The 56,801-nt window shown below is 65.2% G+C and carries 48 protein-coding genes, 1 tRNA gene and 2 pseudogenes (2 of these 51 running past the window's edge); 26 read left to right on the top strand and 25 right to left on the bottom strand.

The features are described from left to right. On the bottom strand, window positions 1-502 hold the 5' portion of the coding sequence (locus tag ACVIJ6_RS33265) for a peroxidase-related enzyme (protein ID WP_456776180.1). Its footprint begins 83 nt before the window's first position; only the first 502 of its 585 coding nucleotides appear in the window; it begins with the start codon at window positions 500-502; the stop codon falls past the left edge of the window. Window positions 503-797: 295 nt separating this feature from the next. Then, window positions 798-2,549 (bottom strand): ATP-binding protein, encoded by a 1,752-nt coding sequence (locus ACVIJ6_RS33260; RefSeq protein ID WP_456776179.1) that lies wholly within the window; start codon window positions 2,547-2,549, stop codon window positions 798-800. Window positions 2,550-3,065: 516 nt separating this feature from the next. Between ACVIJ6_RS33260 and ACVIJ6_RS33255 the strand changes: the two genes are divergently transcribed. Both ACVIJ6_RS33255 and hpaD read left to right on the top strand, forming a co-directional pair. After that, window positions 3,066-3,587, top strand: a complete 522-nt coding sequence (locus tag ACVIJ6_RS33255) for an Hsp20/alpha crystallin family protein (RefSeq protein ID WP_456776178.1) — start codon at window positions 3,066-3,068, stop codon at window positions 3,585-3,587. A 170-nt stretch (window positions 3,588-3,757) separates the two neighbouring features. Continuing rightward, window positions 3,758-4,675: a 3,4-dihydroxyphenylacetate 2,3-dioxygenase gene (gene hpaD, locus ACVIJ6_RS33250; protein ID WP_456776177.1), complete on the top strand. Its 918-nt coding sequence runs from the start codon at window positions 3,758-3,760 to the stop codon at window positions 4,673-4,675. A gap of 15 nt (window positions 4,676-4,690) precedes the next feature. Here the strand turns inward: hpaD and ACVIJ6_RS33245 are convergent, their stop codons facing one another. From ACVIJ6_RS33245 to ACVIJ6_RS33230, 4 genes are all read right to left on the bottom strand, one after another. Continuing rightward, window positions 4,691-5,140, bottom strand: a complete 450-nt coding sequence (locus ACVIJ6_RS33245) for an NUDIX hydrolase (RefSeq protein WP_456776176.1) — start codon at window positions 5,138-5,140, stop codon at window positions 4,691-4,693. 41 nt (window positions 5,141-5,181) lie between these two features. Then, on the bottom strand, window positions 5,182-5,958 hold the full coding sequence (locus ACVIJ6_RS33240; protein ID WP_456776175.1) for a helix-turn-helix domain-containing protein: 777 nt from the start codon (window positions 5,956-5,958) through the stop codon (window positions 5,182-5,184). A 329-nt stretch (window positions 5,959-6,287) separates the two neighbouring features. Beyond that, window positions 6,288-6,779 carry a cupin domain-containing protein gene (locus tag ACVIJ6_RS33235; RefSeq protein ID WP_456776174.1) on the bottom strand — a complete coding sequence of 164 codons (492 nt, stop codon included), beginning with the start codon at window positions 6,777-6,779 and terminating at the stop codon, window positions 6,288-6,290. Window positions 6,780-6,926: 147 nt separating this feature from the next. Further along, a complete protein-coding gene (locus ACVIJ6_RS33230) occupies window positions 6,927-8,489 on the bottom strand; it encodes a toll/interleukin-1 receptor domain-containing protein (protein WP_456776173.1) in 1,563 nt (520 codons plus the stop codon). 201 nt (window positions 8,490-8,690) lie between these two features. Between ACVIJ6_RS33230 and ACVIJ6_RS33225 the strand changes: the two genes are divergently transcribed. Next, window positions 8,691-9,209, top strand: coding sequence for a hypothetical protein (locus ACVIJ6_RS33225; protein ID WP_456776172.1), 519 nt, complete (start codon window positions 8,691-8,693; stop codon window positions 9,207-9,209). Window positions 9,210-9,251: 42 nt separating this feature from the next. Here ACVIJ6_RS33225 and ACVIJ6_RS33220 read toward each other — a convergent pair whose 3' ends face one another. The 5 genes from ACVIJ6_RS33220 to ACVIJ6_RS33200 form a co-directional block, all read right to left on the bottom strand. Next, window positions 9,252-9,407, bottom strand: coding sequence for a hypothetical protein (locus ACVIJ6_RS33220; protein ID WP_456776171.1), 156 nt, complete (start codon window positions 9,405-9,407; stop codon window positions 9,252-9,254). A gap of 115 nt (window positions 9,408-9,522) precedes the next feature. Further along, window positions 9,523-9,801 (bottom strand): hypothetical protein, encoded by a 279-nt coding sequence (locus tag ACVIJ6_RS33215; RefSeq protein WP_456776170.1) that lies wholly within the window; start codon window positions 9,799-9,801, stop codon window positions 9,523-9,525. A 376-nt stretch (window positions 9,802-10,177) separates the two neighbouring features. After that, entirely contained in the window at window positions 10,178-12,406 is a 2,229-nt protein-coding gene (locus tag ACVIJ6_RS33210; protein ID WP_456776169.1) for an O-linked N-acetylglucosamine transferase, SPINDLY family protein, read from the bottom strand. Window positions 12,407-12,749: 343 nt separating this feature from the next. Continuing rightward, window positions 12,750-12,823: transfer RNA gene (locus ACVIJ6_RS33205), tRNA-Gln, on the bottom strand. A gap of 255 nt (window positions 12,824-13,078) precedes the next feature. Next, window positions 13,079-13,789, bottom strand: coding sequence for a TetR/AcrR family transcriptional regulator (locus ACVIJ6_RS33200; RefSeq protein ID WP_456776168.1), 711 nt, complete (start codon window positions 13,787-13,789; stop codon window positions 13,079-13,081). Window positions 13,790-13,943: 154 nt separating this feature from the next. On the opposite strand from ACVIJ6_RS33200, the gene ACVIJ6_RS33195 reads away from it, so the two are divergent. After that, window positions 13,944-14,597, top strand: coding sequence for a sulfatase-like hydrolase/transferase (locus ACVIJ6_RS33195; protein WP_456776167.1), 654 nt, complete (start codon window positions 13,944-13,946; stop codon window positions 14,595-14,597). Further along, window positions 14,569-16,224 carry a sulfatase-like hydrolase/transferase gene (locus ACVIJ6_RS33190; RefSeq protein WP_456776166.1) on the top strand — a complete coding sequence of 552 codons (1,656 nt, stop codon included), beginning with the start codon at window positions 14,569-14,571 and terminating at the stop codon, window positions 16,222-16,224. The genes ACVIJ6_RS33195 and ACVIJ6_RS33190 overlap by 29 nt, the downstream gene beginning before the upstream one ends. A gap of 20 nt (window positions 16,225-16,244) precedes the next feature. On the opposite strand, the gene ACVIJ6_RS33185 is transcribed toward ACVIJ6_RS33190, so the two are convergent. Next, window positions 16,245-19,391 carry an efflux RND transporter permease subunit gene (locus ACVIJ6_RS33185; protein WP_456776165.1) on the bottom strand — a complete coding sequence of 1,049 codons (3,147 nt, stop codon included), beginning with the start codon at window positions 19,389-19,391 and terminating at the stop codon, window positions 16,245-16,247. Further along, entirely contained in the window at window positions 19,388-20,557 is a 1,170-nt protein-coding gene (locus ACVIJ6_RS33180; RefSeq protein ID WP_456776164.1) for an efflux RND transporter periplasmic adaptor subunit, read from the bottom strand. Before ACVIJ6_RS33180 ends, ACVIJ6_RS33185 begins: the two co-directional genes overlap by 4 nt. A 158-nt stretch (window positions 20,558-20,715) precedes the next feature. Here ACVIJ6_RS33180 and ACVIJ6_RS33175 point away from each other — a divergent pair, with 158 nt between their 5' ends. From ACVIJ6_RS33175 to ACVIJ6_RS33145, 7 genes are all read left to right on the top strand, one after another. Next, window positions 20,716-21,177: a MarR family winged helix-turn-helix transcriptional regulator gene (locus ACVIJ6_RS33175; protein WP_456776163.1), complete on the top strand. Its 462-nt coding sequence runs from the start codon at window positions 20,716-20,718 to the stop codon at window positions 21,175-21,177. 402 nt (window positions 21,178-21,579) lie between these two features. Continuing rightward, window positions 21,580-21,840, top strand: a complete 261-nt coding sequence (locus ACVIJ6_RS33170; protein ID WP_456776162.1) for a hypothetical protein — start codon at window positions 21,580-21,582, stop codon at window positions 21,838-21,840. 252 nt (window positions 21,841-22,092) lie between these two features. Beyond that, window positions 22,093-24,510 carry a TonB-dependent receptor gene (locus ACVIJ6_RS33165; RefSeq protein WP_456776161.1) on the top strand — a complete coding sequence of 806 codons (2,418 nt, stop codon included), beginning with the start codon at window positions 22,093-22,095 and terminating at the stop codon, window positions 24,508-24,510. 2 nt (window positions 24,511-24,512) lie between these two features. Beyond that, window positions 24,513-25,202 (top strand): Fe2+-dependent dioxygenase, encoded by a 690-nt coding sequence (locus tag ACVIJ6_RS33160; RefSeq protein WP_012043644.1) that lies wholly within the window; start codon window positions 24,513-24,515, stop codon window positions 25,200-25,202. A 19-nt stretch (window positions 25,203-25,221) separates the two neighbouring features. After that, window positions 25,222-26,163 (top strand): tonB-system energizer ExbB, encoded by a 942-nt coding sequence (gene exbB, locus ACVIJ6_RS33155; protein WP_456776160.1) that lies wholly within the window; start codon window positions 25,222-25,224, stop codon window positions 26,161-26,163. A 6-nt stretch (window positions 26,164-26,169) separates the two neighbouring features. After that, window positions 26,170-26,628, top strand: coding sequence for a TonB system transport protein ExbD (gene exbD, locus ACVIJ6_RS33150; protein ID WP_456776159.1), 459 nt, complete (start codon window positions 26,170-26,172; stop codon window positions 26,626-26,628). Window positions 26,629-26,642: 14 nt separating this feature from the next. Beyond that, window positions 26,643-27,431 (top strand): cell envelope integrity protein TolA, encoded by a 789-nt coding sequence (locus ACVIJ6_RS33145; RefSeq protein WP_456776158.1) that lies wholly within the window; start codon window positions 26,643-26,645, stop codon window positions 27,429-27,431. 39 nt (window positions 27,432-27,470) lie between these two features. On the opposite strand, the gene ACVIJ6_RS33140 is transcribed toward ACVIJ6_RS33145, so the two are convergent. The 7 genes from ACVIJ6_RS33140 to gntR form a co-directional block, all read right to left on the bottom strand. After that, complete coding sequence (locus tag ACVIJ6_RS33140) at window positions 27,471-27,875, bottom strand: hypothetical protein (RefSeq protein WP_456777137.1); 405 nt, start codon at window positions 27,873-27,875, stop codon at window positions 27,471-27,473. A gap of 58 nt (window positions 27,876-27,933) precedes the next feature. Continuing rightward, a complete protein-coding gene (locus ACVIJ6_RS33135; protein WP_456776157.1) occupies window positions 27,934-28,614 on the bottom strand; it encodes a site-2 protease family protein in 681 nt (226 codons plus the stop codon). Between the two features lie 54 nt (window positions 28,615-28,668). Beyond that, window positions 28,669-29,058: a GFA family protein gene (locus tag ACVIJ6_RS33130; protein ID WP_456776156.1), complete on the bottom strand. Its 390-nt coding sequence runs from the start codon at window positions 29,056-29,058 to the stop codon at window positions 28,669-28,671. A gap of 129 nt (window positions 29,059-29,187) precedes the next feature. After that, window positions 29,188-29,934, bottom strand: coding sequence for an SDR family NAD(P)-dependent oxidoreductase (locus ACVIJ6_RS33125; protein WP_456776155.1), 747 nt, complete (start codon window positions 29,932-29,934; stop codon window positions 29,188-29,190). 128 nt (window positions 29,935-30,062) lie between these two features. Further along, window positions 30,063-30,797, bottom strand: coding sequence for an SDR family oxidoreductase (locus ACVIJ6_RS33120; RefSeq protein WP_456776154.1), 735 nt, complete (start codon window positions 30,795-30,797; stop codon window positions 30,063-30,065). Between the two features lie 122 nt (window positions 30,798-30,919). Continuing rightward, complete coding sequence (locus tag ACVIJ6_RS33115; RefSeq protein WP_456776153.1) at window positions 30,920-32,743, bottom strand: IlvD/Edd family dehydratase; 1,824 nt, start codon at window positions 32,741-32,743, stop codon at window positions 30,920-30,922. A gap of 179 nt (window positions 32,744-32,922) precedes the next feature. Next, a complete protein-coding gene (gene gntR, locus ACVIJ6_RS33110) occupies window positions 32,923-33,993 on the bottom strand; it encodes an HTH-type transcriptional regulator GntR (protein ID WP_456776152.1) in 1,071 nt (356 codons plus the stop codon). A gap of 247 nt (window positions 33,994-34,240) precedes the next feature. Here gntR and ACVIJ6_RS33105 point away from each other — a divergent pair, with 247 nt between their 5' ends. The 7 genes from ACVIJ6_RS33105 (at window position 34,241) to ACVIJ6_RS33075 (ending at window position 42,016) form a co-directional block, all read left to right on the top strand. Further along, window positions 34,241-35,302: an ABC transporter ATP-binding protein gene (locus tag ACVIJ6_RS33105; protein WP_041750694.1), complete on the top strand. Its 1,062-nt coding sequence runs from the start codon at window positions 34,241-34,243 to the stop codon at window positions 35,300-35,302. A gap of 96 nt (window positions 35,303-35,398) precedes the next feature. Then, entirely contained in the window at window positions 35,399-36,721 is a 1,323-nt protein-coding gene (locus ACVIJ6_RS33100) for an ABC transporter substrate-binding protein (RefSeq protein WP_456776151.1), read from the top strand. A 280-nt stretch (window positions 36,722-37,001) separates the two neighbouring features. Then, the gene (locus tag ACVIJ6_RS33095) at window positions 37,002-37,955 is read left to right on the top strand and encodes a carbohydrate ABC transporter permease (protein WP_456776150.1); all 954 of its coding nucleotides are present in this window, start codon (window positions 37,002-37,004) and stop codon (window positions 37,953-37,955) included. After that, on the top strand, window positions 37,952-38,860 hold the full coding sequence (locus ACVIJ6_RS33090) for a carbohydrate ABC transporter permease (RefSeq protein ID WP_456776149.1): 909 nt from the start codon (window positions 37,952-37,954) through the stop codon (window positions 38,858-38,860). Before ACVIJ6_RS33095 ends, ACVIJ6_RS33090 begins: the two co-directional genes overlap by 4 nt. Before the next feature lie 188 nt (window positions 38,861-39,048). Continuing rightward, window positions 39,049-40,032: a D-erythronate dehydrogenase gene (denD, locus tag ACVIJ6_RS33085; RefSeq protein WP_456776148.1), complete on the top strand. Its 984-nt coding sequence runs from the start codon at window positions 39,049-39,051 to the stop codon at window positions 40,030-40,032. Between the two features lie 72 nt (window positions 40,033-40,104). After that, window positions 40,105-41,274, top strand: coding sequence for an acetyl-CoA acetyltransferase (locus ACVIJ6_RS33080; protein ID WP_456776147.1), 1,170 nt, complete (start codon window positions 40,105-40,107; stop codon window positions 41,272-41,274). 184 nt (window positions 41,275-41,458) lie between these two features. After that, on the top strand, window positions 41,459-42,016 hold the full coding sequence (locus ACVIJ6_RS33075) for a GNAT family N-acetyltransferase (RefSeq protein ID WP_456776146.1): 558 nt from the start codon (window positions 41,459-41,461) through the stop codon (window positions 42,014-42,016). A gap of 245 nt (window positions 42,017-42,261) precedes the next feature. On the opposite strand, the gene ACVIJ6_RS33070 is transcribed toward ACVIJ6_RS33075, so the two are convergent. Next, window positions 42,262-42,825: a DinB family protein gene (locus ACVIJ6_RS33070; RefSeq protein WP_456777136.1), complete on the bottom strand. Its 564-nt coding sequence runs from the start codon at window positions 42,823-42,825 to the stop codon at window positions 42,262-42,264. Window positions 42,826-42,990: 165 nt separating this feature from the next. Here ACVIJ6_RS33070 and ybaL point away from each other — a divergent pair, with 165 nt between their 5' ends. After that, window positions 42,991-44,733 (top strand): YbaL family putative K(+) efflux transporter, encoded by a 1,743-nt coding sequence (gene ybaL, locus ACVIJ6_RS33065; RefSeq protein ID WP_456776145.1) that lies wholly within the window; start codon window positions 42,991-42,993, stop codon window positions 44,731-44,733. 94 nt (window positions 44,734-44,827) lie between these two features. Here ybaL and ACVIJ6_RS33060 read toward each other — a convergent pair whose 3' ends face one another. Next, window positions 44,828-45,253, bottom strand: coding sequence for a GFA family protein (locus tag ACVIJ6_RS33060; protein WP_456776144.1), 426 nt, complete (start codon window positions 45,251-45,253; stop codon window positions 44,828-44,830). A 462-nt stretch (window positions 45,254-45,715) separates the two neighbouring features. Here ACVIJ6_RS33060 and ACVIJ6_RS33055 point away from each other — a divergent pair, with 462 nt between their 5' ends. From ACVIJ6_RS33055 to ACVIJ6_RS33040, 4 genes and pseudogenes are all read left to right on the top strand, one after another. Continuing rightward, the gene (locus tag ACVIJ6_RS33055; protein ID WP_456776143.1) at window positions 45,716-46,921 is read left to right on the top strand and encodes a CaiB/BaiF CoA transferase family protein; all 1,206 of its coding nucleotides are present in this window, start codon (window positions 45,716-45,718) and stop codon (window positions 46,919-46,921) included. Window positions 46,922-46,925: 4 nt separating this feature from the next. Next, window positions 46,926-48,092, top strand: coding sequence for an acyl-CoA dehydrogenase family protein (locus ACVIJ6_RS33050; RefSeq protein WP_456776142.1), 1,167 nt, complete (start codon window positions 46,926-46,928; stop codon window positions 48,090-48,092). Window positions 48,093-48,296: 204 nt separating this feature from the next. Then, window positions 48,297-49,434: pseudogene (locus tag ACVIJ6_RS33045) on the top strand (thiolase family protein). Beyond that, window positions 49,431-49,787 (top strand): Zn-ribbon domain-containing OB-fold protein, encoded by a 357-nt coding sequence (locus ACVIJ6_RS33040; RefSeq protein WP_456776141.1) that lies wholly within the window; start codon window positions 49,431-49,433, stop codon window positions 49,785-49,787. The pseudogene ACVIJ6_RS33045 and the gene ACVIJ6_RS33040 overlap by 4 nt, the downstream one beginning before the upstream one ends. 664 nt (window positions 49,788-50,451) lie before the next feature. On the opposite strand, the gene glsA is transcribed toward ACVIJ6_RS33040, so the two are convergent. Beyond that, the gene (glsA, locus tag ACVIJ6_RS33035) at window positions 50,452-52,314 is read right to left on the bottom strand and encodes a glutaminase A (RefSeq protein WP_456776140.1); all 1,863 of its coding nucleotides are present in this window, start codon (window positions 52,312-52,314) and stop codon (window positions 50,452-50,454) included. Between the two features lie 385 nt (window positions 52,315-52,699). Here glsA and ACVIJ6_RS33030 point away from each other — a divergent pair. Then, window positions 52,700-53,688 (top strand): annotated as a pseudogene (locus ACVIJ6_RS33030) (IclR family transcriptional regulator). After that, window positions 53,618-55,177 (top strand): acyl-CoA carboxylase subunit beta, encoded by a 1,560-nt coding sequence (locus tag ACVIJ6_RS33025; protein WP_456776139.1) that lies wholly within the window; start codon window positions 53,618-53,620, stop codon window positions 55,175-55,177. The pseudogene ACVIJ6_RS33030 and the gene ACVIJ6_RS33025 overlap by 71 nt, the downstream one beginning before the upstream one ends. 102 nt (window positions 55,178-55,279) lie before the next feature. On the opposite strand, the gene ACVIJ6_RS33020 is transcribed toward ACVIJ6_RS33025, so the two are convergent. Both ACVIJ6_RS33020 and ACVIJ6_RS33015 read right to left on the bottom strand, forming a co-directional pair. After that, window positions 55,280-56,557, bottom strand: a complete 1,278-nt coding sequence (locus ACVIJ6_RS33020; RefSeq protein WP_456776138.1) for an MFS transporter — start codon at window positions 56,555-56,557, stop codon at window positions 55,280-55,282. Between the two features lie 87 nt (window positions 56,558-56,644). Further along, window positions 56,645-56,801: the final stretch of an acetyl-CoA C-acyltransferase gene (locus tag ACVIJ6_RS33015; RefSeq protein ID WP_456776137.1), read on the bottom strand. The gene runs 1,031 nt beyond the window's last position; only the last 157 of its 1,188 coding nucleotides appear in the window; its start codon lies beyond the right edge, outside the window — the gene reads right to left on this strand; the stop codon is at window positions 56,645-56,647.

The raw sequence follows: 56,801 nt of genomic DNA, 5'->3' as shown, positions 1-56,801 counted from the left end.
ACGCGAAGAAGGCGACGATCGCCGTGATGTCCCAGATATCGTCGTCGGTGAAGCCGTGGCTCGCCAGGGTCTTGAAATCGGCGTCGCCCACAGCCTGGGCCTCAAGCGCGACCTTCATCGCGAAATCGAGCATCGCGCGCTGCCGCGGCGTGATGTCGGCCTTGCGGTAGTTGATCGCGATCTGATCGGCGATCAGGGGATTCTTGGCGCGGATGCGCAGGATCGCGCCGTGGGCGATGACGCAATATTGGCACTGATTGGCGCTCGAGGTGGCCACCACGATCATTTCGCGCTCGGCCTTGGTCAGGCCGCCGTCCTTCTCCATCAGAGCGTCGTGATAGGCGAAGAAGGCGCGGAACTCGTCCGGCCGGTGCGCGAGCGTCAGGAAGACGTTCGGCACGAAGCCGCTCTTCTCCTGCACCGCCAGCAGGCGGGTGCGGATGTCGTCGGGCAGCGCATCGATCGCGGGGACGGGGAAGCGGCTGATGGCGGGCTGCGTCATGGCAACGGGTCCAGATTGGCGTTCGGGCGGCGAACCATAATCCATGACGGCGCAGGCGCAATGGGCCGCCGCCTCAGTTCATCACCTCGACCGTCGCCGAGCGTCCCGCCACCCGATCGAAGCAGGCGCGATCTGGACGGTGTCGACGCGGACGCGGCCGTCGCGGGCCCAACGCGCCTTGATCTCGTCGTCCCACAGGAACGGGCCGACCGCGACGATGCGTGCCAGTGCGGCTGGACAATCGCGGACACCTCTCACGAGAGGCCCGGCAGGGTTCCGGGCAGGCGGCCGCAGCTTATCGCAGCGGCTTCTTCAGCAGGGAGAAGCGGTCGGGGTCGAGCCCCATGGACGGCTGCAGCATCGGGGCATCGAGCGAGGTGGCGAGACCGCCGCGATCGCCGCTGCTGATCGTTCCGCCGTCGCCGGCCGCATCACGGCTCGACGTGGCGCCGCGCCAACGTTCCAGCACGGCCGCGACGAAATGCATGTCATGGCCGGCATTGACGGAGCGCACGGTGGCGATCGTCGCCTCGCTGCGCGGCAATTGATGCGGCGGCACTTCCTTGAAGCGCAGTCGCGTCGGCAGGGCCACGCCTTCGCCGAACGCCAGCACCTCGCGGGTGCCGAGCGAGGGCACGAAGGACAGCAGATTGGCGGCGGCATCCGACACCGCGGAGCGCAGCAGCGACTGGTCGCGCTCGTTGGCGAGGCGCATCGTGAACAGCGTGTTGCACTGGGAGATGATGGTCGCGTCGAGTTCGGCCGGGCGCTGGGTGATCAGGCCGAGATAGACGCCGTATTTGCGGCCTTCCTTGGCGATGCGCGAGATCGCCTTGCGAGTCGGGCCGAACCCGATCGAGCGGTCGGCGGAGGCATAGCGATGCGCCTCCTCGCAGACGAACAGCAGCGGCGAGACGCCGTCGCTCCAAAGGCCGAAATCGAACGCCATGCGGCACACCACCGAGACGACGGAATCGACCACCTCGGCCGGGAAGCCGGCGAGCTGCATCACCGTCATCGGCCGGCCGTTCGCCGGCAGACGGAACAGATGGCTGATGACCTCGGCCATGGTGTCGCCGCCGACATTGGCGTTGTCGAACATGAAGGCGTAGCGCGGGTCGTTGCGCACGGTCTCGATGCGCGAGATCAGCTTATGATAGATGATGCGCGAGGAGCGGTTCTCCAGCTTGCCCATGCGCTCGTCGATCAGGCTGATCAGGTCGACGAGGCGATAGGGGACCGGCGTATCGACGGTGTAGCCGACGGTCTTGGGATCGATCCGCTTCAACCCGATGCGGTCCGTATTCTGGTACTGGGTGTAGATGCCCTTCGCCAGCGGGATCACCTCGGCGAGGATATCGAGCTCCTCCGGCACCCCAGGGCGGCCGCCGAACAGGACGTCGACGATCTCCTCAAAATTGAACAGCCAGAACGGCAGTTTCAGATTGCGCGGGTTCAGCACCAGCGCACGTTCGCCGAAGCAGCGGCCATATTCGTTATGGACGTCGAGCAGGAAGATGCGCAGGTTCGGCCGGGCTTTGAGGATCTCGTTGAGCAACAGCGACACGCCGGTCGATTTGCCGACGCCGGTCGATCCGAGCACGGCGAAATGCTTCGACAGCATTTCCTCGACATTGACGCAGGCGCGCACGCTGGTGTCCTGCTGCAGGGCGCCGATGTCGATATGGTCGCCCGCCGTCGGCGTGTAGATCGTGCGCAGCTCCTGGCTGGTGATCATGTCGACGGCGTCCCCGATGGTCGGATAATGGGTGACGCCGCGCTGGAATTTCGGCCGCTCGGCGGGGCCGAGGATCTCGCCGAGCAGGTCCACCGAGGCGGTCGCGACGTAGTCGTGGGCCTGCGACAGGTCTTCACTGGTGACCTCGGTGATGATCGCGATGATCGTGGCGCTCGGGCAGCGGATGCTGATGAAGCGGCCGACTGTCGCGCGGATCTCGGAAACGGTCATCTGCTGGGTCGACAGAATGCCGACGCGGGCCTGGGAGCCTCGCACCGAGATTACGCGTCCGAAGGATGTCACGGTCATGAAACCTGTGGTGATTGGTTGAGCCGACACCTTCACCGCTGGAACTGGAAAATCTGTTAAGCGATCCACAATTCGCGCGCCATTCGGCCATGATCGGGGCGCCGGAAGGGCCGCCGCAGGGCTGCCAGACAGCTCCATTTTCGTTACTTAACGTCTTGGCGCGCAAAGCTTTCTTCTGCCTGCTTTAAAGCAGGATGTGAGCTGCGCCGGTTTACGATGCATTCACCATCTTGCCCGCTCTTGACGGGCGCGGACCGCTTGGAACCGGTGCGCCGATGGCGGCCTGTGTCATGCCAAGAGATCCGTCCAGCGCCCCTCCACCCCCTGCCGTTTGAAGATTGTCGAGACATCCGAGAGCGGGCCCATTTGATCGTGATCAATCTAAACCGCTGAGAGCTTCGGTATATGTTTCCCGTCAAGCGCGAGGGAGCGGATGCCGGCCGATCTCGTCAAGCGCGACGGTCGCGCCCGTGCCGCTAACGACATGATCCTCGCGTGAAGCAGGAGGATGAAGTCATGGCTGAACCCACCAAACTGCCCGTCAACACTGACAAAGCAACTGCGCCGTCCGTGCAGGGATGGCGGCCTTTTGAGAGCCTGCGCCGCGAGATCGATCGCGTGTTTGAGGATTTCCACGGCGGGATCTGGCGCACGCCGTCATTGTTCGATCAACTGCCGGGTCTCCCCCGAACGCGGTCGTTTGCGGTCGCGCCCGCCGTTGACGTGGCCGAGCACGACAATGCCTATGAGGTCTCGGCGGAACTGCCGGGGCTTGACGAGAAGAATGTCGAAGTGAAGGTCGCCAACGGCGTGCTGTCGATCAGGGGCGAGAAGCAGGAGGACAAGGAAGAGAAGAAGAAGGACTATTACGTCCGCGAGCGCAGCTTCGGTTCATTCGAGCGCTCCTTCCAGATCCCGGACGGCGTGGACACCGACAAGATCGAGGCGGTGTTCAGGCAGGGCGTGCTCAAGGTCACGCTGCCCAAAAAGCCGGAGGTGCAGAAGGCCGCCAAGACCATCGACATCAAGGCGGCGTGAGCGCCGCTGTCCCATGCTTTTGTCCCATGATCTTGGGACAGCAGCTGGCTCCGAATGCCGGAAGGGCCGCTGTCGCGGCCCTTTTTTTCGCGAGGCGGCCCGGCTAGTCTGTCGGCCAAGCAGACGGTCCGCCATGCCGGATCGTGAATGATGGGAAGGGAGACGAGACAATGGGCAAGCTCGCACTGGCGGCGAAGATCACACATGTGCCGTCGATGTATCTCAGCGAGCTGGATGGTCCGGCCAAGGGCAAGCGCCAGTCGGCGATCGATGGCCATATCGAGATCGGCCGGCGCTGCCGCGAGGCGGGCGTCGACACGATCGTCGTGTTCGACACCCACTGGCTGGTCAATGCGGGCTACCACATCAACTGCGCGCCGCATTTCCAGGGGCTCTACACCTCCAATGAGCTGCCGCACTTCATCGCCAACATGACCTATGAGTATGACGGCAACCCGGAGCTTGGCCGCATCCTGGCCGAGGGCGCCAACGCCCATGGCGTCGCCACCATGGCCCATGCGGCCACGTCGCTCGCGCTCGAATACGGCACCCTGGTGCCGATGCGCTACATGAATGCCGATCGCCATTTCAAGGTGGTGTCGGTGTCGGCGCTGTGCACCTCGCATTACCTCGCCGACAGCGCCAAGCTCGGCTGGGCGTTCCGCCGTGCGGTCGAGGATCATTACGACGGCACGGTGGCTTTCTTCGCCTCCGGCTCCCTGAGCCACCGCTTCGCGCAGAACGGCACCGCCGACGAGTATCGCGACAAGATGTTCAGCCCGTTCCTCGAGCGTCTCGACCACGAGGTGATCCAGATGTGGGAGCAGGGCGAATGGCCCGACTTCTGCGACATGCTGCCGGAATATGCCAGCAAGGGTCATGGCGAGGGCTTCATGCACGACACCGCGATGCTGCTCGGGGCGCTCGGCTGGAACCACTACGACCGCGGCGTCGAGGTGGTCACGCCGTTCTTCCCCTCGTCGGGGACCGGTCAGATCAACGCGGTGTTTCCGGTGTCGCCGATGCCGCAGGCGCTCGCGGACATCGGCCGGCCGCGCGCCGCGGCGCTTGCGGGAGGGCGGCTGTAGGACGAGCGGGAGAGCCTACCAGGCTCCCGCTTTGTGCAGCATTGCCACGATGTCCTCTGGGTAGACTTGGTCGGTGGTCGCTGCCAGCTCCGCGGGGCGCCACCAGCGCTGGGCGGCGATGGCGGCGCGCTCCAGGGCGGTCCAATGCGCCGACGAAATCTCGGCGCTGCCGATCCTGATCAGGAAATAGCGCTCGTCCGAGCTGACTTGTTCGCCGTCCACCATCGTGAACGTGACCGATCGCCGCGCGATCTGCCGGCCTGGGTCGGCGATGCGGATCCCGGTTTCTTCGAACATCTCTCGGCAGGCGGCAGCCTCGTAGCTCTCACCGGGATCGAGCCCGCCGCCCGGCGTCGCCCAGAACATCTCTCCCTGCAGCGCGCCGGCGAGGTGCACGAATTTGAACAGCAAAAGCCGGTCGAGCGCGTCGAGCAGCAGCAGGCGGGAGGAGGGGCGTTCACGCATCAGACGAGGCTTTCGGTCGGCATCGCAAGATATGCATCCAACTATCGCGCGCGCCGCCACAGGCCTGGCGTCGCGCCCGTGGCGCGCTTGAACATGCGGGTGAAGTGGCTCTGGTCGGCAAAGCCGCAGCGGGCGGCGACCGCCGCGAGCGGGAGATCGGACCCGGCGAGCAGCTGCTTGGCGGCTTCGATCCGCCGCGCCTGCAGCCAGCCATGCGGCGTCACGCCGAGCGAGGCCTTGAAGGCGCGGCCGAAATACGACGCCGACAGGCCGCATTCCGCGGCGATCACCGCCAGCGGGACGTGTCCGGAGACATCGGCTGCGAGGATCTCGCAAGCCCGCCGTTGCTGCCAGGGCGCGAGCCCTCCTGGGCAAAGGGTTCGACGGCGCAGCCCGCCATAGCGTTCCGCGACGTGCAGCGCGACGGTGGTGATAAGCTGATCGGCAAACAGCGGACTTGGCGTGATCCGGTCCGACAACACGTCGAGCACGGCGGGGGCGAGGCTGGCCAGCCGCGCATCCCGGGTCTGCCACGGCTCATCAACCGCAAGGGCGGAGATGCGGGACGCATCGAGATCGTCTGCGAGCGCAGCGAGGAAAGCCCGGGGTAGCGTCATGTTGAAACTGTCGAACGGCGCGACGATCAGCGAGGAATGCTCGGCATTCGTGTCGACGATATGCAGGCTGCCGCGTGGCGAGGCCGCGGCGAGTGTCGGGCGGCCGTCGATCCAATGCTGGTGAGCTGGATGGTCGCGCAGCTGGAACACGAGATAGAACCCATCCTGCCGCGGGATGCTGATCGGCAGCGGCGCCGTCATGCGCTGGGCACCGACGCGGACCAGCCTGGCCTCCGCGCCATGCAGCCTGCCGACCAGCGGCCTTGAGCTGCGGGCGCCAAACGAGGCGAAGGGCCCGGACGCAGCTGCATCCGTGATCGGGCGGGAGCTCGGGGTTGAATCGGACTGTCGCATCGGCGTGTGGCTGTGTCCGGCGTCGCTTGGGCCGGCGCGCTTTGCTCCTAAGCCTGGTTCGCGGAAAATGATAGGCGCCGCGACGCTGACGGCGGGATTGGGCACGCGTGAGAATGGCGCGGGGTTGCTCCTCGTCAGGGCGTCGCGCGTGGTCCGTCACGCGCAACGCCCTGACCTCAACGCGCGATGGGGGGCCCCGTGACCACGGAGCCGTAGCGCGCGGCAAGTGCGGGAAGCTCCTGCGGCGTCACCTTCCCGACCTGGGCGAGCAGTTCATCGATGCCGCCAGGCGTGAAGACCGCGATGTAGCGCGCCGGCTGGCTGCCGAAATTCCGCCAGGCGTGCTCGGCTCCGCCGGGGATCACCACGATGCTGCCGGGCCCGGCCTCGAGGCGGGCTCCATTCACCACGAAGGTGAGAACGCCCTCATGCACGCAAATGACCTCGTCCTCGTGGTGGCTGTGCAAGGGCGGTCCCGCCAAGGGTTGTGAGATCGATTCCACGATCGTGTAGCGGCCGCCGACATCCGTGCCGCGAACGCGAATGCGCATGGCTTCGCCGGGCACGGCATCGAACCAGGCTCCATCGTCTTGGCTCAGGATCCAGGCGCCCGCGCTCGTGCTGGCCGTGCCTGTGCCCTGGGTCGTCGTCGTTTGATCCGGTCTCATGAACTCTCCTTGTCGTCGATCGCGTCGCATTCGCGACGCGCCGGCGATATGGGAGGAGAGGCCGACGCAGGATTGATCTTTTCTGCGCCGTTTTGAACGATCCGGCGGGCAAGGCTGGCAAGCGCTCCAAAACGACGGATGGCGATGTCAGACGGCGAAGCTGTCTTTGAGGTTCTCCAGCGCCTTTACAGTGACGGTCGAATTGATCTGGCCCGACGTCTCGCGGAACGCGCGCAGCGTAGCGATCCACTGCTCGGCGGCTGCCGGAAATGACGGGCTCGCGAGATCGGTGCCGAGAAGCTTTTCGGCCGAGGCCATCAATTGCGAACGGGCGTCGAACCATTTGTCCTGAAGTTGCTTGGCGAGCTTCAAATGTTCGCTGTCGGCGCCGAAATACTGGCGAATGGCCGCGACCTGGTCGAGCTTCAGCGCACGCGCCTCCTCCTCGATCAAGAGCAGCTCGCGCACCAGCTGTCGCACCTTGTACTGGGTCTTGGCCGCCTCATGTTCGAGGATGAAGGAGTCCACCGAGAGCGCGCTGTCGGGCTCCACGAAGATGAAGCGGTATTTGGCCGCGACGTTGATGAAGCCGAGAATGCAGGAGGTGGCGTTGTCGCCGAGCATTCGCGCCGACAGCCGCTTGATGAAGTAGACGTGCACCAGCTTCTGGCCGTTATAGTAGTCGAGTTGCCGGGTGACGATGACCCGGAAGATCTGGTCGTCCACGGACTTCAGGATCTGGTCGCTGTCGGTGGGCGTCTCCGAGGAAATCGCGCTGATCACCGCCTGTTCGATCGCCACGAGGATGGAGGACGCGCCGAGCGTATCGCGGACCCGCATCTTCCTGCGAAACTCGCCCCATTTGAGCGTGTCGCGCGGCTCGGCGATGCCGAAGATCTCCAGCGCGCGCGAATGCGGGGTGAGGGTGGTGTCGTCCGGAATGGTGCTGATCGGTTGATCGCTGGGCGGCTTCGGCAGCAGGAACTCGATGAGCCGCTGTTCGACCGAGTGACGCGTGATCCGCATGCTCATGCTGTCGAACAGCTTGCCCTTCAAGGTCGGGATGATCTCGGTCGCGATCTGGCGTTTGCGCTTGGTGCGCAGCCGGTCCAAGGTGTCGCGGTCCTCGTTCAGCGGCGGCGGCAGGCGGGTCTCGGCACGCGCGGCGATGTCGAGCATTACGCGCGCCAGCGGATCGGGATCGTCGATCGATTGCGTGGATTTCTGCACATAGTCGGCGCGTGCTCCCGACAGATCGTCGGTATCGACTTCCATGTTGATGCCGAGAATGCCGTCGCCCGTCGGGGGCGTCTCGCCGCAAAACAGATAGATGATGCGACGCGAGGTCTCGCCATCGCCCTGCTTCTTTTCTTCTTCCATCAAGGCTTCAAAAAAGCCTAGCTCCCAGCCGGTGTAGCCATGGCTCTTCTTGAGCTGGCCGGTATAGAGCACCACCAGGAAATCGGATTTGCGCAGGCCCGTGCGCAGGTCCTGGCGGATTTCGTCGCTGGCTTCGATCGATTTGGAGTCGAGGAAGATCTTGACCCGATCGAAGATCGTCTCGCTCAGCGCCTGCAGGCTCTGATACACGGCCTGAGCGACGTCGTGATCTTCCGAGGCATAGGAAATGAAAACGCCGGCCGGGCGATAGGGACCAAGATCGTTGACGGGCCTTGCCGCGGCGGCCATTGCAGCTGGAGCTAACGCCATGACGCTCTCCAAACTTGGCAAAGGATCTAAGTATCAGCGGTGATCTTGAGTGCGTTTGCCCTCGATTGCAACTGTTAGGGGAGGTGTCCTGATACGCTTTGCCGCGACCCGCCCATGCCGGGGGAACCTGGCGGCGCGCCGGTTGAACTTCAAGGCGGCGCCCACGACTCATGCTGACACGGCAAGGAGGTGGAGCGGGTGATGCCGATGCGAGTTCTGCTGCTGATCATGATCATCTTGGCCTCAGGCGCTGCGTCCGCCCAAGCTCCCGACCGGAATGCCTGCAACGTCGAGGTCGTGGTCATCGATCCCGATCCCCGTGGCGCGAACGTGCGAGCGGAGCCTGGCGGCAGCATCGTCGCGACGCTGAAGAACCCGACCAGCGACGGCTGGATCCTCGTCCATCTCGCCGCCCAGCAGGGTGACTGGTTCGAGATCGACCGCGCGGTCCTGGTGGAGGCCGACCAGGACAAGCCGAGAGTGATCTTCCACGGCAGGGGCTTCATGCACCGGAGCGTCGTCGGCGCCGGCGGCCTGCAGAATGGCACGGTGATCTATCGCGATCATGCCGCATCGAGCGCGAAGCTCGATCCGCATGCCGATGGTGATCAGACGATCGAACTGCTCGGCTGCTTCGGGGAGTTCGCCAAGGTCCGCGCCAGGAAAGGCATTGGCTGGACCCGGCAGCTCTGCACCAACATGGTCACGACCTGCTCGTGAACCGGCGCTTGCCGGTTGCCGCCGCGTTGGCCAAGACCCTTGTCAGGCGGCACAACGCTGTTGCTGCAGGCGCTCCAACTCGCGCCGGCACTCGGCCGCGAACTGCCGCAGGCGCTCGATCGTGAGCATGTCGGTGATGCTCCGCTCAAGCCGCTCGGCCCGCGCAATCTGGTCCTCGAGATCCTGCTGCCTGCTCATGTCCCGTCTCCTCGTACGAACAAGTTGATGCAAATTGCATCGTTCCGGGGAGGGCAGGATCGCGGTGAATGGGAGGTAAATTCCGGGTGCGGCCTGGGCGCGGAGGCTGCCAGTCTCACCTCTGCTCGATCTCGGCCACGGCACCGCGGGTGCGCGTCGCCGGCGCGGCTGGACCAGGATTTTGAACGGTTGGAGGTTTCTGAAAGGTCATGACGTCGACGGCTGACAAAACAGGCCGCGCTGGCTGGCAGCCCGCCGTCAAGGTTACGATCGATCCCTGCCGGCAAGCCCGCTGATCGTCATCCTTGTTGACCGCCGTCCAGATCAGTCCAGCGACACCCAAACAGAGCAGGGGCAATCCAGCTAATAAAATCACCCAACGCACGATCGGCAATCCTTACTCCCTCAGCACTCCTGTCTGGGTGGCATGGTGCGCTGATCGCTGCCAGCAACTTCCGCTGGCGTCCTTAACTGAAGGGAACGATGTGGCGACATGGCCACGTTCTTATAACTTCTGGTAGTATCGCTTTTCGGCTTCAGTCATATCGGTTGAATCGGGCGCAGGCTGGGCGGATTTGGGACGGCGATAGTCGTTCACCCGGCGTGGCTTGCGCGCACAGACTGTCCAGCCCGCGAACGCAATACGCGTGTAAGACGTATCTGTCGGAAATTTACGCCACACGTGTGTTGGCTGTCTGCAACTATGCCGTGTGTGGATCCGCGTGTCGCGATGCTCCGCAGACGCCTTTTGCCGCCAGCGGCTGCAGACGCTAGCGCGTCTGCGCCTTTGAACAATGGTCGTGCCAGAACGTCCGATAGGCCTTCTCGACATGCGCGGTGTAGAGCGTGCTGTTGCCGGCGGCCGAATTCAAAACAATGCCGGGCAGCGCGGCGCGGAGCGCCGCAAGCTCGTCAGGACGGGAGCAGAAGTCCAGCGCGGTTGCGAGATAGCCTTCATCATCGTCGGCGACCCATTCGTCGAGGCCGATCGCCTTGAGGATCGCGCCGCCGGCGCGTGCGGCAGGGCCGCTGCCGAGCTTGGTGACCACCGGTACGCCCATCTGCAGCGGCTCCCAGGTCGAGATGCCGCCATTCACCGGGAAGGGATCGAGTGCGATGTCGATCTCGCCGAACATCGCAAGATGTTCCTGGCGCCCCGTCTTCCCGATGCAGCGGATGCGCTCCGCGGCAATGCCGTGGGCGACGAAGCGCGCGATCAATCCGTCGCGGAGCAAGGGATCGCCCATCGAATGGTTCTTGACGACGATGACCGACCCTGGCGCTGCAGCCAACAGCCTTGACCACAGATGGATCGTCGGCTCGGAAAACTTGTCGACGCGATTGAGGGAGCCGAAGGTGACGTGGCCGTTGCGCAGCATGGGCAGCGGCGAGGGCGGAATTGGCGGCGGCGGTTCGATCGTGATGAGCGACGGCAGGTCGTGGATCTTCTCAGCAAACAGATGCCGGACCGCGGCCGGGATCACCACCGGATCGGCCAGCAGATAGTCCATGACGGGCAGGCCCGTTCCGGTGACGCTGCCGATGGCGGAGACCTGGATCGGGGCTGGCTTGCGCGCAAACAAAGTGAGCCGGTGGCCGGCGGAATGTCCGGAGAGATCGACGAGGATGTCGACCTTGTCGGCCTGGATCTGCGCGGCGAGCTGGTCGTCCGTCAACTGCCAGGCGTCGACCCAGCGATCGACCAGCGAGCGGCACAACTCCGTCTTGGCGTCCTGCACCGGCGAGCAGGAATACGCGACGATTTCGAATTGCGCGTGATCATGGTGGCGCAGGATGGGCAGGAAGCCGAGCGCCGCCGAATGATCGCGGAAATCCGACGACACATAGCCCACGACCAGTCGCCGGTCGGGATCGAGATCCCGCTCGCCGAGCGGAAGACGAGGCAATCGCGCGCCGATCGCCTCCCACCAATAGGTCCGCTCCGCCTGGAGACGTTCGACCGCGACGTCGGGCAGGAAGTCCAGCGCGAAGATCTTTTTGGTGATCGCGTCCTCATGGTTCGGGTTGATCGCCAGCGCGCGATCGTAATCCGCGATCGCCGTGGCAATGTCGCCCTGCATCGCAGAGCAGACCCCGAGCAGGGTCCAGGCGGTCTCCGACTTCGTGTTCCGTTCCAGCAGCTTGTTGATGAACGAGGTCGCCAGCGGGATGTTGCCTCTGACGAGAGACACCGTGGCCTTGCCGCGCAGCGCGTCTTCCAGCAGCGGATCGACGACGAGTGCCGCGTCAAAATCGGCTTCCGCCTGGTCGAATTTGCCCTGCTCCTGAAACGCCCGCCCGCGCTGGGCGATGATGGGAGCCGCATTCGGACTGATGGCCAGCGCGGCGTTCAGCGCCGCCAGCGCAGCATCGAAATTCCGCAGGTTCATGCTGACCAAGCCCTTGCCAAACAGGGCTGTCAGCAACCGCGGCTGCAGCGCGAGTGCGCGATCGAAGCTCTGGCCGGCCTCTTCGTTCCGACCCGAGAGCAGCAGCGCCATGCCGCGATTGGCATGCGCGTCGGCATAATTGGGTTTCGACGCGATGGCCCGGTCATGCGCGGCTATCGCCTCGGCGAAGCGCGAGAGGCTCATCAGCGTATTGCCGAGATTGGTGAGCGCCGTCGGGAAGTTCGGCTTGAGCGCGATGGCGCGCTCGTACCGGGCACGGGCCTCCTCGTAGCGGCCGAGCCGGAACAGCGCCAGGGCGAGATCCGACTGGGCTTCGGCCGACCGCGGATCGCTCTCGATTGCGCGCGTCAGGACGAGCACCGCCTCGTCGAAACGGCCGCTGTCGCGTTCGGACACGCCGAGCAGATGCAGGGCGCCGAAATGAGCCGGCAGATCCTGCAGGATCTGCTGGCACAGCGCCCGGGCCTCCGCCGGCCGACCCTGGCCATAGGCGCTGACCGCCGCCTGCAGCAGCCCTTCCGCCTGCTTCTTGGCTCGCTTTTGCAGCCTTGCGTTCTGAAACGCGCGAGAACCGACGCTGTTTTGCAATTGCGATCCTCCGCAGAAGCGCTCCACCACCTGCAATGGTTGGACGTAGCCCCGCTGATTCGCAATCAGTGGGGCTACGCTCTTGGCAATCCTGGCATCCGCGCTGGACGCTTCTACGCCTGCGCAAGCCTTGCGCCGGAGACGGATGGTCGCGGAGCTGCAATCACGGCGTGGTCCGCCATGCCGGCATCTCCGGAGCCCAAGCGTCGACGATGTCGGGCGACCAATCGGTCGGCGCGGGAGCGCGGAGATCCGTGGCGCGGCCCACCTCGTGCGGGGGACGGGTCATCACCCGCGGGCAACAGCTGCGTTTGGATCAGGCGCGTCTACGAATTGTGGATGCTGGCTGGGGAACCTGGATTCGAACCAAGACAAACAGAGTCAGAGTCTGTTGTGCTACCGTTACACCATTCCCCAACGGAATATCCAGGAGTTTCAAGCAGTTGCTGAACTGTCTGGCACCGTTCTGCGAGCCGGCCGGCGAAGCTTCGCTGCGGCGGCGACGCGTCCTTCTACCCGCATGTCTCAGGCTTTGGCAAGCCGCTGGATGACGGATTTCCAACGCGTTTGACGGTGCGCGGGCCGGTGCCTCCGCGGGAACGGGCCAGGATGGCATCTGCGGCGGCCACCTGTGCCGTGGAGACGTCGGGCGCGCCGCGTGAAACCGATCGCTTATCGAGCGCTTGCGGTCCCGCGCGGCTTGCGCGAGCGGCGCCGGGGCGCGGCGGCGCCCAGCAAAAGGAGCAGGCAGGTGCCGAGCCGCTCCGCGATCTCGTCATCATCGATCGACAGCGGACCCGGGTCGTTGAGGATGGCATTCACTAAGGTGCCGAGCACGACCTGAATGCCGAAGGCGACGGTCCGCCGCTCCTGGGCCGTCGCCGCGCGCCGGCCCGGGGCGCGCGCGCCATGCAGCAAGGGCAGCAGCACCAAGGCGGCCCGCTTCGACAGCGCCCGCGCCAGCTCCTTGAAGCCGGACCAGTTGTTGGCGCCGCTCTCGCTGCGCATCAGGGCGGCCCGCAGCACGCCCTTGTGCCGGCGCATCCACACCACGATGCCGCGGACCAGGATCAGGCATTGGTCCTCCGCTCCGCCGGGCACGGGGGCGGCCGGCGGCAGCTTCAGCAACTGCTCCCGTCCGTCGCGCAGGGTGAGCGCGAGCAGGGCGTTGAAATAGGCCTCCTTGCTGTCGAACCGGCTGTAGAAGGCGCCGACTGTGGCGCCGATGTCAGTGCAGAGCTCGCTGATCGACAGCTCTGCCAGGGTTCGGCTGCACAACAGCTCCGCGCCGGCCGCGAGCAGGGCCTGCGTCGTCTCGCGGCTACGCTGCTGCCGCGACGGCGTGACGCCGGGCAGCTCGATCTGGGCGGTGCGGCGGGGCATGCCCCTCTCTCCATCTGGAATAAAAATGATAATCATGGTTATCATCCGAGGCAAGCGCGTCCGTGCTGCTCGGTGCGGGCGTTGCCGACCGATGAAAACCTGAAACACAGCCCGCGACGTGCTGCGGCCGGATGCGGGCGAGGGAGGACGTGGCATGAGTGAGGCCGCATTTGCCGGCGCCATCGGCAGAACCGTCGCGAGCTCCAAACCCTGGTGGCCCGCGCCGCCGCAGCCCCCGGCGGGCGCGCCGAACATCCTGGTGGTGCTGTTCGACGACGTCGGCTTCTCCGATTTCGGCTGCTACGGCTCGCCGATCCGCACCCCTGCGATCGACGCGCTGGCCGCGCAGGGGCTGCGCTATTCCGGCTTCCACACCACGGCGATGTGCTCGACGACGCGCGCGGCGCTCCTGACCGGCCGCAATCATCATTCGGTCGGCGTCGGCTGCCTTGCCAATTTCGACTCTGGGTATCCCGGCTATCGCGGCAAGATCGCGCGCGAGGCGGGGACCATCGCCGAGATGCTGCGTGCGCACGCCTATCGCAACTACATGGTCGGCAAGTGGCATGTGACGCCGTTGACCGAGAGCGGCGCGACCGGGCCGTTCGACGGCTGGCCGCTCGGCCGGGGCTTCGACCGCTTCTACGGCTTTCTCGATGCCGAGACCGATCAATATGCGCCGGAGCTCGTGCTCGACAACACGCATATCTCGCCGCCCGGCAGCTTGGCCGACGGCTATCATCTGACCGCCGACCTCATCGACCAGGCCATTCGCTTCATTGCCGACCACACCGCCGAATCGGCCTGACCTGCCGTGGCTGACCTGGCTCGCGCTCGGCGCCTGCCACGCGCCGCACCAGGCACCGCGCGACATCATCGAGAGCTACGATGCCGTTTTCGCGCATGGCTGGGACGCCGAGCGCGCGCAGCGCCTGGCGCGGCAGAAGGCGATGGGGCTGGTGCCGGAGACGACGGACCTGCCGCCGCGCAATGACGGTGTGAAGGCTTGGGAGGCGCATTCGGACGAGGAGCGGCGCGTGTTCACCCGGCTGCAATCGGCCTTTGCCGGCATGCTCGATCATGCCGACCTGCATCTGGCGCGGTTGCTGGCGTTCCTCGACAGGACCGGCCAGCGCGACAACACGCTGGTGATCGTGATGTCCGACAATGGCGCCAGCCAGGAGGGCGGGCCGCTCGGCTTCGTCAACGCGATGGGGCCGTTCAACTTCAAGCCGGAGCCGATCGCCGAGAAACTCGCCCGTATCGACGACATCGGCGGCCCCGACACCCATTCGAATTTCCCGCATGGCTGGGCGATGGCGTCCAACACGCCGCTTCGGCGCTACAAGCAGAACACCCATGGCGGCGGCATCCGCGATCCCTTCATCCTGTCATGGCCACAACGCATCGCAGCGCGCGGCGAGTTGCGCCACCAATTCGTCCATGCCTGCGACCTGGTGCCGACCTTGCTCGACCTGATCGGCATCGCGGCGCCGGCCAAGATCGCGGGCGTGCCGCAGATGCCGCTCGAAGGCGTCAGCTTCGCGGCTTCGATCGCGGACGCGACGGCGCCATCGAAGCCGGTGCCGCAATATTTCGAGATGTTCGGCCATCGCGGCCTCTGGCATGACGGCTGGAAGGCGGTCGCCTTTCACCCCACGGGCACGCCGTTCGACAGCGACAAATGGGAGCTGTTTCACCTCGCCGAGGATTTCTCCGAGACGCATGATCTCGCCGCCGCCGAGCCGGAGCGGCTCGCGGCGCTGGTCAGACTGTGGTGGGAGCAGGCGGAGGCGCATCAGGTGCTGCCGCTCGATGACCGCTTCGGCCCGCGTTTCGCCGAGAACGCCGCACGCTTCCACGGCGCGCGCACGCACTTCGTGTTCCACGCCGGCATGGGCCATGTGCCGACCGACGTCGCGCCCGACGTGCGCAGCCGCGACTATCTGATCGAGGCCCATGTCGAGATCGGGCCGGAGGGCGCCGAGGGCGTCCTGATCGCGCATGGCGACGCCACATCGGGCTACAGCCTCTACGTCAAGGACGGCCATCTCGTGCACGATCTCAACATCGGCGGCCGCCACGAGATCATCAGGTCGACTCACGCGGTGCCGGCGGGAGCGCATCGCCTCGGCCTGCGGGTCGAGCGTCTCAGGCGCCAGACCGAGCCGGCCAAGGGCGCGCGCACCGGCTTCAGCCAATACACGTTGCTGATCGATGGCGAAGAGGTCGGGGCGCTGACGACGCAACTCGCCTTTCACACGCTGATCTCGTGGTCGGGGCTCGACATCGGCCATGACCGCGGCAGCCCTGTGTCAGACTACACGGCACCGTTCGCGTTCTCCGGGCGGCTGTCGCATGTGTCGGTCACGATGCAGAACGATCAGAGCCTGGATGGTGACGGCGTGGGGCGGGCCGAGATGGCGCGGCAATAGGCCCTGACCGAAGCGGCGGATTATTCCGCCGCTTCCTTGACCGGGCCGGCCGCCGCGGCATCCGGCTCGTGGTCGATATGCGTGCGGCCCCAGCGGGCGAAGGCGTTGTTGACCTTGTCGAGATACAGATAGACGACCGGCGTCGTGAACAGGGTCAGCATCTGGCTGACGATCAGGCCGCCGACCATCGCATAGCCGAGCGGCTGCCGGATCTCCGAGCCGGTGCCGTTACCGAGCATCAGGGGCACGCCGCCGAGCAGCGCGGCCATCGTCGTCATCATGATCGGACGGAAGCGGAGCAGGGCGGCCTGGCGGATCGACTGCTCTGGCGGCAGATGCTGGTCGCGCTCGGCGGCGATCGCGAAGTCGACCATCATGATGCCGTTCTTCTTCACGATGCCGATCAGCAGAATGACGCCGATCAGGGCGATCAGGCTGAAATCGTAGCCGAACGCCATCAGGATCGCGAGCGCGCCGACGCCGGCCGAGGGCAGGGTCGACAGGATCGTGATCGGATGGATGTAGCTCTCGTAGAGGATGCCGAGGATCAGATAGACGACGACGAGCGCCGCGAGGATCAGAAGCGGCACGGTCGACAGCGACTGCTGGAAGGCCTGCGCGGTGCCCTGGAAGCTCGAGTTCAACGTCGAGGGCGCGCCGAGCTCGACCATCGCGCGCTGCACCGCGTCGGTCGCCTGGCCAAGCGCCACGCCCTGGGCGAGATTGAAGCTGATCGTGATCGACGGGAACTGGCCCTGATGGCTGATCGACAGCGGCCTGACCGGCGCGGTGGTCCAGCTGGCGAAGGTCGAGAGCGGCACCTGGTCGCCGGTGGTCGGCGATTTCACATACAGCTTGTTCAGCGTATCGAGATTGCCCTGCAGCTCCGGCAGGATCTCCAGGATCACGCGGTAGGAGTTGAGCTGGGTGAAGTACTGCGCCACCTGACGCTGCCCAAACGCATCATAGAGCGTATCGTCGATCAGCTGCGGCGTGATGCCGTAGCGCGAGGCGGTGTCGCGGTTGATCGCGAGCTGCACGGTGGTGCCGTCGGCCTGCTGGTCGGTGGCGACGTCGCGCAGTTGCGGCAGCGAGCGCATCTTCTCCAGGATTTTCGGCGCCCATTCGTTGAGCTCAGCGAGGTTCGGGTCCTGCAAGGTGAACTCGAATTGGGTACGGGACGGCCGGCCGCCGAGCCGGATGTCCTGTGCCGCCTGCATATAGAGCCGCGCGCCCTCGACCTTCTCGAGCTGCGGCCGGAGGCGGGCGATGATCTGCTGGGCCGTCGCGTCGCGCTCCTCGCGCGGCTTCAGGGTGATGAACATGTTGCCATTGTTGCCGGCGCGGCCGGAACCGCCGATGTTCATCGCGAGGCTGGCGACGTCATGATCGGCCATCACGATCTTGGCGAGCGCCTCCTGGCGCGACTGCATCGCCTTGAACGAGATGTCCTGCGAGGCTTCCGAGGTGGCGGTGATCAGGCCGACGTCCTGCTGCGGGAAGAAGCCCTTCGGGATCAGGATGAACAGATACACCGAGAGCCCGAGCGTGGCGAAGAACACCATCAAGGTCGCAAAGCGCCAGCGCAGCGCCAGGTCGAGGCCCTTCTCATAGGCGCGCAGCATCGCGTCGAACGCGGCCTCGCTCCATTGATAGAACTTGCCGTGCTGCGTGGCGTGCTCGTTGCGCAGGAAGCGCGAGGCCATCATCGGCGTGAGCGTCAGCGATACGAACATCGAGACGAAGATGGTCATGGCCAGCACGACCGCGAATTCGCGGAACAGGCGGCCGATGATGCCGCCCATCAGCAGCAGCGGGATCAGCACCGCGACCAGCGAGATCGAGATCGAGACGATGGTGAAGCCGATCTCCTTGGCGCCCTTGTAGGCGGCGGCCATCGGCGTCTCGCCCTCCTCGACATAGCGCGAGATGTTCTCGAGCATGACGATGGCGTCGTCGACCACGAAGCCCACCGCAATGGTCAGCGCCATCAGCGACAGGTTATCGAGGGTATAGCCGACCCCCCACATCATGGCGCAGGCGCCGAGCAGCGCCAGCGGCACCGTGATGGTCGGGATCACGGTGGCCCAGAAGCTGCGCAGGAAGATGAAGATCACCATCACGACCAGGAAGATGGTCAGGATCAGGGTGAACTGGACGTCCTCGACTGCTGCGCGGATCGTGGTGGTGCGGTCGGAGATGACGTCGATCTTGATCGCCGGCGGGATCGCCGCGACCAGCCGCGGCAGCAGCCCCTTGATGCGGTCGACGGTCTCGATGACGTTGGCACCGGGCTGCTTGAAGATCACCAGGAACACGCCGCGCTGGCCGTTGGCCCAGGCCGCCTGCTTGGCGTCCTCGGCCGCGGACACTGCCTGTCCGATGTCGCGGATCCGCAGCGGGCCGCCATTGCGGTAGGCGATGATGACGTCGTTCCAGTCCTTCGAGTCGGTCAACTGGTCGTTGGCGTAGATGGTGTAGGCGCGCCGCTCCCCGTCGATATTGCCCTTGGGGGCGTCCACCGTGGTGATCGCGATCTGGCTGCGCACGTCCTCGAGCGACAGGCCCTTGGCGACCAGCTTGGCCGGGTCGATCTGGATGCGGATCGACGGCTTCTGCTGACCGCCGATGATGACCTGGGCGACACCCGAGATCTGGCTGATCTGCTGGGCGAGGCCGGCGTCGACCGCATCGCTGACGGTGGTCAGCGGCAGCGTCTCCGAGGTCGCCGACAAGAGCAGGATCGGGGAGTCCGCCGGATTGACCTTGCGATAGGTCGGTGGCGACGGCAGGTTCTTCGGCAACTGGCCTGAGGCGGCGTTGATCGCGCCCTGGACGTCGTTGGCGGCGCCGTCGATGTTGCGGTTGAGGTCGAACTGGATCGTGATCGCAGCGGTGCCCAGGTAGCTGGTCGAGGTCATCTGGGCGATGCCGGGGATCTGCGCGAACTGCCGCTCCAGCGGCTGGGCGACCGAGGTCGCCATGGTCTCGGGGCTGCCGCCCGGCAAATTGGCGGTGACCTGGATGGTCGGGAAGTCAACCTGCGGCAGCGGCGCGACCGGCAGCAGCGGATAGGCGACGAGTCCAATGAACAGGATGCCCGCCATCAGCAGCGAGGTGCCGATGGGGTATTTGATGAAGGGTGCCGAAATGCCGCCGCCGTTCATTCCTGCCGGACCTTAGCTGGTGCCTGCTCCGAGCTGGCCACCGCAGTGGTCACGACCGAGCCTGGCTGCACTTTGAACTGACCGCCGGTGATCACCTGCTGGCCGGGGTTCAGCCCCTCCTCGATGACCGTGCGACCATCGATCGACGCGCCGACCTTCACCTTGCGCAGCTCGGCCTTGTTGTCCGGGCTCACCGTGTACGAATACAGCCCGCTAGTGGAATGCTGGACCGCGTCATCGGGGACCACCGTCGCATCCTTGAGCGTCCGCACCAGCAGTCGCGTGGACACTGATTGACCCGGCCACAGCGCGTGGTCCTTGTTGTCGAACACCGCTTTGAGCCGGATCGTTCCACTTGACGTGTCGACCTGGTTGTTCACGACCATCAGCTTGCCCTCGGCGAGCTGCTTCTTGCCGTCGGTGGTGAACGCGATCACCTTCAAGGGCGCGATCTTCTGCGCCTCGTTGATGTAGGGCAGCTCCCCTTCGGGCGCGGTAAAGATCACTGCAATCGGCTCGATCTGCGCGATCGAGACGATGCCGGTTTGGCTCGAGGCGTTGACGATGTTGCCGATATCGACCTGGCGCAGGCCGGCGACGCCGGAGATAGGCGCCTTGACCTGGGTGTAGCTGAGCTGGGTCTGGGCATTGGCGATCGCAGCTTCGTCAGCCGAGATCTGGGCGGTGAGCTGCGCCACGGTGGCGCGCTGGGTATCGGTCTGCTGCCGCGTCGCGAACTCGCCGAGCTTGGTGTAGCGCTGCAGATCGAGATTGGCGTTGTTGAGATTGGCCTCGTCCTGGGCCCGCTTGGCCTTGGCCTGGTCCAATGCAGCCTGGAACGGCCGCGGATCGATCTCGACCAGCAAGTCGCCTTCCTTGACGAGCTGGCCCTCGGTGAACCCGATCTTGTCGATCTGGCCGTCGACGCGGGTGCGGACCTGGACGGTATTGAAACCCTGCACGGTGCCGAGGCCGGTCAGGAACACTGGAAAATCGATCTTCTCGACCGGCGCGGTCGATACCCGAACGGCCGGCGGTCGCGCCGATTTCTGCGCCGATGTCTTCTTCGCCGACTCGGCATCCTGATAGCGTTGCCAGCCATAATAGCCGGCGCCGCCGACGGCCGCGACCAGCAGGATCCAGACGATGGTTCGTGATGTCTTCATGCTGGCCCGTATGCTGAGATGAACATGATAACCGGTCTTTAAAACCAATCCCAGCGGCCCAGATATAGTATGCACGCACTTAATGTGTAAACACACGAGGGCGTGGAGAAACCTAAACAATTCGCAAGCTTTCGAGGGACCCCGAGGACCGCACGGCCATGCCGCTCGACGAAAGACGTCAGCTCGTTACGCAGCTCGTCGAAAGCTCGCGCATTCTGCGCAACTATATTGATCATCGTGCCAAGCAGCGCGGCACGACGCGCGCACAATGGGTGGTGCTGTTCCGGCTGCGCGCGCAAGAGGGGCTGTCTCAGGTCGATCTTGCGGATGTGCTGGAGCTGCAGCCGATTTCGCTGGTGCGCCTGTTGGACCGTCTGGTCGAGCAGGGGCTTCTGGAACGGCGGCACGATCCCAAGGATCGGCGTGCGAATCGCGTCTATCTGACCGCCGCCGGCCGCAAGCTCGTCGACGATCTCGACGGTTTGCGCGATTCCATTGCGGCTGACGTGCTGCACGGCATCCCCGACGAGGCCGTCGCGACCAGCCTCGCCACGTTGCGAGAGCTCAAGGAGCGGATCAAATTGCTCTCGGACATCGGCGCGGGAGCCGCCGCCAAATAGCTGAGCTGCGCCGGCCGTCCCGATCTTGAGTTGCCGCGTGCCGCAACAACATCCTGTGTGCGAAGCGCGCTTTGGCCTGCGATGAGGCGCCGGCATCCGACCGGCCTCGCGCTCCTCCGCTCGGGCCAAACTGGCTGCGACGATGCGATCGCTGATCCCCGACGGATGCCCGGCGTCGTAGATCCGCACCCGGCCGCCCGTCTCGTGCGGTGTCTGCCGTCGCCCTTGCGCGCCTCCGACCTATTATCGCCGTCTTGTCCCGCCCGATGGGAGCTGATTAGAAGCGGAACACTCCGGCGGCCGTCGCGGCGCCGTCGGGACAGATTTCAACCAGAGCAGGGCTTGCGTCGTCCGGACATCCGACGATGCACCATGCAACGACAACCGGATGTGGAGCTGACGATGGAAGAGTTGAACGGGAAGATGCTCGCGTGCCAGATCCTGGTCACGGGGCTGATCGCGCGGGTTGCCAACGAGCAGCGCGATCCCCTGCGTTTTCTCACCGATTTTCGCGACGAGATCAGGGCCGTCGTCAAGGGCGTGCGGATCGCGGGCATCGATGATTCCGAGCGCGTGCGCGAGATCGCGGTGCAGACCGTCGACGAGCTGTTCTCGCTGATGAAGCCGCCGAGCAGCGACGAATCGGCGGGACCTGCGACCTGATGCGCGGACATGCAGGATCAGAGATCTCCTGACAGCGCGAGTCTCCTTGCGCTGTTTTAGAACGATTTCAAGTTCCGTCCTGTTGTTAGTTTGGCTTTTTAGAATTGTTTTGATCTGGAACTATTCAAGGCCAGATTAGGGCTCCTCAAATTGACCCTCTGAAACGCGCCCGATACCAACGACACATTGTCGCAACGCGAATGATCCGCGTTCGCGATGTGAATGAAGAAATTTGGGGCGCGTGAAAACAATATGGGACAGGTGAGAGCACCGCGTTCGCTGCGGGCGGGCGCAGCGATGAAGTTCATTGACGGACGGGGAGAGGGGCCGTTCATCACCAGAGTATCGGCCGTTGCTGGGTTGATGGCGGTGGCGTCGGTGTCGTCGGCCGAGGCGCAGCCCGCATCCGATCTGCCGCCAGTCAACGTCGATGCGCCGATCGCGCGCGCCAAGCCGACCGCCTCCAAGCCGACCGCCGAGCAGGTTCGCGCGCGCAATGCCCTGCGCCGCGCGGCGCGTCAGCAGGGCGCGCAGCAGGCGGCCGTGGCGTTCCCGAACGCCGGCGGGCTCGCCGCGCCCGATGCCAACCCCTATGCGGACGCGGCTGAGCCCTACAAGGTCAACCGCGTCCAGGCGTCGGGCAAGTTTCCCGAACCGCTCCTCAACACGCCGAAGACCATCACGGTGATGAGCAAGGAAGTGCTGCAGGACAAGCACGTCACCGCGCTGAAGGAGATCGGCCGCTCCACCGCCGGCGTCACGCTGGGCTCGGGCGAGGGCGGCAACGCGTTCGGCGACCGCTTCTTCATCCGCGGCTTCGATGCCCGCAACGACGTCTTCATCGACGGCATCCGCGATCCCGCGGTGTCGATTCGCGAGAACTTCTTCACCGAGCAGATCGAGATCCTGCGCGGCCCGGCCTCGTCATACGCGGGGCGCGGCACAGCCGGCGGCGCGATCAACATCGTCACCAAGCAGGCCGGCGACACCAACTTCAAGCGGATGGACACCGAGTTCGGCACCGACCAGCAGAAGCGCGTGACGCTCGACGTCAACCAGACGATCTCGCCGACCTTCTCGGTACGCACCGGCGGCCTGTTCCAGGACTCCAACGTCGCGGGCCGCAACTACGTCACCGACGATCGCTGGGGCGCCTTCCTCTCGACCAAATGGACCCCGATCGACGATCTCAAGATCACGACGAACTACGTCCACACCGATCTTTCCGGCTATCCCGATTTCGGCGTGCCCTATTACAAGCAGGGCAATGTGCCGGTGACCTCGGCCGGCATTCCGCGCGGCACCTGGTACGGCTTCCTCAACCGCGACTTCCAGACGGCACGGCAGGATTTCGGCACCGGCACAGTTGAATACAAGGTCAACGACGCCATCACCCTGAGCAGCAAGATCCGTGGCGAGCACTCGCTGCTCAACTATATCGGCACGCTGCCACAGAACCCGAACACGACCAGCGCGAATCCGTTGCTCTGGACGACCACGGCGAGCGCGCAGAGTCGCTATCAGACCGTCGACGTCTGGGCCAACCAGAACGACGCGACGTTCAAGCTCGATACCGGCGGTATCAAGCACACCGCGGTGCTCGGCACCGAGTTCTCCAACGAGAATATCTCGATCGATCGCTATACCGGCCTGTCGTCCGAATTGTTCGGTGGCGGCTCGACCAGCACGGGCGCAGTCACCGGCGTCAACGTCTACTCGCCGCAATACACGAACATCCCGTTCAGCATCACGCCTTCGCTGGTCGGCAATCCCACCCGCTACGGGGTCAACACCAACAGTGTCTATGTGATGGACACGGCGAACTGGCGGGACACGCTCATCCTGAACGGCGGCGTGCGCTATGACGGCTACAATATGAGCTCGTCGACCAATTCGCCAAAATACCTCAAGATGAATGCTGACCTGGTCAACTACAATGTCGGCCTGGTGTATAAGCCGATGCCGATCGGTAGCCTCTATGCGGCCTATGCGACCTCGGCCAATCCGTTCGGCTCCGAGCTCGACGCCACCGGCACCGATTATGGCGGTGTGCCGGCCAATACCGCGATCCTGCTCGGGCCGGAGCGCAACAAGGCGGCCGAGCTCGGCACCAAATGGGAGCTCGTCGATCGTCATCTGCTGGTCTCGGCGGCGCTGTTCCAGACCACCAAGGACAATGCCCGCGAGACCGTCAACGGCCTGCTCACCTCGGGCGCGGCCTACCGTATCCAGGGCATCGACATCGAGGCGGAAGGCAAGCTTACCGATCGCTGGAGCATCTTCGGCGGCCTGGTGCTGATGCAGTCGAAGGTCACGCAGAGCGGCGTCGCCTCGAATATCGGCCTGCAACTCGCCAACATCGCGCACCAGTCCTTCAGCATGCTATCGAAATACAAGCTCGACAGCGGCTGGGAGATCGGCGGCCAGGCGGTCTACCGCTCCAAGGTCTATGGCGGCACCTTCGCGGCCAACACTGGCAACGAGCTGCCGAGCTACTGGCGCTTCGACGCCTTCGTCGAGAAGCAGATCGACAAGAACTGGACGATGAAGCTCTACGCGCAGAACCTGACCAACAAGCTGTATTACGACACGCTGTATCGGAGCGCGGTGCCGTTCGTCGCCGTCGCGCCGGGCCGCGCCTTCTACATCATCACGACTGCGAAGTTCTGATCATGTTGATCTGCATCCCCGACGTTCTGTCCAAGGACGAGGTCGCCGAGTTCCGCCGCATCATGGATGCGGCGGAGTGGGAGGACGGCCGGTCGACGGCCGGGGCGCAATCGGCCATGGTCAAGCGCAACGAGCAGTTGCCGCCCGACGGCGAGGCGGCGCGGATGCTGGGCCAGCGCATCATCACGGCGCTGACCAGGAATCCGCGCTTCCTCTCGGCGGCGGTCCCGCTGCAGATCTTTCCGCCCTTGTTCAATCGCTATACGGCCTCGCGTGGCGACCATTTCGGCATCCATGTCGACAATGCCGTGCGCGGCGATCCGTTGACGGGGCTGCGCATCCGCACCGACCTGTCAATGACCTTGTTCCTGGCCGAGCCCGACACCTATGACGGTGGCGAACTCGTGATCGAGGACACTTACGGCTCGCACGAAGTCAAGTTGCCGGCCGGGCACGCGGTGCTGTATCCGTCATCGAGCCTTCACATGGTCACGCCGGTGACGCGCGGCGCCCGGGTCGCCTCTTTTTTCTGGATGCAGAGCATGATACGGGATGCCCACGTCCGGAGCATGATCTTCGATCTGGACACGGCGATCCAGAGTTTGACGGAACGCCTCGGGAGGGACGATCCCGATGCGGTCAAGCTCACCGGCATCTACCACAATCTGATCCGGCAATGGGCCGAGGTTTAGCGGGCCGAGATATCAAGATATGATGACATCGTTCCTCGTTAGGTTTGCAATCGTCCTGTCATTTCTGACTGTGTCAGCCGTGGCGCCCGCGGGCGCCCAGCAGGTCACCCAGGCCCCGGCGGCATCGACCGATGTGTCTGTCCAGGCGCCGGCCGCGCCACAGCCGGCCGCGTTGCAGGCGGCCACGGCGCCGTCCGCCACGCCGGCGACCGGCGAGGGCGCGCGGGGTGGTAAGGCGGTTGCCACCGGTCTCGACGAGTTGTCGCCCTGGGGCATGTTCCTCAAGGCCGACATTGTCGTCAAAGCGGTCATGATCGCGCTGGCGCTGGCGTCGGTCGCGAGCTGGACCATCCTGATCGCGAAAAGCATCGAATTCTCCGTCCTGCGCCGCAAGCTCGGCGGCGCCCTGCGCAAGCTCACGGCGGCGAAGTCGCTGGCCGAGGCGCAGCTTGCGCTTGGCAATGGCAGGAACGTCGCCGCGGTGCTGCTTCAGGCGGCGCTGACCGAGGCGCGGCTGTCGGCCGGGCTCGGCAGCGACGAGGGCATCAAGGAGCGGGCGGCCTCCAGCTTCGCCGAGATCGTCCGCGCCGAGGGGCGGCGTGTGCGCACCGGCATGGGGCTGCTCGCGACCGTCGGTGCGATCTCGCCCTTCGTCGGTCTGTTCGGCACCGTCTGGGGCATCATGAACAGTTTCATCGGCATTTCCAAATCGCAGACCACCAACCTCGCGGTGGTCGCGCCGGGCATTGCCGAGGCGCTGCTGGCGACCGCGATCGGCCTTGCCGCCGCGATTCCCGCCGTCATCATCTACAATCACTTTTCGCGCGTCACGAAGGGCTATCTCGAGCTGGTCAGTCGTGCTTCGGGTGCTGCCGGGCGGCTTTTGTCCCGCGATCTCGATCGCGACTCCCGCGATCTCGATCGCAGCCACATCAGCGTCCACGCGCGCGCGGCGGAGTAGCAGGCGATGGCCGTCTCGCTCTCCGAAGGCGATCTCGACGACGATTTCGACGAGACCCACGACATCAACGTGACGCCGTTCATCGATGTCATCCTGGTGCTGCTCATCATCTTCATGGTGGCGGCGCCGCTGTCGACCGTCGACCTGCCGATCGACCTGCCGTCGTCGAGCGCACAGCCGCAGAAGAAGCCGGACAAACCGACTTATGTGTCGATCAAGCCGGATCTCGGCCTTGCGATCGGAGAAAATCTCGTCAAGCGGGTCGATCTCGTGCGTGAGCTCGATGCCATGCCGGACGCGAGCAAGGACCGTGCGATCTTCCTGCGCGCCGACAAGCAGGTGCCCTATGGCGAGCTGATGGGGGTGCTGGAGCTGCTGCGGGCCGGCGGCTACACCAAGATCAAGCTGGTGGCCTTGGAAGCGCCACCGGCCGCGGCGGGCCTGCCGCCCGCGACCCAGCCCTGACGGCGGCGTTTGCGATGAGCGACCTCGACACTGGACATTCCAACTCGCACCGAATGTGGATGCTGGCGGCTGTTGCCGCCGTGGCGCTGCATCTGGGGGGCGCCGCGCTGGCGCTGACCAGTTTCAAGGACGACGAGGATGTGGGCGGCCTCGGCGCGGCGGGCGCGGAGGTCATCGACATCGACATCGGCTCGCCGAAGGTCGAAAATGACGAGGTGCCGGTCGGACAGGATGCGCCGGAACAGGCGGCTGCTCCTCAACTCCAGGAGCAAAAGTCCGAGGTCGAGCAGACCGACCTGCAGAAGGCTGTGCCGACCACGACCGAAGAAGCCGATCGCCAGGTCACCACCTCCGATGTGAAGAAGCCGACCGAGGAGCAGAAGGTCGCGACGATCCAGACGGAAGCGTCGGAGGCGCAGGAAGCCTCGCAGGAGAGCGCGCGCAGGGCCCTGGACGACAAGGCGCCGGAAGCCGAGAAGACGAAGGCCCCCAATGTCGGGATCGGCAAGGATCGCGACAGGCTCACGGCCAATTGGGGCCGCAAGATCAGCGCCTATTTCGAGCTGCACAAGAAGTATCCGGCCGGGAAAAAGAGCGCGGCGCAGCTCAAGCTCTCGGTCTTGCTCAATCGGCAGGGTCACGTCGTGACCGTCGATGTAAAGGAATCGTCCGGGGATCCCGAGTTCGATCAGGCGGCCATCGCGATGGTTCGTCGCTCCGACCCCCTGCCGCGTCCGCCGGCCTCACTGACCGACGACGAGTTTCCGTTCACTTTGCCGGTGAAATTCAACCCGCCGAAATGAGCTGGCCGGCTTGAATGAGCTGGTCGGCTTGGCCGGCTGCTACGGCCAGTACAGTTTGATCCCGACAAACAGGACGCAAAGCGCGACGAAGATCAGCGCCACCGGCATCTTTCGCGGCGTGGACCGACCGGTCTGCGTCGCCTTTGGCTTGGGCGGGAGCCTGCGGAACGCGGTCACGTTGTCGGTGACGGGCTCGGCCTTGACCGGTTTCACCTCCGGCGGCGCGCCGCCGCCGCCCATCTCGGCATAATAGGCCTTGTACATCTCGCGGATGGTGGCCTCGGTCGCCTCGTGCTCCGACATCTCGTTGAGGCGAGTCTTGTAGCTCGCCAGGAATTCCTGCGCAGCCGGCGGCAGGCCGGAGGCGCCGTTCAGCTTTGCGATCATCTTCCAGGTCGCGAAATCGGCGCGGGCGCGCGTGTCGGCACGGCGCGCAATCATCATGTCAGCGGCTTTGACCAAGATTGCCTCGGAGCTCGTTTACCATCCCTGATGCGGAGACTTATGCATTACCCGTCAATAACAGAAGCAGCTGCTTGAGAGAATCGGTCGTGGCGCGGAGCAGCCCTGACACAAGATCAAGATTAAGACCGAACTGGGAGCCCGCGAGCGGCAGCAGGATCAGGAAACCGATCAGAATCAGCATGCCATACGGCTCCAGACGGGCAAACGGCCGCGCCAGCACCGCTGGCAGCAGGCCGACCGCCACCCGACCGCCATCGAGCGGCGGTATCGGGAGCATATTGAACACGGCAAGCAGAATGTTGAATGAAAAGGCATTGAGCAGATTATGGGCAACCCATTGCGCGCCGGCCGCCGGGACCAGCGGCAGCAGGTGGAATGCCAGCGCCGCGGCCAGCGCCAGCGCGATATTGGTCGCCGGACCGGCCAGTGCGACCATGACCATGCCGGCGCGCAGCGGCTGCAGGTGGCGGAAATTGACCGGCACCGGCTTGGCGTAGCCAAACAGGAAGGGCGAGCCGGAAAGCAGCAGCATCCCCGGCAGCAGAATCGTCCCGAACGGATCGATGTGCTTTAGCGGGTTGAAGCTGACGCGACCTTGTCGCAACGCGGTTTCGTCGCCGAAGCGCCATGCCACGAAGGCGTGGGCGGCCTCATGAAAGGTGATGGCGACGATGATCGGCAGGATCCAGACGGAGACGCCGTAGAGGGAGATGTTCAACGAGAGGGTTCCGGAGCGGATTTCCCCTTAGATAGGGATTGCGGTTCCCCGATGCTACGCAGGATTTTCCGGAAATTGCGGCAGGCCGTCATTGAGCGAGACCCAGCCGATCTTGGCCGATACCCAGATGTGCTCCGTGGGCGTGAAGACATTGGGATCGTCGAAGCAGGCCAGCGCGACCCCGACCACCGGGCGGGTGTTGCGCCAGGAGAACAGCCGGGTGCCGCAACGCGGGCAGAACATCCGGTCGAGCGCGTCAGAGGACGGGAAGCGCGCGGCCTCACCCTGGATCGTCAGCGCATCATGGGCAAACAGCGCGCGGGCGAAGAAGGGCGACCCCATCGCCTTCTGGCAGTTGCGGCAGTGGCAGACGCGCACATTGATCGGCTCGCCCTCGCAGGCAAAGCGCACCGCGCCGCAGAGGCAGCCGCCGTGATGGATCATCGTGAGAGCATCCTCTTACACCAATCCCCTGGACGGCCGCGCCGGCCGCAGCACGGCTGCGGCGAGTGAGCCTTCGGATCATGATCTTCGGAAGGCCTCTTCCTGGGGTTCCGGATCATGCCCGTAGCTCTAGTAAGTCGCCCGCCCGCCGGAAATGTCGAACACGGCGCCGGTCGAGAACGAGCACTCGTCCGAGGCGAGCCATGCCACCAGCGCGGCGAGCTCTTCGACCAGGACGAACCGGCCCTTCGGAATCTTCGACAGCATGAAATTGATATGCGCTTCCGTCATCTGGTCGAAGATCGCCGTCTTCGCCGCGGCCGGCGTCACCGCGTTCACCGTGATGTTCTGCTGCGCCAGCTCCTTGCCGAGCGACTTGGTCAGCGCGATCAGGCCCGCTTTCGAGGCCGAATAATGCGCGGCGTTCGGGTTGCCTTCCTTGCCGGCGATCGAGGCGATGTTGACGATGCGGCCATAGCCCTGCTTCAGCATGACCGGCACGATCGCCTTGGCGCAGATGAAGGGGCCGTCGAGATTGATGCGCAGCACTTTGCGCCATTCGTCGAGGTCGGTCTCCCACACCGTCTTGTTGACCCCGGCGATGCCGGCATTGTTGACCAGGATGTCGATGGTGCCGAACGCGGCCAGCGTGGCGTCGCGGGCCTTCTCCACCGCTGCTGGATCAGTGACGTCGACCTGCTGTGCCAGCACCTCGGGGCCGATCTCCTTAGCTGTCTTCTCCGCCAGCGCGATATCATGGTCCCAGATCGCGACCTTGGCGCCGGACGCCTTGAAGCGCTCGGTGATCGCGCGACCGAATCCTTGCGCGCCACCGGTGACGACGGCGCTGCGATGGGCGAGATCGATGTGGTTCATGGTCAAGACTCCCCGTTTCCGCCCCTCATGCTGAGGAGCGCGCAAGCCGCGTCTCGAACCATGAGGCCACCGCCGGGGCCTCATCCTTCGAGACGTCGCTTGCGCGGCTCCTCAGGAAGAGGGGATGGTCATAATGTCCAGCCGCCGTCGATCGTATGCGCCACGCCGGTCGTGAACGCGCTCTCGTCGCTGGCGAGATATACAGCGAGATGCGCGATCTCCTCGGCGGTGCCGAGCCGGCCCATCGGCTGGCGCGAGATGAACATCTCGAGCCCGTTCGGCCCGGCCGACGCGGCGCGACCGAGCATCGACGGCGTTTCGATCGTGCCCGGGCAGATGCAGTTGCAGCGGATCTTCTTGGCCACGAAATCGGCCGCGACCGAGCGCGTCAATGCCGCAACGGCGGCCTTGGTCGCGCCATAGACGTAGCGGTTCGGCGCCGCCTTGAACACGCCGGCGGCGGAGGCGATGTTGACGATGGCGCCGCCGCCCTGATCGAGCATCTTCGGCAGGAAGGCGCGAATGGTGCGATGCATCGACTTGACGTTCAGGTCGAAGGAGAAGTCCCAGTCGTCGTCGGAGCAGTCGAGGATGGTGCCGTTGTGCACGAAGCCGGCGGCATTGAGCAGGATCTCGATCTTGCCGACCCGATCGGCCATCGCATTGACCGCCGCCGTGCTGCGGACGTCGAGCGTCGCCACCTCGGCGATGCCCTCGCTCTTCAGCGTCGCAAGACCGTTCTCGTCGATGTCGGTGGCGAACACGGTCGCGCCTTGCCGCGCGAACGCTATCGCACAGGCTCGGCCGATGCCGGCAGCAGCGGCGGTGACGAAGGCGCGTTTGCCCTTGAGGCGGTCGGACATGGGTTCTCCCTGAGATGGCTTGGTGTCTCGGCGTCATTGCGAGGAGCGAAGCGACGAAGCAATCCAGAGTCTTTCACGCAGCCCTGGATTGTGTCGCTCCGCTCGCAATGACGGTGGTTCGTTCAATGATTATGCCGTGCCACGCCGACAGTGCCAGCGATATTCTGATACCGCGTGGCGAGCTCCATGCAGGCACCGGTGGCCTGCTGGCCCACGGTGTTGCGATAGAGCTCCTGCCACGGCGTCTGATTGGCGGGATACGGGAAGCCGCCCTTGGCCTTCAACTCGGCGTGGCGCTTCGCAACCTCCTCATCGGAGATCAGGATGTTGGCCGAGCCCTTGTTGAGGTCGATGCGCACCTTGTCGCCGGTCCTGAGGATCGCGAGCCCGCCATCGGCGGCCGCTTCCGGCGAGGCGTTGAGGATCGAGGGCGAGCCCGAGGTGCCGGACTGCCGGCCGTCGCCGATGCAGGGCAGGGACAGGATGCCGCGTTTGATCAGCGCGGCCGGCGGCTGCATGTTCACGACCTCGGCGCCACCGGGATAGCCGATCGGGCCGGCGCCGCGGATGAACAGCACGCAGTGCTCATCGATGGCGAGCGCGGGATCGTCGATGCGGTCGTGGTAGTCCTCCGGCCCCTCGAACACGATGGCGCGGCCCTCGAAGGCATTCGGGTCCTTCGGATTGCTGAGATAGCGGTCGCGGAATTCCTTGGAGATCACGCTGGTCTTCATGATCGCGGAATCGAACAGATTGCCGCGCAGCACCAGGAAGCCGGCGTCCTTCACCAGCGGTTTGTCGTAGGACCAGATCACGTCATTGTCCGGCTTCGGCGCTGCGCGGCAATTGTCGCCCATGCTGCGGCCGTTGACGGTGATGACGTCCTCATGGATGCGCTTGTGCCGCATCAACTCGCCGATCACGGCCGGCACGCCGCCGGCGCGGTGGAATTCCTCGCCGAGATAGAAGCCGGCCGGCTGCATGTTGACCAAGAGCGGCACGTCGTGGCCGACCTTCTGCCAGTCGTCGATGGACAGCTCGACGCCGACATGGCGCGCCAGCGCGTTGATGTGGATCGGCGCATTGGTCGAGCCGCCGATCGCGGAGTTCGCCACGATGCAGTTCTCGAACGCCTTGCGGGTGAGGATGTCCGACGGCTTCAGGTCTTCCCAGACCATGTCGACGATGCGCTTGCCCGTCTCATAGGCGATCTGGCCGCGCTCGCGATACGGCGCCGGGATCGCGGCGCAGCCTGGCAGGGACATGCCGAGCGCCTCGGCGAGCGCGTTCATGGTCGAGGCGGTGCCCATGGTGTTGCAGTGGCCGACCGACGGCGCCGACGACGCTACGATCTGCATGAACTCCTCGTAGTCGATCTCGCCGGCGGCGAGCCGCTCGCGCGATTTCCAGACCACGGTGCCGGAGCCGGTGCGCTGGCCCTCGTGCCAGCCATTCAGCATCGGCCCGCCCGACAGCACGATCGCGGGAATGTTCACGGTGGCCGCCGCCATCAGGCAGGCGGGCGTCGTCTTGTCACAGCCGGTGGTCAGCACCACGCCATCGAGCGGATAGCCGAACAGGATTTCCACAAGCCCGAGATAAGCGAGGTTGCGGTCGAGTGCCGCAGTCGGCCGCTTGCCGGTCTCCTGGATCGGGTGTGTCGGAAACTCCATCGCGATGCCGCCGGCTTCGCGGATGCCTTCGCGCACGCGATGCGCCAGCTCGATGTGGTGGCGGTTGCAGGGCGACAGGTCGTTGCCCGTTTGTGCAATGCCAATGATCGGCTTGCCTGATTGCAGTTCGGCGCGGGTCAGGCCGAAATTGAGATAGCGCTCGAGATACAGCGCCGTCATGCCCGGATTGTGTGGGTCGTTGAACCAGGCCTGCGAGCGCAGCTTGCGGTCCTTGTCAGCGCCGTTGCCGGCATGTCCGTTGGATTTTGTCATTCGCTCCTCCCGCAGTGCAACCGTGCCGGCGCCGGCCGTTGTTATGCGCGCCCCGTCCGCATGAATGTGCGTCAGCGCGCGCCTCAGTCAGTTGCGATCGGCCGGTGTCGAGATCGCCTACGTCTTTCGTTCAAGTCATTGTCGCTCGTCGTGGTTCTAGTTCAGCCTTTTTGGTTGCGCTACCATTTTGTTCCTGAGGCGCGATCTGCCGCCGGTGCGATGGCCTGGCGCTGCTGCGAGCTCTGCCGCTCCATGACCTCGAAGCCGAGATCGACAACGCGCTCGGCGACGGGGCGGCCCTCGATCTCGTCCATGATCATGGTCGCGGCCCGTAGGCCCATCTCGTAGCGATTGGTCCTCACGCTGGTCAGCGACGGAACCGCCGAGGCCATGAACTCCATGTCGTTGAAGCCGACGATCGCGATCTGCTCGGGTACCGCGATGTGCCGGCGCTGGCATTCGAACAGGACGCCGAGCGCAAGGTCGTCATTGGCGCAGAACACGGCGTCGACATCCGGTGCCCTCAACATGAGATCCGAGAACAGGTTGCCGCCCATGGTCGTTGAGGTCGGCACCGCCGTTGTGACGATCAGTCGCGGATCGAACAGGCCGGCGCTCTTCATCGCGTTCTGATAGCCCTGCAGGCGGCGCTGCACCCTTGGGTCCATGCGTGCCCCGAGAAAGCCGATGCGGCGGCAGCCCTGGGCGAGAAGGTGGGAAATCGCAGCGAAACAGGCGTCCACGTGGGAGAAACCGATCATCATGTCGATCGGATCGGGGCCGAGCTCCATGATCTGCACCACCGGGCAGTCGGCCGCCTGCACGATGGCCCGGCCTTCTGCGGTCTGGTCGACGCCGGTCACGATCATCCCGGCCGGCTTCTGCATCAGGAACAGCCGCAGCAGCCGCTCCTCCTGCAGCACGCTGTAGCGGGTGTTGGCCAGCTGGATGCTGTAGCGACTGCCTTCGAAGGCGTCATAGATGCCGCGCAGCACGTCGGAGAACACGTTGTTGGTGAGAGACGGTATCAGCACGCCGATCACTTCGGTGCGCTGCGACGCGAGGGCGCGCGCGGCAAGGTTGGGAACGTAGCCGAGATCCTTGGCGGCGCTCTCGATGCGTAACCGGCGTCCGGGCGAGACGGTGTCGGGATTACGGAAGAAGCGCGACACCGTGATCGGGCTGACGCCCGCCAGTGCCGCAACCTCGGTCAGCCGGACTTTGCCCGGCTTGATATGTTTCCGTCCCATCCGTCGCTCATAGCATAGGCGGTCTGGTACACAAGCGATATTGACAGCGCTATCACGTGGTTGCTAAGCGAAGCATTGCGAAAGAGAATTAAACTGCCGACAATGCGTACTGAGCTGTTGTGCCGTCACGCAGCCTGAACGATCAAAAGACTACATAACGATAAGCGGCCAGATCAATCGGCCGCAAGCAACGGTCAGAATGCCGCCGATCTGCAGCCAATGCAGTCGGTCTATGAGGAGGAAATTGATGTCGTCGGTGCAAATTCGCGACGTGCGCAAATCATTCGGCGGATTCGAGGTCCTGCACGGCGTGACGATTCCGATCGAGGATGGCGAGTTCGTCGTGCTGGTCGGCCCGTCCGGCTGCGGCAAGTCGACGCTGCTGCGCATGCTCGCAGGGCTCGAGAACATCACCTCCGGAACGATCTCGATCGGCGAACGCGTCGTCAACAATGTGCAGCCGAAAGAGCGCGACATCGCGATGGTGTTCCAGAACTACGCGCTGTATCCGCACATGACCGTCGCCGACAATATGGGCTTCTCGCTGAAGCTGCGCGGCGCGCGGCCCGAGGACATCAAGAAGGGCGTGGCGCGCGCCGCCGAGATCCTGGCCCTGACGCCGCTGCTCGACCGCTATCCACGCCAGCTCTCCGGCGGCCAGCGCCAGCGTGTCGCCATGGGCCGCGCCATCGTGCGCGATCCCCAGGTGTTCCTGTTCGACGAGCCGCTGTCGAACCTCGACGCCAAGCTGCGCGTCGCGATGCGCACCGAGATCAAGGAGTTGCATCAGCGGCTCAAGACCACCACCGTCTACGTCACCCACGACCAGATCGAGGCGATGACCATGGCCGACAAGATCGTGGTGATGCATGACGGCATCGTCGAGCAGATGGGCTCGCCGCTCGATCTCTACGACAAGCCGGACAACCAGTTCGTCGCCGGCTTCATCGGCTCGCCGGCGATGAACTTCCTCAACGGCCACCTGAAGTCCAACGGCACCGTCTATGTCGAGACCGACAATGGCGCCAAGCTGCCGCTGCTGACCGCGCCGGCCGCGTCGAACGGCCGTCCGGTCGTCTATGGCGTCAGGCCCGAGCATCTCGAACTCGCCGATGACGGCATCGAGGCCGAGGTCGTCGTCGTCGAGCCGACGGGATCGGAGACCCAGATCGTCGCCCGCATCGGTACCCAGGACATCATCGCGGTGTTCCGCGACCGCCACGAGGTCGTGCCGGGTGCGAAGATCCATTTGCGTCCGCGTGCGTCCGCGGCGCATCTGTTCGACAAGGATACCGGCCGGAGACTCTGATCCGGCCGCGCGAGGCCGAACCAACGAACGAATAAAAAGAACAAGAAACTGCCAACAAACAAAACAAGCAAAATATTCAACGGGAGAAAACTTCAGATGACTTATTTCCCTACGGATCGACGGTCTCTGCTCAAGGGTGGCGCGACCTTGCTGGCGGCCGCGGCGACGATGTCGGCCGAGGATCTGCTCGGCTACGCCAAGGCCTGGGCGCAGACCTCGCCCTGGAAGCCGGAGCCGGGCGCCAAGGTCAACATGATGCGCTGGAAGCGCTTCGTCGAGGCCGAGGACGTGGCCTTCATGAAGATCGTCGACGCCTTCCAGAAGGCCAACAACGTCACCATCAACATCTCCAACGAATCCTATGACGATGTCCAGCCCAAGGCCTCGGTCGCGGCCAATACAGGGCAGGGGCTCGACATGGTGTGGGGCCTCTACACGCTGCCCTTCCTGTTCTCCAATAAATGCGTCGACATGACCGACGTCGCCGACTACCTCGGCAAGAAGTGCGGCGGCTGGACCGACTCCGGCAAGGCCTATGGCATGCTCGACGGCAAGTGGATCGGCATCCCGGTGGCGGCCACCGGCGGCCTGATCAACTATCGCATCTCGGCGGCCGAGAAGGCCGGCTTCAAGCAGTTCCCGAAGGACCTTGCCGGCATGGCCGAGTTCTTCAAGGCCATGAACAAGAACGGCACGCCGGGCGGCATGGCGCTGGGCCATGCCTCGGGCGACGCCAATGGCTGGGTGCACTGGGCGCTGTGGGCGCATGGTGGCAATCTGATCGACAAGGACAACAAGGTCGTCATCAACTCGCCGGAGACTGCCAAGGCGCTCGAATACGTCAAGGGCCTGTACGACAATTTCGTGCCGGGCACCGCGTCCTGGAACGACTCGTCCAACAACAAGGCGTTCCTGGCCGGCCAACTCTACGCGACCGTCAACGGCATCTCGATCTACGTGACCGCCAAGAAGGAGGCGCCGCAGATCGCCGAGGACATGAACCACGCGCATCTGCCGCCCGGGTTGGATGGAAAGACTCGTGAAATGCATCTCGGCTTCCCGATCCTGGTGTTCAACTTCTCCAAATACCCGCAGACCTGCAAGGCGTTCACCGCCTTCATGCTGGAGCCGGAGCAGTTCAACCCGTGGATCGAGGCGGCGCAGGGCTATCTGTCGCACTTCCTCAAAGGTTACGACGCCAACCCGATCTGGACGGCCGATCCGAAGAACACGCCGTATCGCGACGTCGCGGCGACTGCGACCACGCCGGCCGGTCTCGGCAAGCTCGGCGAGGCGGCTGCGGCTGCAATTGCTGACTTCGTCCTGGTCGACATGTTCGCGAACTACTGCACCGGCCGCGAGGACGTGAAGACGGCGATGGCCAGCGCCGAGCGCTCGGCCAAGCGCATCTTCCGCTGAGGCTCGGTTGTTCACGCGTAGGGTGGGCAAGGGCGCGTAACGCGCCATGCCCATCGTCATTGCGAGCGAAGCGACATGTCCGCCATTGCCCGAAGGGCGACGGCGGAAGCAATCCAGGGCCGCGCATAAGACTCTGGATTGCTTCGTCGCGGAGCCTGTCCTCGGGCTCGCCGGAGGCGAGACCCGGGGGCTCCTCGCAATGACGGAGTCACCCGATCCGTCCCGAACACTGGTGAGCGCGCGTCGCTCACCCCACGGTTCGAAGGGAGCTGCTGGATAAATGAGTACCATTCAGACCTCGATGCCTCCGGGCGCGGCCATCGGCGAGCCCTCGGCGTGGGTGCGGATCAAGACCAACCGCAACGTCATCGCGCTCTGGTTCATGCTGCCGGCGGCGGCGTTCCTGATCCTGTTCCTGGCCTATCCGCTGGGGCTCGGCGTCTGGATGAGCTTCACCGATGAGAAGATCGGCCGCAGCGGCGTCTTCGTCGGCATCGAGAACTACGAATGGCTGTGGGACGATTCGATCTTCTGGCTGTCGGTGTTCAACACGCTACTCTACACGATCGTCGCCTCAGCCATCAAATTCGCCATCGGGCTATACTTGGCGCTGCTGTTGAACCGGCACATGCCGTTCAAGGCGATGATCCGCGCCGTCGTGCTGATCCCCTTTATCGTGCCGACCGTGCTGTCGGCGATCGCGTTCTGGTGGATCTATGACGCGCAGTTCTCGATCATCTCCTGGTCGCTGATCAAACTCGGTATCATCACCCAGAACATCAACTTCCTCGGCGACACCTCCTGGGCGCGTGCCTCCGTCATCATCGCCAACATCTGGCGCGGCGTGCCGTTCGTCGCCATCACTTTGCTGGCCGGCCTGCAGACCGTGTCGCCCTCGCTCTATGAGGCCGCGACGCTCGACGGCGCCACCTCCTGGCAGCGTTTCCGCTACATCACCTATCCGCTGCTGACGCCGATCATCGCCGTCGTCATGACCTTCTCGGTGCTGTTCACCTTCACCGACTTCCAGCTGATCTGGGCGCTGACCCGTGGCGGTCCGGTCAATGCCACCCACCTGATGGCGACGCTCAGCTACCAGCGTGGCATCATCTCGGGTCGGCTCGGCGAGGGCGCGGCGATCGCCACCGCCATGATCCCGTTCCTGATGGCGGCGATCGCCATCTCCTGGTTCGGCATGCAACGGCGCAAATGGCAGCAAGGATCCGACCAATGACCGACACCGCGCTGCAAGCCAAGGCGCCCACAACGGCGGGCTCCGACGAGTCGGAGGGCATGAGCTATCTGGAGTCGCTGCCGCGGCGGCTGGTCACGCTCTATCTGCCGCTGTTCATCATCCTCGTGGTGCTGCTGTTCCCGTTCTACTGGATGGGGCTGACGTCGATCAAACCCGACGAGCAGCTGATCGACATGGAGACGTACAATCCGTTCTGGGTGGCGCATCCGACCTTCAAGCACATCTCCAAGCTGCTGTTCGAGACGCAATATCCGCGCTGGCTGTGGAACACGATGTATGTCGCGGTCGGCGCCACCACGCTATCGATCTTCGCCTCGGTGCTCGCCGCCTATGCCATCGTGCGTCTGCGCTTCAAGGGCGCCGACACTGTCGGCGTGCTGATCTTCTTCGCCTATCTGGTGCCGCCGTCGATCCTGTTCATCCCGCTGGCCTCGGTGATCCAGGCCTATGGCCTGTTCGACTCGCCGCTGTCGCTGATTCTGGTCTATCCGACGCTTCTGATCCCGTTCTCGACCTGGCTCCTGATGGGCTACTTCAAGACGATCCCGTTCGAGCTCGAGGAATGTGCCCTGATCGACGGCGCCAGCCGCTGGCAGATCCTGGTCAAGATCGTGGTGCCGCTCGCGGTCCCCGGCCTGATCTCGGCCTTCATCTTTTCGTTCACCCTGTGCTGGAACGAGTTCATCTACGCGCTGACCTTCCTGCAATCGACCCCGAACAAGACCGTGCCGGTCGCGATCGTCAACGAGTTCGTCGACGGCGACATTTACAAATGGGGATCGCTGATGGCCGGCGCCCTCGTCGGCTCGCTGCCGCTCGTGATCCTTTACGCCTTCTTCGTCGAGCATTATGTGTCGGCCATGACCGGCGCGGTGAAGGAGTAGGGCGGCTTTGCCCGTGAGCCGGGTCAAGGTGTCGCTGACTGCTCACGCGGATCTCAACTCTCGTCATTGCGAGGAGCGAAGCGACGAAGCAATCCAGAGCCATTCCGACGACTCTGGATTGCTTCGTTTCGCTCGCAATGACGGACGTTGAGATCGCGCCCAATCGTTACATTTGAAGGAGCATTCCCTTGCATATTCTCGTTCTCGGCGCCGCCGGCATGGTCGGGCGCAAGCTGGTGGAGCGGCTGGTCCGCGACGGTCGTCTGGGCGAGGCCGCCATCACCCGCATGACCCTGCAGGACATTGTCGCGCCGGCGAAGCCGGATACCAGCATCAAGGTCGAGACCATCGCCGGCGATTTCGCCGTCCCAGGCTTTGCCGAGAAGCTGGTCGCTGATCGTCCCGACGTGATCTTCCATCTCGCCGCGATCGTCTCCGGCGAGGCCGAGCTCGATTTCGACAAGGGCTACCGCATCAATCTCGACGGCACGCGGATGCTGTTCGACGCGGTCAGGTTGATCGGCGACGGCTACAAGCCGCGGCTGGTCTTCACCTCGTCGATCGCGGTGTTCGGCGCGCCGTTTCCCGAGGCGATCGGCGACGAGTTCGTCAATGCGCCGCTGCTCAGCTACGGCACCCAGAAGGCGATCGGCGAGCTGCTGCTGGCCGATTACAGCCGCCGCGGCTTCTTCGACGGCGTCGGCATCCGGCTGCCGACGATCTGCATCCGTCCCGGCGCGCCCAATAAGGCGGCTTCCGGCTTCTTCTCCAACATCCTGCGCGAGCCGCTGGCCGGCAAGGAGGCCGTGCTGCCGGTGTCGGAGGATGTCCGCCACTGGCACGCCACTCCGCGCTCGGCGGTCGGCTTCCTCTTGCATGCCGCGACCATGGACACCGCGAAGATCGGTCCGCGCCGCAACCTCACCATGCCCGGTCTGTCGGCGACCGTCGGCGAGCAGATCGCAGCGCTCCGGCGCGTCGCCGGCGACAACGTCGCCGATCGCATCAAGCGGGTTCCCGATCCCTTCATCGTCGGCATCGTCGCCGGCTGGCCGCGGAATTTCGAGGCCAAGCGGGCCCGCGAGCTCGGCTTCACCACCGAGGAAAAGAGCTTCGACGACATCATCCGGATTCACATCGCGGATGAACTTGGTGGTAAGTTCGTGCCCTGAGCACGAACCCAGGCCCTGGACCCGGATGGCACGCATCGCCATCTGGGCGAAAACATATTCGGGAGAGAGATCATGACCGCCAGCATCGTCGGATGGGCGCATACGCCGTTCGGAAAGTTCGACGCCGAGACCGTCGAGAGCCTCGTCGTCAAGGTCGCCAATGAGGCGATCGCCGACGCCGGCATTTCGGCCGGGGACGTCGATGAGATCGTGCTCGGCCATTTCAACGCCGGCTTCTCGCCCCAGGACTTCACGGCCTCCTTGGTGCTGCAGGCCGATCCAGCGCTGCGCTTCAAGCCGGCCACCCGGGTCGAGAACGCCTGCGCCACCGGCTCTGCCGCCGTGCACCAGGGCATCCGCGCCATCGCGGCTGGAGCCGCCAAGATCGTGCTCGTCGTCGGCGTCGAGCAGATGACGCGCACGCCGGGACCGGAGATCGGCAAGAACCTGCTCAAGGCCTCGTATTTGCCGGAGGATGGCGACACCGTCGGCGGCTTCGCGGGCGTGTTCGGCAAGATCGCGCAGGGCTATTTCCAGAAATACGGCGACCAGTCCGACGCGCTGGCGCTGATCGCCGCCAAGAACCACAAGAACGGCGTCGCCAATCCCTATGCGCAGATGCGCAAGGATTTCGGCTTCGAGTTCTGTCGCTCCGAGAGCGAGAAGAACCCTTACGTCGCCGGCCCCCTGAAGCGCACCGACTGCTCGCTTGTGTCGGACGGCGCCGCCGCTTTGGTGCTGACCGACAGCGAGACCGCCAAGTCGTTCGCCAAGGCGGTCAATGTCCGCGCCACGGCCCATGCGCAGGACTTCCTGCCGATGTCAAAGCGCGACATCCTCGCCTTCGAGGGCTGCACCGTCGCCTGGCAGCGCGCGCTGGAGAAGGCCGGCGTGACCCTGTCCGATCTCTCTTTCGTCGAGACCCATGACTGCTTCACGGTCGCCGAGCTGATCGAGTACGAGGCGATGGGCCTGACCCCGAAGGGGCAGGGCGCCCGGGCCATCAAGGAAGGCTGGACGCTCAAGGACGGCAAGCTGCCGGTCAACCCGTCCGGCGGCCTGAAAGCCAAGGGTCATCCCATCGGCGCCACCGGCGTCTCCATGCACGTGATGACCGCCATGCAGCTCACCGGCTCCGCGCCGGAAGGCATGCAGCTCCCCAACGCCAAGCTCGGCGGCATCTTCAACATGGGCGGCGCCGCGGTCGCCAACTACGTCTCGATCCTGGAGCCGGCGAAGTAGGCAAACTCTATCGTTCGTCATTGCGAGCGGAGCGAAGCAATCCAGGGCCACGCCCACGACTCTGGATTGCTTCGTCGCGGAGCCTGCCCTCGGGCTCGCCGGAGGCGAGACCCCGGGGGCTCCTCGCAATGACGGTGGCCTGAGAGAGCCCGCCGCTGAGGGGCTTTTTCATTGGACGCACGCCATGATCCTCGCAACCGATCGCCTGGCCCTGCGCGAATGGCGCGATGACGATCGTGCGCCGTTCGCGGCGATGTCGGCCGATCCGGAGGTGATGAAGTTCCTCCGCGCGCTGCCGACGCGCGAGGCGTGTGAGCAATGGATCGACTTCCAGATCGCGCATCAGGCCGAGCACGGCTTCTGCTTCTGGGTTGTCGAGTCCCGGGCCACCGGTGCATTCCTCGGCGCGACAGGATTGTTCAGGGTGTTCTTCGACGCGCCGTTCACGCCGGCGGTCGAGATCGGCTGGCGGCTCGCGCGCGCCGCCTGGGGGCAGGGGATCGCCACGGAAGCGGCGCGTGCCGCGCTGGACTTCGGCTTCGACAAGCTGAATCTCGACGAGATCATCGCCTATGCCGCTCCGGCCAACGCGGCCTCGCAGCACGTCATGCGCAAGCTCGGCATGGTCAGGGACGAAGCCTCGGATTTCGACCATCCCCGTGTTGACGCCGACAGCCCGCTGCGCCGGCAGGCCATGTACCGGATCACGCGCTACGCGTGGACGAGCAGCGCGGCGCCGTAGGGTGGGCAAAGCGGCCGCCGAAGGCGGCGGCGTGGCCGCCGTCGGGCGGCACGTTGCGCGGCGGGATGGTGGACATGGCGAGCTTGCACGAGGAGATGGCGCGGCAGCGCCTTTGCCCACCCTACGGTTCAACGCGCCGCGGTGCGTCGCCCGGATGAGCGATAGCGATATCCGGGGTCGCCGCCTCAGCTCGTGTGAACCCGGATATCGCTGCGCTCATCCGGGCTACGGCGGGTTGCGGGTCGTCAGCTCCGCCACACCTTCTCTTCGCTGAACCCGAGCTCGGCGAAATCCTTCGTCCGCAACGCCGCATCGTCCGCTGGGAAGAACTCGTCCAGCTGCGGCGGCTTGACTGATGTGGCTGACAGCATCGCATGGGCCTGGCCGCGGTGGTGGATGTCGTGCTGGAACAGATGCAGCAGCAAGCGGTCGCAGCGCTCGTTCTGCACCCGCGTCTCGCGGTTGATGCGCACGGTGTCGTCGAGCCGCGCCGGCGTCAGCGCCTCGCAGAAGCCGATCAGCCGGCGGTCCATCGCGCTCTGCGCCTTGACGAGGTCGGAGAGGCGCGGGAACGGCACCTGGTTCTGCCACGCCATCGGGCCGAGCCAGCCGCCCTCCAGCGCATCAATGTAGAACAGGTCGATGATGTAGATGTGGTTCAGCGTCTTCTGCAGGCTCGGGAAAAAGCCCGTGCGGTCGGCGGCGAACTCATCGGCGCTGAGCTGGCCGCAGGCGGTCAGCAGGCGGTGGTTGGCCCAGGCATTGTTGTAGGCGAAGGCGCGAAAGGTCTGGACGAGGTCGGCGGGCATCGTATCGAGCGTCCTCATGCTGGCTCCGCCGATCATAGGGACCTGGGTGCGGCCTTGACCATGGCTTTCGCACGGGCCTCTGCAGCGTCCCCACAAAATGTCCCCGCGGAACTCTGCCTCACTTGGTCGCGGTGCATCGGCGCGCCTCCTGTGCAAGAAGTTCGGATGCCGCACGACACACCTCTCATCGCGACCATCGTCGCCGGCCTCGGCCTCGCCTTCGTCTTCGGAGCGCTCGCGCAGCGGTTCCGTTTTCCGCCGCTGGTCGGCTATCTCCTGGCCGGCGTCGCCGTCGGCCCGTTCACGCCCGGCTTCGTCGCCGACCAGGCGCTGGCGACCGAGCTCGCAGAGCTCGGCATCATCCTCCTGATGTTCGGCGTCGGCCTGCATTTCTCGCTGAAGGACCTGATGTCGGTGCGCGCCATCGCCGTGCCCGGCGCGATCGTGCAGATCACGGTGGCGACCCTGATGGGCATGGCTTTGAGCTGGGCGATGGGCTGGTCGCTCGGCGGCGGCCTCGTCTTCGGCCTCGCGCTGTCGGTCGCCAGCACCGTGGTGCTGCTGCGCGCGCTGCAGGAGCGCCGGCTGATGGACACCGAGCGCGGCCGCATCGCGGTCGGCTGGCTCATCGTCGAGGACCTCGCGATGGTGCTGGCGCTGGTGCTGATCCCGGCCTTCGCCAGCCTGCAGAACGGCGACGGCGCGGCGGTCGCCGCCGATCCGCTGGCGGCGCGCTTCGGCCTCGGGCTGACCGGCGTGCTGCTGCTGACCTTCGTCAAGATCGGCGTGTTCATGGCCGTGATGCTGCTGGTCGGCCGCCGGCTGATCCCATGGATCCTGCACTACATTGCCCACACCGGCTCGCGCGAGCTGTTTCGGCTGGCCGTGCTCGCGATCGCGCTCGGCGTCGCCTTCGGCTCGACCAAGCTGTTCGGCGTGTCGCTGGCGCTCGGCGCCTTCTTCGCCGGCACGATGCTCGGCGAGTCGCCTCTGAGCCAGCGCGCCGCGCAGGAATCGCTGCCGCTGCGCGATGCCTTCGCGGTGCTGTTCTTCGTGTCCGCCGGCATGCTGTTCGATCCCGCCAGCATCATCCGCGAGCCCTGGCCGCTGCTCGCGACCTTGTTCATCATCCTGTTCGGCAAGTCGTTCGCGGCGTTCCTGATCGTGATCGCGTTCCGCCATCCGGCCTCGACCGCGCTGACGATCTCCGCGAGCCTCGCCCAGATCGGCGAGTTCTCCTTCATCCTGGCCGAGATCGGCGGCGCCACGAACCTGCTGCCGAAAGCCGGCCGCGACCTGATCCTGGCCGGCGCCATCATCTCGATCATGCTCAATCCGCTGATGTTCGCCGCGCTCGACTGGCTGATGCCGCGGCTGGAGCGCCGCCGCGCCGATCCGTCCACGCCTGCCGCGGCGCCGCCGGCCGAGATCCCGGTGACTGCGCTCACCGAGCACACGATCATCGTCGGCTATGGCCGCGTCGGCCGGCTCGTCGGCGAGGCTCTGCAGCAACGCGGCCACGCTTTGCTGGCCGTGGAGACGTCGGACGATATCCTCAAGCCGTTGAAGAACGGAGGCGTCGAGACCATCACCGGCAACGCCGCGGCCAGCCACGTGCTGCGTGCAACCAATCCAGCGGGCGCGCATGCGCTCGTCATCGCCATCCCCGAGGCGTTCGAGGCCGGGCAGATCGTCGAGCAGGCGCGCGCCGCCAACCCCGCGCTGCACATCGTGGCGCGGGCGCATTCCGACGCCGAGGTCGAGCATCTGAAGTCGCTGGGCGCCGATGTCGTCATCATGGGCGAGCGCGAGATCGCGCGCGGCATGATCGAGGAGCTGGACACCAGGCCGCCCGACGCCGCGCCCGCGCTGGCGCCGCAAGGGGATGCCGAGCGGGTGAAGGTGTGAGGTCGTAGAAGTCGAAGCCCGGATGAGCGGACGCCTGCGCCCGAAGGGCGGAGGAGGGAGCGACATCCGGGCTACAAGAGGAGCTACCTCGCGCTCACTCCGGCATCATCTCGCCCGAGCCGCCGAACTCGGCCGGAAAGTCCTTCAGCTTCGGCAGGCCGTCCTTGATCGGCAGCACGCTCTCCGCATAGTTGACATGAACTCCCGGCGCGAACTTCAAGGTCGGGATGGTCGCGGCATAGACGTCGATCATGCCGAGCGGCGGGTGGTCGGTCATCAGATGTCCGCCACACTTGGTGCAGTATTTGCGGTGGCTCATGTCGGTCTTGTGATAGGTGCCGATGGCCTCCGCGCCCTTGGTCACGCGGACATTCGCCGGCTTCCACAAGGTGAAGGCATTGACCGGACCCGCCGACCACGAGCGGCAGGACGCGCAATGGCAATAGCCCATCGCCTCCGGCTCGCCATCGGCCTCGAGCTCGACCGCGCCGCAGAAGCATTTGCCCTGATAGAGCGTCATGACAGCGTTCTCCCTGTGTGTTGTTTTTGGATCTTGGGCGGACATGCTGACACAGCTCGGCGGCGAAAGGGAATCGGAGAATGCGCGTCGTTGCATGGAACATCTGGTGCAACGCAGCGGTACGCGTCGCTCCGTCATCCGCAAGGCGGAATGTAGCGCACCGCCGGCGCCAGCACACGACAGGCTATTGGGTTACTCCGTCATGCGCGGGCTTGTCCCGCCTGCGCGGCAGAAGCCGCTTCGGCGCGGCGAAGGCCCGTGCATCCACGTCCATCCTCCTCGGGGGATCAACGTGGATGGCCGGGACAAGCCCGGCCATGACGAGGGGGAGGTGGATGTGACGACGTTGGACAGCCGCATGTGCTTCGTCACGCATGGCCCCATACGCGCACGCCGCTTGCCCAGGAACCCCTGGTGCCGTTAGCTCAGGCCACAACAACGAACGAGGGAGACGGCGCCGCGATGGGACCGCTTGCGGGCATCAAGGTCATCGATATGACCACCGTGCTGATGGGGCCGTATGCCGCCCAGACGCTTGGCGATTACGGCGCGGACGTCATCAAGGTGGAATCGCCCGAGGGCGACGTCACCCGCAAGATTGGCCCGTGGCACCATCCCGGCATGGGACCGGTGTTCCTCAACACCAACCGCAGCAAGCGCGTGATCTGCCTCGACCTGAAGAAGCCGGCCGGCCGAGAGGCCGTGCTACGCATGGTCAAGGACGCCGACGTGCTACTTTACAACATCCGTCCCCAGGCGATGGCGCGGTTGAACCTCGGCTACGACGTGGTGTCTGCGCTCAATCCGCGGCTGGTCTATGCTGGCGTGTTCGGCTTCGGCCAGGACGGACCCTATGCGGCAAAACCGGCCTATGACGATCTGATCCAGGGCGGGGCGGCGCTGTCGCACCTGATGGCGGCGGCCGGCGACGGCACGCCGCGTTACGTGCCGAATGCGCTGGTCGACCGCATCGTCGGCCTCACCGCCGTCGGCGCCATTTGTGCCAGCCTCGTGCATCGCGACCGCACCGGCCGCGGCCAGCGCCTGGACGTGCCGATGTTCGAGACCATGTCGGCCTTCATCATGGGCGATCACATGGGCGGGCTGACCTACGCCCCGCCGCTCGACCGCGGCGGCTATGCCAGGCATCTGTCGCCGGACCGTCGTCCGTACAAGACCGCCGACGGCTACATCTGCGTGATCGTCTACAACGACAAGCAATGGGAGGCGTTCTTCACAGCGTCAGGCCGCACCGATCTTCGTGCCGACGACCGCTTCAACAGCTTTGCCCGCCGCGCCGCCAATATCGATCTCGTCTATGCCGAGCTCGCACGCATCTTCGAGACGCGCAGCACCGCCGAGTGGACTGATCTGCTGGATGCGGCCGACATCCCGGTCATGCCGATGCACGACCTCGAGAGCCTGCTGCACGATCCGCACCTCGTCGCGACCGATTTCTTTCCCGTGGTCCAGCATCCGACCGAAGGTCCGATCCGCAGCACGCGCGTGTCCGCGACCTGGTCCGAGACCAAGGCCGAGCCGCAGCGGCTGGCGGCGCGGCCGAACGAGCATGGCGAGGAGATCCTGCGCGAGCTCGGCTTCTCGGCCGACGAGATCGCCGCGATGATCCGCGACGGCGCGACCACGCCTTCGCCAGCCAGGGAGTGATCCGATGGATTTCGCGCTCTCCGCCAACCAGGACTCGATCCGCGATGCAGTGGCCAGGATCTGCGCCCGGTTCGACGACGCCTATTGGCTGAAGAAGGACAAGGAGGGCGGCTTTCCCGCCGACTTCCACAAGGCGCTGGCGGACGCCGGCTGGCTCGGCATCTGCATTCCGGAAGCGTATGGCGGCTCCGGTCTCGGCATTCTCGATGCCGCGATCATGATGCGTACGATCGCGGAGTCCGGCGCCGGCATGAGCGGCGCCTCGGCGATCCACATGAACGTGTTCGGGCTCAATCCGGTCGTCGTGTTCGGCACCAAGGAGCAGTGCGCGCGGATGCTGCCGGGCATCGTCGATGGCCGCGAGAAGGCGTGCTTCGCGGTGACCGAGCCGAACACCGGGCTGAACACGACGCAGCTCAAGACGCGTGCGGTGCGCAAGGGCGACCGCTACATCGTCAACGGCCAGAAGGTGTGGATCTCGACCGCGCAGGTCGCCGAGAGGATCCTGCTGCTCGCACGCACAACGCCGCTCGAGGAGGTGAAGCGCCCGACCCATGGGCTCAGCCTGTTCTACACGGACTTCGACCGTAGCCGCATCAAGGTGCACGAGATCGAGAAGATGGGCCGCAAGCCGGTCGACTCCAACGAGCTGTTCTTCGAGGATTTCGAGATTCCGGTCGAGGATCGCCTGGGCGAGGAGGGGCGGGGCTTCGACTACATCCTGCACGGCATGAATCCCGAGCGTATCCTCATTGCTGCAGAGGCCGTCGGGCTCGGCCATCTCGCGCTGTCGCGCGCCGCGGCCTATGCGCGCACCCGCAACGTGTTCAATCGTCCGATCGGTCAGAACCAGGGCATCCAGCATCCCCTCGCGAAGAACTGGATGGAGCTGGAAGCGGCGTGGCTGATGGTGCTGCAGGCCGGCTGGCAATACGACCAGGGCATGGCCTGCGGCCCGGCCGCCAATGCCGCGAAATATCTCGCCGCCGAAGCCGGCTTCCACGCCTGCGAGCAGGCTGTCATGACCCATGGCGGCTTTGGCTATGCGCGCGAATATCACGTCGAGCGATACCTGCGCGAATCCCTGATCCCCCGCATCGCCCCGATCAGCCCGCAACTGATCCTGAGCTTCATCGCCGAGAAGGTCCTCGGCATGCCCAAGTCGTATTGAGATGCTCCTGACCATGATATGCACGCGCTCTTTCCCCGTGTCATTCCGGGGCGTCCGAAGGACGAGCCCGGAATCCATACCCCCAGGAAGATGTCGCGAGGCGGGGTGCCAACCGCGTGTGTGCCTCACACCGCATCCTGTAGTGATGGATTCCGGGCTCATCGCTGCGCGATGCCCCGGAATGACTGCGGTGGGTGGGGTGAGATGACCTACATCACCGGCACCGGCCTCACCGCGTTCGGCAGGCACGACGGGCGCTCGTCGCTCGATTTGATGAGCATGGGAGCACAGCTCGCGCTCGACGATGCCGGGCTCACGCGGCGCGACATTGACGGCATTCTGTGCGGATACTCCACCGTGTCGCCGCACATCATGCTCGCGACCGTGTTCGCGGAGCATTTCGGCATCACGCCATCCTATGCCCACGCCGTGCAGGTCGGCGGCGCCACCGGTCTCGCAATGGTGATGCTGGCGCATCATCTGGTCGAGGCCGGCGTGGTCAGGCATATGCTGGTCGTTGCCGGCGAGAATCGCCTGACCGGGCAGAGCCGCGATGCCTCGATCCAGGCGCTGGCCCAGGTCGGGCATCCCGCCTACGAGCTGCCGCTGGGACCGACCATCCCCGCATATTACGGCCTCGTCGCGTCGCGTTACATGCATGAACATGGCGTCACAGAGCAGGACCTTGCCGAATTCGCGGTGCTGATGCGCACGCATGCGCTCGACCATCCCGGCGCGCAGTTCCATGATCCGATCACGGTGGCCGACGTCATGGCATCCAAGCCGGTGGCGCGGCCCCTGAAGCTGCTCGACTGCTGCCCGGTGTCCGACGGTGGCGCGGCCATCATCGTCAGCCGCGAACCGACCGGAGCCGCAGCGGTGCGCGTGCGCGGCTGTGCCCAGGCGCACACGCATCAACACGTCACGGCGGCGCCGGCGCTGAGCGACCTCGGGGCCGAGATCGCGATCAAGAGGGCCAAAGCCGCAGCCGGGGGTCGAGATCGCCGATGTCGATTACGCGGCGGTCTATGACAGTTTCACGATCACGCTCTGCATGCTGCTCGAGGATCTCGGTCTGGCCGGCCGCGGCGAGGCGGCTGCGCGTGTCAGGGCCGGCCATTTTGGCCGTGCGGGCGCGGTGCCGCTCAACTCCCATGGCGGGCTGTTGAGCTATGGCCATTGCGGCGTCGGCGGGGCGATGGCGCATCTCAACGAGGCGCATCTGCAGATGACGGGACGGGCCGGTCACCGGCAGGTGCGCGAGGCGTCGTTGTCCCTGCTGCATGGCGATGGCGGCGTGCTGTCGTCGCATGTCAGCATGTTCTGGGAGCGGGTGCGATGAGCGAGGCGACGGACTGGACCCGCGGTGTGGCCGTGATTCGCTACCAGCGCTGCAATTCGTGCTCTCACCAGCAGTACTTCCGGCGCGGCTTCTGTTCGGCGTGCGGCTCGGCGGCCCTCACCGACCACCAGGCGAGCGGTATGGGCACCGTCTACGCGACATCATTGGTCTGCCGGGCTGCAACGCCGGAGACGCGCGCCCATGTGCCTTACAACATCGTGCACGTGGATATGCGCGAGGGCTTTCGGATGATGGCCCATGGCGACCATGATCTTGCGATCGGCGACGCGGTCGAAGTCCGCTTCGTCGCCTTCGCAGGCCGCACCGTGCCATATTTCGGCAAAACTGAATGAGGTTGTGCGGCCGATGCACATCCGGACGGGCCGACCGCGGGCGGCCGAGGCGGGAACGATACGCAATACAGTTATTTCGTCCCGACCCGGATCGCCGCGCGATTGACGCAAAACGCTTACGCTACGCCTACCAACTCAAACGCAACTCAACTCGGTCGTTCGCGTGAGCAATCAAGCCCACATTCCTATCGACGGGCGATGAAGCAGCTGCGACGCAGAACCTCCAGACAGCCCTTCATCGCCCGTAGAACAGGACGCTGGCGATGACGATCATCGAGGTCACCGCCAGCATGTGTGCAAGTGCTTCCGATGTCGCCCTCTTTGTGGCTTCCTTCATGCCGTTTCCTCCCTGGACACTGGACACGACTCTCCGTTGCGCAAATACACACGCGACGGTCGGCTGGAATTTACTCGGAACACCCCACGTCGACGTCCGCTTCGCGAGTCCCCACTCGGCGTTGATCGACACTAGGGAACATCGTCGGCCAATGCGGCGCGAATTGGGCTCGCTTATGGTTGTCCTGCGACCGAGTCCCGGTAACGTTTGGGCGAGGCCGTACAAATACGAGTCATGAAAATCGGCCTTCAGCGACCATCCGGCGGCGGGAGCCGCCATGCCAGGTCCAGGCGAAGCCTGCAGTCTCGTGACGTTTCGATGACGGACCTAGTCGGCCGCGAGCAGATTGAGGCGCGCATTGGCCACCGTCAGACGGTCCGCCAGCAGCTGTGCGAGATTGCGCATGATGCAGGCGCCCGCATGCGGGTGAGAGCTGCGGAAGCGCTCGAAATCCGGAAGCGTGATCTCGAAGGCGCTGGCCGAGAAGTCGGCGACGACATCGGCGGAGCGCACCGGTTCCAGCAGCGCCATCTCGCCGAAACATTGCCCGGCCGTCAGCGTCGCCAGCCGGATGCCATCGGGCAAAGTGACATGGACGACGCCCGAGCGCAGGAAGAACAGCGATGCCGCCGCGTCCCCGGCGCTGAGGATCCGTTCGCCCTGTCGATATTGCCTGATGGTCGCCAGCGCGGCGAGCTCATCGCGCTCGCCCTCCGTGAGGCCGGCGAGCAGCGGCTGCTCGGCAAGCTCCGTGGTTTCGAGGAAGTCGATCGCGCCGCCATGACGATAGACGATCTGATCCTCGGCCCATTCGATCGCCGTATCGAGCAGATAGAAATCGCGCACGTTCCGGATGTCGCCGGTGCGCGCCGTGATCTCCTGCCATTCCGGCGAACTGCGCCGAATCCCGGACAGCACCACCGTGACGTGGAAGTCTGCCAGCTCGTGAAACAGCTCGGCCAGCAGGCGCAGGCCCGCTTGTGTCATCGCGTTGACGCGGTGGAGATCGAAGATGACGAATTGCGGCCGGGCGCGCCCCGCAAGCTGACGCGAGACATAGTCCACGTTGGAGAACGACAGCGTGCCGACCAGCTCGAGGACGCGCACGGCATCGGGATGAGCGGCGAGGATCTTCCGCTCCTGCGACCGACGGCTGCGCCGCGACGGGTTGGCGCCGATGTCGTAGTCGGCGATAATCGAGGCGCGCGCATCGTCCGAGCGGTTCAGCATGTGCAGCCCATAATGCGCCGACAGCGCTTCGCAGACCTTGATGCCACGCACGCTGTTGCCGTGGCTGTCGAGCCGGGGCGAGTAGCTGCCGAGCCCGAGCCGCGCCGGCAGGCTCGCCAGGATGCCGCCGCCGACGCCGCTCTTGGCTGGAATGCCGACCCGGTAGATCCATTCGCCGGCGAAATCATACATGCCCGAAGACGTCATCACGGACAGCGTCCGCGACACCGCGTAGGGGGTCACGACCTGCTCGCCAGTGACCGGATTGACGCCGCGATTGGCCAGCGTCGCCGCCATGACCGCGCAGTCACGCGCAGTCACGAGCACGGCGCATTGGCGAAAATAAACCGCCAGCACATCCTCGACCGGTTCCTTGATCACATGGGATGTCCGCAGGAGATAGGCGATGGCACGGTTGCGGTCCCCGGTCGCGGCCTCCGATGCGAACACCGCATCGTCGACGTCGAGCCTGCGGCCGGCGAAGCGGCCCAGCGCGTCGCGGATGGTGTCGAAGGCATCGGCGCCCCTGGCCTGTCTGATGAGGCCGCTACAGGCGATCGCACCGGCATTGACCATCGCATTGAACGGATGGTTGTCGGCATTGAGCCGGATCGAGTTGAAGGGGTCTCCCGACGGCTCGACGCCGATGACCTGTTCGACCGCGTCGGAGCCGAGCGTGTCCAGCGCGAGCGCGAAGACGAACGGCTTCGACATCGACTGGATCGTAAACGGCACGCGGCTGTCGCCGACCTCGTAGACGTGGCCGTCGAGTGCCGCGAGGCTGATGCCGAAATGGGCCGGGTCTGCCTTGCCGAGCTCCGGAATGTAGTTCGCGACCCTGCCGTCCTGGTCGGGCCCAAAATCGGCGTGGCAGGCGGTGAGAAAACGCTGCAGCGGCGGCATCGCCGCGGACACCCAATGCTGCGGATTGCGGATGGGCCGCTTGTGGTCGGAGGTCATGGCAAGCTCGGCGGGGGACTCGATCGCGCGCCGGTTATGTCGCAGCTGCATTGCAGCAGCCAGCCCACACTTGGTGCAGGTCTGGTCAAATGTTGCTGCTGCTCATGGATTGAGCGGTCGCGGGCGCGCAGTTGGTGTCGGGGGGCTGCCGGGATGCGGGCGCGATTGGCGGCTGTGGCGACGTCGGTGCGGTGCGACAGCACCGTCACCAAAATGAATGCCTGCCATGCCATTGCGAATTGTGCTGACAGGTCGCGTCTTGTGCCAACACGCTGAATAACGGTGGGTTTTAGAAACGCTCTGCTGTTGTGAGGGAAAAACGGCTGGGCTAGCTTGTTCTGCAAGCGGAATTTAATTCCGCACCATGGAATTGAGTGGAACGCGCATGGGACGACGGTCTGAGCGATTGAGCAGGGTGGGGATGCTGCCTGGAGATCTCGCCGGTGACGGTGAGGTGATTCAGGTGGTTTCGCGGGCGTTCGACGTGCTTCGTTGCTTCGAGGGGCACGAGGCGCGGCTGGGCAATCTGGAGATCTCGAACCGCTGTGGTCTGCCACGGTCGACGGTGTCGCGGTTGACGCACACCCTGACCCGGATGGGCCAGCTGGTGTATCTGCCGCGCGATCAGAAGTATCGGATCGGCCCGAGCGCAGTGGCGATGAGCACGTCGATGACGCGGGGCTTGCAACTGCGCAACCTGATCCGCCAGCGCCTGCAGGACGTCGCGGAGCAGTTGCCGGGGACGGTCGGTTTCGTCATTCCCGATCGCTTCCCCACCTCGTCTATCTGGAGTTCGGCCGTGCTGCGAATGCGCTCGGGCTGCACGAGACCACTGGCAGCCGGATCTCGATGGCGTCGACCGCGGCTGGCCACGCTTATGTCGCCGCGCTCGAGCCCGAGGTCGGCGATGCCCTGCTGACCGAGATGGAACGCGAGCTGCCGGATGCGGCGGAGTTGCTGCGGCCGCGGCTGGAGCACAACAGGCAGTTCCTCAAGGAGCATGGCTATGTGGTGGCCTGCGGCCTGTGGAGCCCGCATATCAACGGTGTTGCGCTGCCGCTGTGGTCGCCGCAGTACCAGACCTATGTTGTGCTCACGATCGGGCTGCTGTCCGCGATGTATGACGAGCAACGCCTGCATGACGAGGTGGCGCAGCCGATGCTCGAACTCGGCCGGAGCGTCGCTGCGCTGCTGCAGGGGGCCGAGGCCGACGTCTTCAACAGCCGGATGGAAAGAAAGCCGCTGCCTGTGACCACGAAGACCAACCACAAGAACAAGACCATCACTGGGGCAGGGGGAACGAATGAGTTGGCAGCCGGAGCTCGAGGAACTGGCCCGGCGCGAAGCCTTCGCGCGGGAGATGGGCGGGCCTGACAAGGTCAAGCGTCAGCACGACCAGGGCCGCCTGACTGTCCGAGAGCGCATCGACGGTGTCGTCGATGCCGGCAGCTTCCACGAGATCGGCGCCGTCGCCGGTCTCGGCGAATATGACGAGCAGGGCGAGCTGAAACATGTGACGCCGGCCAATTGCGTGTTCGGACGCGCCCGCATCGACGGCCGCACCGTCGTCGTGGTCGGCGACGATTTCACCGTGCGCGGCGGTTCGGCCGATGCGTCGATCGCCGCCAAGCCGCTGATGGCGGAGGAGATGGCGCACGATTTCCGTCTGCCCATCATCCGCATCATCGAGGGCTCCGGCGGCGGCGGCTCGGTCAAGACGATCGAGACCAAGGGCGCGGCCAATCTGCCCGGCGGCATCGGCGGCAATCGCTGGTATCGCTACACGACCGAGAACATGTCGCTGGTGCCGGTGGTCGCGCTCGGCCTCGGTTCGGTCGCAGGCCTCGGCGCTGCACGGCTTGCCGCCAGCCACTATTCGGTGATGACCAAGCAATCGGCGATGTTCGTCGCCGGTCCCCCGGTGGTGAAGCGGCTCGGCCAGGACCTCGGCAAGATGGAGCTCGGCGGCGCCGACATCCAGACCCGCGCCGGCGGCGTCGATCATGCGGTAGACACCGAGGCGGAAGCCTTCGCCTGCGCGCGCCGCTTCCTGTCGTATCTGCCGTCGTCGGTCTACGAACTGCCGCCGACCTTGCCCTGCACCGACGATCCGCAGCGCACCGACGAGCAGTTGATCAGCGCCGTGCCGCGGGATCGCCGTCGCGTCTACAAGATGCGGCCGATCATCGAGTCCGTGGTCGACAGCGGCTCGTTCTTCGAGGTGGCGCAGAACTACGGCCGCCCGATCATCATCGGGCTCGCGCGCCTTGAAGGCCGCGCGGTGATGGTGCTCGCGAGCGATCCCTATCACTATGGCGGCTCATGGACGGCGGATGCCTGCCAGAAGGTGATCCGCTGGGTCGACTTTGCCGAGACCTTCCATCTGCCGATCGTCTATCTGATGGATTGCCCGGGCTTCATGGTCGGTCTCGAGGCCGAGAAGGCGGCGACGATTCGCCATGGCGTGCGCGCGATGGCGGCGGTCAACCAGTCGACGGTACCGTGGTGCACGGTGATCGTGCGCAACTCGTTTGGTGTTGCGGGCGTCGTGCATCAGCCGGCTGACCGGTTCTCGATCCGATACGCCTGGCCATCGGCCTATTGGGGCTCGCTGCCGCTCGAAGGCGGCATCGAGGCCGCCTATCGTGCCGAGATCGATGCCGCGCCGGATCCGAAGGCCAGGCTCAAGGAGATCGAGGAGCGGCTCAACAAGCTGCGCTCGCCCTTCCGCTCGGCCGAGAAGTTCTGGGTTGAGGAGATCATCGACCCGCGCAAGACGCGCGCGCTGCTGTGCGAGTTCGCGCGCCTCGCCGAGCCCCTGCGCACGCCGGGGCCGCCGACCGCGATGACGACGCGGCCGTGAGAGGGGGTGAATGGCGAATGGGGAGCAGCGAATAGGGAAAAGTGGTGGCCGAATCGAGGTCGGCGGATCCATCTCCTACTCGCTACTCGCTACTCGCCCGTTTCACGCGGGCTTCGGTTGTTGCGCGATCGCCAGCGCGAGCAGCGCCGCCAGGACGCAGAGCGCGCCTGCGGTGAAGAAGGCCGGCAGATAGCTCTGCAGCAGGGTGCGTGACAGGCCGGCGCCGAACGCGGCGGTCCCCGCGCCGAGCTGATGTCCAGTGAACACCCAGCCGAACACCAGGTTGGCCCGCTCCGCGCCGAAGCGCTGCGCCGTCAGCCGCACTGTCGGCGGCACGGTGGCAATCCAGTCGAGGCCGTAGAACATCGCGAACAGCGACAGGCCATAGAACGAGAAATCCGTGAACGGCAGGAAGAGGAGCGAAAGCCCACGCAGGCCGTAGTACCAGAACAGCAGCCAGCGATTGTCGTAGCGGTCCGACAGCCAGCCCGACACGATCGTGCCGAAGAAGTCGAAGATCCCCATCGCGGCGAGCAGGCTCGCAGCCTGCACCTGCGGGATGCCGAAGTCGAGGCACATCGGGATCAGATGCACCTGGATGAGGCCGTTGGTCGAGGCGCCGCAGATGAAGAAGGTCGCGAACAGCATCCAGAACACCGGCACACGCGCTGCATCGCGCAGGGTGCCGAGCGCGACGGCAAGAATCGGCGTGGTGACCGGCGCGGGCGCGGTGATCGGCTCGCTGCCCTTGTCGCCGAACGGGCGCAGGCCGAGATCGCTCGGCCGGTCGCGCATCAGGAGCAGCACGGCGGTCGCCGAGACGCCCAGCGCGGCGCAGACCAGCGCGAGCGCCACGCGCCAGCCGAGCCGCTCGGTGAGGCTGGCGAGCAGCGGCAGGAACACCAGCTGTCCGGTGGCCACGCTCGCGGTGAGGATGCCGACCACGAGGCCGCGACGCGCCACGAACCACCGCGTGGCGATGGTCGCGCCGAGCACCATCGCCGTCATGCCGGTGCCGATGCCGATCACGACGCCCCACAGCAGCACGAGGTGCCAGATCTGCGTCATCGCCAGCGACGCCAGCAGCGCCGACACCACGATCAACTGGGCCAGCAAGGTGATGTTGCGCAGCCCGTAGCGGTTGAGCAGGGCTGCGGTGAACGGTGCCATCAGCCCGAACAGCACGAAGCGGATGGACAGCGCAGAGGAGATCTCGGCGGTGCTCCAGCCGAATTCCTGCTGCAGCGGCACGATGAACACGCCGGGCGCGCCGACCGTGCCCGCCGTGACCAGAGCCGTGAAGAAGGTCACGGCGACCATGACCCATCCGTAGTGGATGTTGCGCCGTTCAAGGGCTGCTGCAAGCTGGTTCGATATCATGCGGGGCCTCGCCAGTGTATGTCACCCCGCCATTTCTGGCAGGCGGCGCGGGTGACATAAACGACGAAGTTCCCTCATTTCACGACATCACGGGCGCTCCACCGCGATTGCGGTCGCCTCACCGCCGCCGATGCACAGCGCGGCCACGCCGCGCTTGAGGCCGCGGGCCTGCATCGCATGCAGCAGCGTCACGATCAGACGCGCGCCGGTCGCGCCGATCGGATGGCCGAGCGCGCAGGCGCCG

The organism is Bradyrhizobium sp. USDA 4369 (genome assembly GCF_054056435.1).
Note: the sequence above shows the minus strand (reverse complement) of the source record. Positions and strands in the feature narration are given on the sequence as shown.

Bases quoted from the DNA above. Each gene is read 5' to 3' on its own strand.
- ACVIJ6_RS33260 (WP_456776179.1), bottom strand. From the start codon at position 2,549: ATGACCGTGACATCCTTCGGACGCGTAATCTCGGTGCGAGGCTCCCAG.
- ACVIJ6_RS33255 (WP_456776178.1), top strand. From the start codon at position 3,066: ATGGCTGAACCCACCAAACTGCCCGTCAACACTGACAAAGCAACTGCG.
- hpaD (WP_456776177.1), top strand. From the start codon at position 3,758: ATGGGCAAGCTCGCACTGGCGGCGAAGATCACACATGTGCCGTCGATG.
- ACVIJ6_RS33245 (WP_456776176.1), bottom strand. From the start codon at position 5,140: ATGCGTGAACGCCCCTCCTCCCGCCTGCTGCTGCTCGACGCGCTCGAC.
- ACVIJ6_RS33240 (WP_456776175.1), bottom strand. From the start codon at position 5,958: ATGACGGCGCCGCTGCCGATCAGCATCCCGCGGCAGGATGGGTTCTAT.
- ACVIJ6_RS33235 (WP_456776174.1), bottom strand. From the start codon at position 6,779: ATGAGACCGGATCAAACGACGACGACCCAGGGCACAGGCACGGCCAGC.
- ACVIJ6_RS33230 (WP_456776173.1), bottom strand. From the start codon at position 8,489: ATGGCGTTAGCTCCAGCTGCAATGGCCGCCGCGGCAAGGCCCGTCAAC.
- ACVIJ6_RS33225 (WP_456776172.1), top strand. From the start codon at position 8,691: ATGCCGATGCGAGTTCTGCTGCTGATCATGATCATCTTGGCCTCAGGC.
- ACVIJ6_RS33220 (WP_456776171.1), bottom strand. From the start codon at position 9,407: ATGAGCAGGCAGCAGGATCTCGAGGACCAGATTGCGCGGGCCGAGCGG.
- ACVIJ6_RS33200 (WP_456776168.1), bottom strand. From the start codon at position 13,789: ATGCCCCGCCGCACCGCCCAGATCGAGCTGCCCGGCGTCACGCCGTCG.
- ACVIJ6_RS33195 (WP_456776167.1), top strand. From the start codon at position 13,944: ATGAGTGAGGCCGCATTTGCCGGCGCCATCGGCAGAACCGTCGCGAGC.
- ACVIJ6_RS33185 (WP_456776165.1), bottom strand. From the start codon at position 19,391: ATGAACGGCGGCGGCATTTCGGCACCCTTCATCAAATACCCCATCGGC.
- ACVIJ6_RS33180 (WP_456776164.1), bottom strand. From the start codon at position 20,557: ATGAAGACATCACGAACCATCGTCTGGATCCTGCTGGTCGCGGCCGTC.
- ACVIJ6_RS33175 (WP_456776163.1), top strand. From the start codon at position 20,716: ATGCCGCTCGACGAAAGACGTCAGCTCGTTACGCAGCTCGTCGAAAGC.
- ACVIJ6_RS33170 (WP_456776162.1), top strand. From the start codon at position 21,580: ATGGAAGAGTTGAACGGGAAGATGCTCGCGTGCCAGATCCTGGTCACG.
- ACVIJ6_RS33165 (WP_456776161.1), top strand. From the start codon at position 22,093: ATGGGACAGGTGAGAGCACCGCGTTCGCTGCGGGCGGGCGCAGCGATG.
- ACVIJ6_RS33160 (WP_012043644.1), top strand. From the start codon at position 24,513: ATGTTGATCTGCATCCCCGACGTTCTGTCCAAGGACGAGGTCGCCGAG.
- exbB (WP_456776160.1), top strand. From the start codon at position 25,222: ATGATGACATCGTTCCTCGTTAGGTTTGCAATCGTCCTGTCATTTCTG.
- exbD (WP_456776159.1), top strand. From the start codon at position 26,170: ATGGCCGTCTCGCTCTCCGAAGGCGATCTCGACGACGATTTCGACGAG.
- ACVIJ6_RS33145 (WP_456776158.1), top strand. From the start codon at position 26,643: ATGAGCGACCTCGACACTGGACATTCCAACTCGCACCGAATGTGGATG.
- ACVIJ6_RS33140 (WP_456777137.1), bottom strand. From the start codon at position 27,875: ATGATGATTGCGCGCCGTGCCGACACGCGCGCCCGCGCCGATTTCGCG.
- ACVIJ6_RS33130 (WP_456776156.1), bottom strand. From the start codon at position 29,058: ATGATCCATCACGGCGGCTGCCTCTGCGGCGCGGTGCGCTTTGCCTGC.
- ACVIJ6_RS33125 (WP_456776155.1), bottom strand. From the start codon at position 29,934: ATGAACCACATCGATCTCGCCCATCGCAGCGCCGTCGTCACCGGTGGC.
- ACVIJ6_RS33120 (WP_456776154.1), bottom strand. From the start codon at position 30,797: ATGTCCGACCGCCTCAAGGGCAAACGCGCCTTCGTCACCGCCGCTGCT.
- ACVIJ6_RS33115 (WP_456776153.1), bottom strand. From the start codon at position 32,743: ATGACAAAATCCAACGGACATGCCGGCAACGGCGCTGACAAGGACCGC.
- gntR (WP_456776152.1), bottom strand. From the start codon at position 33,993: ATGGGACGGAAACATATCAAGCCGGGCAAAGTCCGGCTGACCGAGGTT.
- ACVIJ6_RS33105 (WP_041750694.1), top strand. From the start codon at position 34,241: ATGTCGTCGGTGCAAATTCGCGACGTGCGCAAATCATTCGGCGGATTC.
- ACVIJ6_RS33100 (WP_456776151.1), top strand. From the start codon at position 35,399: ATGACTTATTTCCCTACGGATCGACGGTCTCTGCTCAAGGGTGGCGCG.
- ACVIJ6_RS33095 (WP_456776150.1), top strand. From the start codon at position 37,002: ATGAGTACCATTCAGACCTCGATGCCTCCGGGCGCGGCCATCGGCGAG.
- ACVIJ6_RS33090 (WP_456776149.1), top strand. From the start codon at position 37,952: ATGACCGACACCGCGCTGCAAGCCAAGGCGCCCACAACGGCGGGCTCC.
- ACVIJ6_RS33080 (WP_456776147.1), top strand. From the start codon at position 40,105: ATGACCGCCAGCATCGTCGGATGGGCGCATACGCCGTTCGGAAAGTTC.
- ACVIJ6_RS33075 (WP_456776146.1), top strand. From the start codon at position 41,459: ATGATCCTCGCAACCGATCGCCTGGCCCTGCGCGAATGGCGCGATGAC.
- ACVIJ6_RS33070 (WP_456777136.1), bottom strand. From the start codon at position 42,825: ATGCCCGCCGACCTCGTCCAGACCTTTCGCGCCTTCGCCTACAACAAT.
- ybaL (WP_456776145.1), top strand. From the start codon at position 42,991: ATGCCGCACGACACACCTCTCATCGCGACCATCGTCGCCGGCCTCGGC.
- ACVIJ6_RS33060 (WP_456776144.1), bottom strand. From the start codon at position 45,253: ATGACGCTCTATCAGGGCAAATGCTTCTGCGGCGCGGTCGAGCTCGAG.
- ACVIJ6_RS33055 (WP_456776143.1), top strand. From the start codon at position 45,716: ATGGGACCGCTTGCGGGCATCAAGGTCATCGATATGACCACCGTGCTG.
- ACVIJ6_RS33050 (WP_456776142.1), top strand. From the start codon at position 46,926: ATGGATTTCGCGCTCTCCGCCAACCAGGACTCGATCCGCGATGCAGTG.
- ACVIJ6_RS33040 (WP_456776141.1), top strand. From the start codon at position 49,431: ATGAGCGAGGCGACGGACTGGACCCGCGGTGTGGCCGTGATTCGCTAC.
- glsA (WP_456776140.1), bottom strand. From the start codon at position 52,314: ATGACCTCCGACCACAAGCGGCCCATCCGCAATCCGCAGCATTGGGTG.
- ACVIJ6_RS33025 (WP_456776139.1), top strand. From the start codon at position 53,618: ATGAGTTGGCAGCCGGAGCTCGAGGAACTGGCCCGGCGCGAAGCCTTC.
- ACVIJ6_RS33020 (WP_456776138.1), bottom strand. From the start codon at position 56,557: ATGATATCGAACCAGCTTGCAGCAGCCCTTGAACGGCGCAACATCCAC.